The following is a 54,855-nucleotide window of genomic DNA, read 5'->3' as shown; positions in this document are numbered from 1 at the left end:
AGTCGGCGGTCCGCGGCTCCTCCGGCCGGGAACGGGTAGCGACGTGGCGCTTCCCGCTGAGCTGACGATCTGTCAAGCAACTGGCGGCCAACGGCTATTGGCGGCTCGATAGACGACCGGGGAGGATGTCTCCAGGATCTTCGGGCCGCGTTGCGACCAAAAGGCCAGCAGGCGACGGGGACGTGTCAAGATGTGTCGGTTCCGTGTCCGCTCGATGTCATGGATGGTGACTGATCATCAGTTCTATTGGTTGAAACGGTAGTTGACCTCCAGATCAGCGGGCCGCGCGGCGGCTGAAGCAGGCGTGCACGTCCGCCTCGGTGTAGTAGGTCCGCCCGCCCGAGCTGCGCCGCCGCCAGCGCTGCTCGCTGGCCAGCCGGTAGACGGTGCCGACCGGGGTGTTCCAGAGCAGCGCGATGTCCGCCGCGGTGAGCCAGCGCTGGACCGCCGGCCGGGCCGGGCCGGCCCGCCGCAGCACCCGGCCCAGCTGCGTCCACTGGTCGCCCTGCCAGCGGTGCTCCGGGTCGGCGTCGCACTCGATCGCGGTGAGCCTGCCGGACCCGCCGGCAGGGGCGGTCAGCGTCCCCGGGCAGCCCGGCCGGACGCAGGGGCCGACCGGCAGCCGGCGCCGCCGGTCCGGGCGGGCCACCCGGCTGGCCTCGGCCAGCACCCGCCCCACCTCCTCGCCGGCCTCGCCGGCGGCCGGGTGCGCGGCCAGCCAGTCCAGGTGCCGCAGCAGGAAGCCGACCAGTGGCCGGACCTCGCGCTTCGGCGCCTCCAACTCCCGTTCCGCGGCGACCAGTCCGCTCCAGGAGCCGAGGGTGGCCAGGATCGCCGCCCGGGTGTCGGCGGCGGCGGTGTTGAACCGGATGCCGGGCAGTGGACCGCCGGTCGTCCGCTCCCGCGCCGACCGCGGGGAGCTGCCGAGCAGTTGGGCGCACTCCTCATAGATCCCCGGGAGTGCGGTCAGCGCGCGGAGCAGCCCCTCCCGGCAGTCCGCGCAGAGTCTGGTTCCCGCGCCGGGTGCCGCCTCCTCGCAGCCCACCCCCGCGCAGCGGAGCGGATCCTCGTCCATGGCGCCATCCATCACTGTCCCCCTGCTCGCGATACCACCGCGAGAACACAGTTGACCTGGTCGTGACACGAACACGGCGATACTACAGCGGTACGGCGAACGTCCCCGGGGCGTGCGGAGGCCGGGCCCGTGCCCGCCGCTGCCGGCAAGGGTGCTCGGTATCCGGTCGATCTCCGTTCGGCGTGTCGCGGGGTCGGGGCCAGGATCGGGGTCGGGGTCGGGATCGTCAGCCGGCGGCCGGGTCGAGGGGTTCGCCGGGCAGCGCCCAGTACTCCTCGCGCAGCCGGTCCAGCAGCGGGTGCGCGGCCGGGAAGGCGTGGTCGTCCACGGCGGTGACCGGGCGCACCCCGATCGCCGTGTTGGTGGCGAAGGCGGCCTCGAACCCCTCCAGCCGGTCCAGCCGCACCGGCACCGTGTCGTGGTCCGGGTGCAGCTCGCGCAGCAGCCGCATGGTGACCCCGGCCAGCAGTCGGCCGCAGGGCAGCACCAGCCGCCCGCCGCAGACGAAGCCGATGTTCCAGGTGGCGCCCTCGCTGACCAGGCCGTCCTCGGTGGTGAAGAGCGCGTCGTCCCACCCCTCCCGCTGGACGGCCCGGCGCAGCCGCAGCGCGCCGTACAGGCCGACGTGCTTGGTGCCCGGGTCCTCGCGCTGGTAGCCGACCGAGCGCACCCGCAGCGGCGGCAGCGCGGTCGGCCCGGCCGCCCGGGTGCTGATCAGCAGGTGCGGATCGCCGGTGGCCGCCGGGTGGCCGAGGTCGAAGCCGGGGTCGTAGACCGTCACCCGCACGACCAGCGGCGCGCGCTGCCCGGCCAGCGCCGCGGCGAGCTGACGGCGCACCAGACCGGTGTCCAGCTCGGTGCCGAAGAGCTGCGCGCAGTCCCGGCGCAGCCGCTCCAGGTGGTGGGCCAGGCCGCGGACGGTGCGGCCGTCCTCGGTGCGCATGGTGGTGAAGTGGCCGTAGGGGGTGAGGGCGAGCGCGGCCAGCTGGTCGGCAGCCACCGGGCGGCCGTCGAGGAGCATCATGGGCGCCAGCATTCCACCCCGGGGGCCGGCCGGTGGCGGGTGATCGTTCCCACTCGTCACGCGTTCCGGATCACAGGTCAAGATTTGGCAAACAGGTCAAGCGAGGATGATGGCGGGCGCTACGCTTGACGAGGTTCGCGACGGGTTCGCGGATCGAGATCGTAGGCACCTCGTTCGGTGAGGCGTCTTCACGGACACAGGCCACTGACCCCACGACGTCGAGAGACGCCCAGGGTCAGGACAGATCTTCCCGACCTAAGGGTTGATCCCAAGTGGCTTCCGGCCAGCAGCGCCGGATCACGCCGTGAAGTGCCAAAGCTCTGACGAGTTGGGGTGTACCAGCCTGCCCAAGCGGGCCGGTCCGCTCCTTGCCGTGTCGTCATGCGTGACGGGTCGTCCGCGCGCACCGGCCGGGAGGAGGCGAGAGACATGGATTGCAGTAGTCCGGGCCATAGTTGCCCCTACCCCCGCCTGTCCTCGTACTCCACCGGCACGCGGTGACCACCTTTTCTACGCGCTCCTCCGAGGCGGTGTCAGCCATGCGCTGACGCCGGGTCATCGGGGTGCCCGCACGTAGCACTGATGATTTCCGCGTGCCCCCGAACTCCCCCTGACGCAGAGGGGGCTGAGGGAGGTTCACCATGACCGACACCATCACCACCACGAACGCCGCGCCCGCGGCCGCCGTCCTCGACGACGCGCACATCGGCGACATCCAGGGCGCGCTGGGCACCATCCGGCTCGACGACGACGCGCCCCGCACCGGCCTGTCGGCGAAGCTGAAGACGCTGCTGGCGATCGTCGGCCCCGGCCTGATCGTCATGGTCGGCGACAACGACGCCGGCGCCTTCTCCACCTACGGCCAGGCCGGCCAGAACTACGGCACCCACCTGCTGTGGACGCTGTTGCTGCTGGTGCCGGTGCTGTACGTGAACCAGGAGATGGTGCTGCGCCTCGGCGCGGTCACCGGGGTCGGGCACGCCCGGCTGATCCTGGAGCGGTTCGGCAAGTTCTGGGGCGCGTTCAGCGTCATCGACCTGTTCCTGCTGAACGCGCTGACCCTGGTCACCGAGTTCATCGGGGTCACCCTGGCGGCCGGGTACCTGGGGCTGCCCAAGGTGCTGGCGGTGGTGCTGGCGGCGGCGATCATCGTGTCCTCCGCGTTCACCGGCTCCTTCCAGCGGTTCGAGCGGGTCGCGGTGGCGCTCTGCGCGGGCTCGCTGCTGCTGGTGCCGGTCTACTTCATGGTGCACCCCAGGACCTCGCAGCTGGCGCACGACTTCGTCGTCCCCAACATGCCTGGCGGCACCGGGCAGTTGGCCACGGTGATGCTGCTGATCATCTCGATCGTGGGCACCACGGTGGCGCCCTGGCAGCTCTTCTTCCAGCAGAGCTACGTGATCGACAAGCGGATCACCCCCCGCTTCATGAAGTACGAGAAGGTCGACCTCTGGATCGGCATCGCGATCGTGGTGGCCGGCGCGGCGGCGATGATGGCCTTCACGGCGGCGGCCTTCGCGGGCACCGGCGGGGTCGGCCAGTTCTCCGACGCGGCGGGCGTGGCGCGCGGCCTCGCGGAGCACGGCGGCAAGCTGGTCGGCGTGCTGTACGCGATCGCGCTGCTGGACGCCTCGATCATCGGCGCCTTCGCGGTCTCCCTCTCGACGGCGTACGCGATCGGCGACGTCTTCGGCATCAAGCACTCGCTGCACCGCGGCGTGGGCGGCGCCAAGGGCTTCTACGCGGTCTACGCCGGCGTGGTCTGCACGGCGGCGGCGATCGTGCTGGCGGCCTCCGACCACACCCTGGGCCTGCTGACCCAGGGCGTGCAGGTGCTGGCCGGGGTGCTGCTGCCCTCCGCCTCGGTCTTCCTGCTGCTGCTCTGCAACGACCGCCAGGTGCTGGGCCCGTGGACCAACGGGCCGAAGACCAACGCCTTCACCTCGGCAGTGGTCGGCGTGCTGGTCACCCTCTCGGTGATCCTGACCGCCTCGGTGCTCTTCCCGGACATCTCCTCCGGCGCGATCCTGGACATCATGGCCGGCTGCGGCGTCATCGGCGTCCTCGCCGCCGGCCTCGCCTTCACCCGCCGCCGCACCGCCACCGTCGAGGACCCCATCGACCGCACCGGCCGCGACACCTGGCGGATGCCGCCGCTGGAGACCCTCGCCAAGCCGGTGATGTCCACCGGCCGCAAGATCGGCATGGGCGCGCTGCGGACGTACCTGCTGATCGCGATGGTGCTGGTCGTGATCAAGCTGGTGGAGACGGCGCTGGGGCACTGACCGGGCGTTCGACCGGATGGCGCCCACCCTGGACGGGTGGGTGCCATCAGCCGTTCGGGGGACAGGCGGGCGGATGGGACGGAACTCTCGCCGCCCGGGGCCAGCGTGCGAGAAGCTGTGGCTCTACACAGGGCGGGGCCTGAGGGTGGAGACCTGCCGAACCGGCCGTGCTCGTGCGGACATCGTCCTGGCTCCGGACGGGAGTTTCGCGGGACAGGGCGAGTGGGCAGATGCCGCGCCGGTACTGATGGTGGTCGAGGTCACTTCCTACGACTCGGACACCGACGCCCGGGACAGGCGCGAGAAGGTCAGTGCCTACGCCGAGACCTCGATCCCCGTCTACCTCCTGATCGACCGGGAGCGGTGTGAAGTTCTCGTGTACAGCGCGCCGAGCAACGGTGTTGACGGGGACCTGATCCGCCGGCCGTTCGGCAAGGACGTCGAGATTCCGGCACCCGTATCGGTGGTGCTGGATACCGAGCACACGAAGAACTGGGTGCGGTGACACCTCGTCGTGCCGGCCTGTCCAAGATCTGAATAATCAGCTCAGCGCTCCGCGGTCACCGGTTAGCGTGGAAACCCCGGTCACCCGCATGTGGCGCCACGCGCCGGCAAGGAGCCTGCCATGAGTCCGACCGTCGTGCCCGCGCTCGCTCGGATACCCGGATCTAAGAGCATCACCAACCGGGCGTTGCTGCTGGCCGCCGCGGCGGCGGGGGAGACCCTGCTGGGGGCGCCGCTGGTGAGTGATGACACGGTGGCGTTCCGGGACGGGCTGCGGGAGCTCGGGGTGGAGGTCGTCGAACGGGACGGCGGCTGGCTGGTGCGCGGCCTCGGGCGCGGGCCGCAGGGCCGGGGCAAAGTCTGGTGCGCGGACGCGGGGACGGCCGGGCGGTTCCTGCCCGTCTTCGCTGCGGCCGGGGCGGGCGAGTTCGGGTTCGACGGGTCCGAGCAGTTGCGGGTGCGGCCGCTGGGCCCGCTGGTGAAGGCGCTGGAGGCGCTGGGCGCCGAGGTGCTGGCGGGCGAGGGCGGGGGGCTGCCGCTGCGGGTGCGGTCGACCGGGCTGCGCGGGGGTGAGCTGGTGCTGGAGTCGGGGACCAGCAGCCAGTACCTGACCGGCATCCTGCTCTCCGCCCCGCTGATGGAGCGTCCGCTGACGGTGCGTGCGCCCGGGCTGGTCTCCAAGCCCTACATCGACATGACGCTGGCGATGATGCGGCACTTCGGCGCCGCCCCGGCGGTCGGGCCCGACGGGCGTATCCAGGTGCCGGCCGGCGGGTACCGGGCCCGCGACCTGCGGATCGAGCCGGATGCCTCGACCGCCTCCTACGTCTTCGCCGGCGCCGCCGTGACCGGCCGCAGCGTCACCGTGCGCGACCTGGGCAGCGGCAGCCTGCAGGGCGACCTGCGGTTCGCCGAGGTGCTGCGGCTGACCGGCGCCAAGGTGGAGATCGGCCCGGACGCCACCACCGTGACCGGCACCGGCCAGCTGCGCGGCGGCTTCGAGGTGGACATGGGCGACATCTCCGACACCTTCATGACCCTGGCCGCCATCGCCCCGTTGGCCGACGCGCCGATCACCATCACCGGCATCGGCCACGCCCGGCTCAAGGAGTCGGACCGGATCGCCGCGATGGCCGACAACCTGCGCGCCCTGGGCGCCGAGGTCGCCGACGGGCCCGACTGGATCACCATCACCCCCGGCCCGTTGCACCCCGCCGAGATCGCCTGCCACCGGGACCACCGGATCGCGATGTCCTTCTCGGTGCTCGGGCTGCGCTCGGCCGGGATCACGCTGGACGACCCGGATTGCGTCAGCAAGACCTTCCCGGAGTTCCACCAGGAGTTCGCGCGTCTGTTCGGCTGAGCAACCGCCAGTCGAAGGGCATGAGTTCCCGCTCCCACACGGCGGAGGCGGCCAGCTCCGCGGCCGCCTCCGGGGTGCGGAGCAGGCAGCGGTGGCGCAGCAGGTCGCGGCGCTCGGCGGGGGTGAGCAGGCGCTCCTCGGGGCTGAGGTTGTGCGGGTGGTCGGGGTGCAGCTCGGGGTCACCGTCGATCGGGCGGTCGCCCGCCACGTTGAGGCGGTCGCCGTCCCCGTCGCGGTAGTCCAGCCGGAAGTCGGTGCGCCACTGGGAGTTGGAGCCCCAGCCCTGGGACAGGTCGACGGTCGGGCGGTGCGGGCGGTGGAACGTCCAGAAGAGCGGCGAGCGGTCGGCGACGCCGCGCTGCGCGTGGTCGGCGCCGGCCCGGACGCGGACACCGGCGCGGGCGAAGAGGAGCCGGCCCAGCATCAGGCCGTGCCAGGCGAGTCCGGTGACCCGGATCGGCGCCTGCGGGTCGTCGGCCTGGTCGACCTCGGTGATCTCGTGCAGGAAGGGGTCGAAGACGGCGGCGTCGTCGAAGGGCGTCATGCCGAGGGCGGTGAAGAGCGGCAGGCGCCACGGCTGGTCTAGGAAGCGGTCGTTGACCCGGCTGAGGGCGTAGAGCTCGCGGAGCAGGTCCTGCCCGTCGGAGTCCGTCCACCAGGGGTGGTCGGTCTGCGCGGCCCTGGCCAGCCGGTCCGGGTAGTTGCCGGTCCGGGCCCGGGTGAGCCAGGGCAGGGCGATCTCCTGGTAGGGCTGCTCGCCCTCGTACTCGGTCAGCGATTCGTACAGCTCCCGTGCGTTCACCCCGTGCGCCATGGCAGCAGCGTAGGGGGCTACGACTGGCGGATGTGCTCGTCGACTTGGGCGCGGTTGTACCCGCGCCGCACCAGGTCGAAGGTGGGGATCGGACCGCGCTGCTCCTTGGGCGTCGCCAGGTAGCGGGCGACCTGGTCGGGGTCGTAGCCGCGCCGCGCAATCTCGAAGTAGTGCAGCCGCTCCTCTCCGGGCGGTGGCTGCTGCTGGCCGGCCTCGTTCCCGAGCAGTGAGAAGCCGCACTCTCCGCAGAACGTGTCGAGAGGGTCTAGGGCGGAGCTACAGGACTCACAGCGGGCCGGTTCATGGGTTCGGAGGCGCACCGTTTCGACGGCGGCCTGCGCACGGGCCTGCCCAAGGAGGTGCTCGGCTTCCGCACGCGCCCGTTGAAGGATGTGGTCGGCCTCTTCGTTCGCATTGGCCCTGGCCGCTGCGATCAGCGTGGCGCCGTGTTCGACAGCCGCCTTGCGAATCCTCGCAGCTTCGGCCTCAGCACGCGTCAGCACCGCCGCTGCCTCTGTCCGCGCGTCCCGCAGGACCGTAGCGACCGGGACCGCGGGAGCGGAGCCGGAGGAACGAAGCCGCTCCACCGCCGCAGCGGACACGACTTTGCTGTCGTCGTCGGCGAGGCGCCGTACCTCTTCCTGGACGACCCCGCGCACCGCCTCGTTCCCGACACGGTGCAGGTGGGCCAGCCCGTCGAGCGCGCCGAGCCGGTCCTTGGCGATCGGGCTCGCGATGGCGTTGCGCAGGTGCACCGGGAGCGTCCAGTTGATGTTCCTGGCGATGACGGTGCGGCCCTCGACGTTGTCCTGCTTCTTGGGCCGCTGCTGCGGCCGCTCCTCCACGACGCGGTCGTGCACGTAGCTGTAGAGCTCGTCGAGGGTGATGTCACCGTCGCCGTCGAGGTCGGCACTGCCGTCGCGCAGCCCCGCCACCAGGTAGCGCGTGAACACGGACTGCACCGCCTCGCCGTGTGCCTGGCCGCCCTCGAACGAGTACTGGGTGGAGTCCGATGCCGTCAGCACGGTGCGGCCCCGGCCCTGGAACCGCTCCAGGGTGTGGACGGCCGTGTCCGCCTTGGCGAGGTGGCCGGCCGGGAACGCCCCGCTGTAGCAGCAGTCCAGGATGAGCACCTTCTGCCGGGAGGAGCAGCCCTCCATCGCCCGGTCGATCTGTTCGGCGGACAGCCCGGTGAACAGCAGGCTGTCCCGGCGGGTGTTGGTCATCGCCAGGTACAGCCGGCCGTCGTCGTCCTTGAGGCCGTGGCCCGTGAAGTACAGCAGGGTCAGGTCGTCCCGGCGGCGCTCGCGGTAGAAGTCGCCGATCGCCTCGCCGACCTGCTGGAGGGGCTTGTTGACCAGCGTCGTGACGTCGAAGCCGGCGATTTCCGGGTCCCGCAGCACGGTGGCGAGCGCCTCGGCATCGTGGGCCGGGGCGGCGAGTTGGCGCAGCCCGGCGTCCTGGTAGTCGTAGGTGGCGATCAGAAGCGCCGATCTGCGGCCCACGGTCAGCTGCCGTCGTGGCGGCGGATGTACGCCTGGATCAGCTCGCGCTGCTCGGTGGCTGAGGCGTGCTCCAGCTCGATCGTGTCACCGTCGATGGTCACGGAGATGCGGTGCCGGGAGGAGGAGCTGCCGAGCCAGTCGCGCAGAACGTCGATGAGGGCGGTGAAGACGCCGCCGGACGCGCTCAGAGCCACGACGATCGCCCCCAGGGTGACGGGATCGGTGCCCTTGGCGCCGTCGGGAGCAGGGCCGGTGGGCGAGAAGTCGGCGGAGTCGACGTCCAACTCGGCTATCTCGGAGCGGAGTCGGCGGGCGAGGCGGTCCTGGGTCTCCGGATCCAGCTCAGGGTCGAGATCCAGGCGGAGTAGCACGCTCGTGGTGCTGTTCGCCGGCTCGCCGTCATGCATGTGTCCCCCCAGGGCAGAGTGCTGAAGCAGTGTCACCAGTGTGACGGCATCAGGCCCGGATTGTGGTGGCGGTGGCGAAGAAGGCGGTCCAGGCGGCTTGGTGGGCAGTGATCCGAGATCAGTGATCGGGCCGCGGCCTCGAACTCCTCGCCCCCGCCGAGGCCTGGGGCGCCGAGCATCGCTCCTGCGGCATCGGCAAGACGGTCTGGTGCACCCTGAAGGCCGCGACCGCCATCCGCTGACAAAACGTACGTGCGCGGGCGATCGCATCGGGGCAGGATGGCAGCCCGGGGAGAGCGAGGGCGTGTGGACGAGGTAGCACGGTTCCGGCAGGCGCTGATCGAGTGGGCGGCCGGCGGCGCGGAGGCGGAACAGGCCGCGGCGCGGGCGCGCGGAACGGCGGCCGCGGTGCGCACGGTGGTCCTCGTCGAGGGCGCCAGCGACCAGGTCGCCGTCGAGACCCTCGCCGCCCGCAGCGGGCGCGATCTCGCTGCCGAAGGCGTCGCCGTCGTTCCGCTCGGCGGGGCGATGAGCATCGGCCGGTTCCTGGACTGCTGCGGGCCGCCCGGGCTCGACCTCCCGCTGGCCGGGCTCTGCGACATCGGGGAGGAGCGGCACTTCCGGCGGCATCTGGAGCGGGTCGGCCTGGCGGCGCCCGGCTTCCAGGTCTGCCGGGCCGACCTGGAGGACGAGCTGATCCGTGCGCTCGGCACCGACACCGTCCAGCAAGTGATCGAGGAGCAGGGAGAGTTGCGCGGCTTCCGGGTCTTCCAGGGGCAGCCCGCGCAGCGCGAACGGCCCGTCGAGCACCAGTTGCGCCGCTTCCTGGGCACGCACAGCGGACGCAAGGCGCAGTACGCGCAGGCGCTGGTGGCGCGCCTCGATCCGGCCGGCGTTCCCCGTCCGCTCGACTTCCTGCTGGCACACCTCTGAGGGGGACTGACCCGTGCACCTGCTGTCCGTCAACATCGGTCGCCCGCAGCCGAATCCATGGAAGCAACTGCCCATGACGGGCATCGACAAGCAGCCCGTCGCCTACCCGGTCGCCGTCGCCGCGCCCGGACCGAAGGGCACCGGCGCGGTCGGCCTGGCCGGGGACCGGGTGGGCGACGTGAGGAACCACGGCGGCGACGACCAGGCCGTCTACGCCTGTGCCCGTGAGGATCTGGACGACTGGGAGGGGGAGTTCGGCAGGCCACTGCCCAACGGCTCCTTCGGCGAGAACCTGACCACCGCCGGCCTGGACGTCAACGGCGCGCTGATCGGCGAGCGTTGGCGGATCGGCTCGACGGTGGTGCTGGAGGTGTCCTGCCCGCGAATCCCCTGCTCGACCTTCCAGGGCCGGCTGGACCGCGCGGGCTGGATCAAGCGTTTCACCGAGGCCGCCCGCCCCGGCGCGTACCTGCGGGTGATCGTCCCCGGGGAGATCCGTGCGGGCGACGGCATCGAGATCCTGTCGCGGCCGGACCACCAGGTCACCGTGGAGCGCACGTTCCGCGCGCTCACTCTCGAACCCGGGCTGTTGCCAGGCCTGTTGGCGGCCGACGCGCTGCCGGCGGAGATCACGGACATGGCGCGCCGGCGGACAGGCTTCGGCGGTTAGCCGGAGACCTCGTCCGGCTTGCCGTGCAGCACGTCGCGGGCCTGGTCGGCGGCGCGGGCCATGGACTCGGAGACGAAGTCGAGGAAGCGGGAGACGTTCTCCATCCGGGTGCCGGCCGGGGTGCCGGGGCCGAGCACGCCGACGCCCTGGAGGGTGATCTCCACCAGCTGGGCGGTGGCCCGGGCGCTGGCCATCATCGACTGGTACCAGATGTCGTCGTCGGCGATGTAGCGCTCGCGGCGCCGCTCGTCGCGCTCGCGGCGGACCATGCCCTGGGCCTCCAGGAAGCTGATCGCCTTGGAGACCGAGGCCGGGCTGACCTGGAGGCGCCGGACCAGCTCGGCGGCGGTCAGGCTGCCCTCGTCGGTGGTGTAGATGCAGGCCAGCACCCGGGACATCATCTTCGGCATGCCGGACTGCATCAGGACGGTGGTGAACACCTCCTCGTAGGCGCGCACCGCCTCCGGGTCGCGGCCGTGCGGCTGGGCGGGCGCGCCGGGGGCCGGGGCGGCGGGGTGGCGGCGGCGCTGGGCGCGGTGGCCGGTGGCGCGCTGGGCCAGGTCGGCGCGGTAGGCGGCGGGGCCACCGTTGCGCAGCACCTCGCGGGTCACGGTGGAGGTCGGGCGCTCCAGGCGGCGGGCGATCTCGGCGTAGGCGAGGCCGTCGGCCAGCCCGAGGGCGATCTGCTGGCGCTCCTGCTGGGTGAGCCTGCCGCCGGGCATCGCGGCCTCCTTCGTGGTCCGGGTGCCGTCAGCATAGCGTTCGGCGACAGACCATTGCAACGATCTCGCTCGGCCGACGTTGCATTCCTCGCAGATCCATTGCAATGAAATTCCTGCTTTGACCTGTAATAACAAGGATCGAGCGCAACGCATGTATTGCCGAGATTGGAAATGCAACGTAGCTTTTCTCGTGTCGGAAACAGCGGGCAGGCGCTCCGCGCGACACGGACGAAACGCGGGGGAACCCACCATGAGCAGCAACGCCACCACCTCCTCCTGGACCGGCCTGGTCGCCGTCGAGGACACCGCGCTGGCGGTCACCGACACCGGCGGCAGCGGGCCGGCCGTGGTCTACCTGAACGGCTCCTACGCGGACCAGTCGCACTGGCGGCGGGTGGTCGCCGACCTGGGCGGCGGGTTCCGGCACATCACCTTCGACGAGCGGGCCCGCGGCAAGTCCCGGCCCTCGGGCGACTACTCCTTCGCTGCCTGCCTGCGCGACCTGGACGCCGTGCTCACGGCGCGCGGTGTCGAGCGGCCGGTCCTGGTCGGCTGGTCCTACGGCGCGCTGATCGCCGCGCACTGGGCGGCCCGCCACCCGGAGCGCACCGGCGCGGTGGTCCCGGTGGACGGCGCGATGCCGACCGACCCGATCGACGAGGCCACCCGGGCCCGGGTCCGCACGCTCTTCCGCCGGCTCAGCCCGATTTTCCCGATCGGCCGCCGGCTCGGCCTGGCCGCCCGGATGAGCGCGGCGCAGCACGCCGAGATCAACCTCGAACTGATCGACCTCTGCGAGCCGGCCGCGCTGGGGCCGGTGATCGACGGCATCGAGGCGCCCACCCGCTACGTCCTCGGCACCGGCGGCAGCCTCGGCGCCGACGAGAAGACCATCGAGAAGCTGCGCGCCGACCTCCTGCCGATGATCGCCGGGAAGCCGAACATCCGGGTGCACGCCAAGGTCGCCGGCAGCCACACGAAGATCCTGCGGAAGAACTCGCCGGCCGTCGCCGACGCCGTCCGGGCGCTGGCCGGGGAGCTGCGGCCCGACGGGTGAGCGGGGTTGTCGCACCCCTGCCGTACCGTTCGGCCCATGCGAGCCGATGCGACGTTCAGTGTCCTGTCCTTCACCCCCACCGACCTGGCGCCGGAGCCGGCGGTGAGCACGGGACTGCCGGTCGGGATCTCCCGGATGGAGAAGCGGTTCGAGGGCGGGCTGAGCGGGCGGTCGGCGACGCTCTTCACCGCGGCCTTCGACCATGCGGCCGGCACCGGCACCTACCTGGCGATGGAGTCCTTCGAGGGCGAGCTGGGCGGGCGGCGCGGGGCCTTCAACTTCGTGCACTCGGCGAGCACCACCGGCACGGACCGCAGCGCCGAGTTCTTCGCGATCGTGCCGGGCAGCGGGGCCGGGGAGCTGGCGGGGATCGCCGGCACCGGCGGGCTGACGGTGGAGGCGGACGGCACGCACCGGATCTGGCTGGACTACGAACTCGGCTGAGCCGGGCGAGAACGCGGGCGAAGGCTCGGTGGGAGTGCGGTGCGCTCCCGCCGAGCCTTTCTGCTCGGTGGAGTTGGGGGTGCGGTGGTCGGGTCCTGTGGCCCGGGTCACCTGGTGGGGGAGGGCCTGTGGGCGCGGTCACCGTGGGGATGAGAGCGGCCTGAGCGGCGGTGCCCGCGCGTGTCCGCGCGGCTGCACGGTGTCGACCTGTGCGGGGCTTCACATCGACAGGGCGTGCCGCGGGCGTCGCCGAGCGTCGAATTCGGCGGGGGAAATGTCCGATCTACGCGCATAGAATCCCCTCCCGACCACCCCCGTACCCGCGGAAACCAGCCGCTGACCTGCGCGGATCCGCGGAGGGTTGATCCGGCCGCGGCGGGTTCGTAGCTTCGTTGTTGTCGGAGCAACGAGCTCCACCCGGGATTCACCCCCCCGGCGGCGCAGCCCGCGTCCGCCAGGTGAGCCGGGAAACCGCGCAGTACGCCGGACATCGGCGTGCGAGGCGCTTCCTTCCCCGCGAGGGCAATCGCGATTCGGTGTCGGCCACCGCCATGGCCGGGCTTCGCCGTGCGCTGCTCTCTCCCGGGTATCTCGAAAGGCGTTCCATGAACTTCCGTACCAAGCCCGCGACCACCACCTCCGCCGACCAGACCACCGGTCGCCGCCGCGCCCGCACCGCCGTGCTCCTCGGCGCGGTCGCCGCGCTCCCGCTGGTCGGCGTGGTCGCCGCCAACTCGGCCTCCGCCGCCACCGCCTCCACCTGGGACAAGGTCGCCCAGTGCGAGAGCACCGGCAACTGGTCGATCAACACCGGCAACGGCTTCTACGGCGGTCTGCAGTTCACCCCGTCCACCTGGGCGGCTTACGGCGGCACCGCGTACGCGTCCAGCGCCGACCAGGCCACCAAGGACCAGCAGATCGCGATCGCCGAGAAGGTGCTCGCCGACCAGGGCCCCGGCGCCTGGCCCGTCTGCTCGGTGCAGGCCGGTCTGACCGCGGGCGGCGCGGCCGCTTCGGTGGACACCTCCTCCTCCAGCGCCGGCACCACCGCTGCCGCGCAGACCCAGCAGACCCAGACCCAGACCCAGACCCCGACCCAGGCCCCGGCGCAGACCCAGGACACCACCCCGTCCGCCCCGGTCCAGCAGTCCGCCCCGCAGCAGTCCGCCGGCTCCGGCCAGGGCGGCCACCACCACCGCCACGGCGGCGGCAACCAGGGCGGCTCCGGCTACACCGTGAAGGCCGGCGACACGCTGAGCAGCATCGCCGCCGCGCACGGCACCGACTGGGCCAGCCTGTACCAGAAGAACGCCCAGGCGATCGGCGCCAACGCCGACGTGATCTACCCGGGTCAGACCATCACCCTCTGACGCTCCGTCGCCTTCCTGCACGACGACGAAGTGTCGAAACGCCCGAGCGGGGCGCCGATGTCCGCGGCGCCCCGCTCGGGCGTTTCCGCCTGCGCGGACAGGGCGTCAGAGCGCCGGCGCCGCCGGCCGGGCCGCGCGGGCGGCCCAGCGGCCGTCCTCCCGGGTGATCCGCACCGGGTGGTCGAAGCAGGCGCTGATCAGCTCGGTGGTCACCACCTCGTCCACCGGCCCCCGGCCGACGCACTCGCCGTCGCGCAGCAGCAGCGCGTGCGAGGTGGAGCTGGGCAGCTCCTCCAGGTGGTGGGTGACCAGCACGCTGGCCAGCTCCGGGTGCAGCCGGCGCAGTTCGTCCAGGCTGCTGAGCAGTTGCTCGCGGGCGGTCAGGTCCAGCCCGGTGGCCGGCTCGTCGAGCAGCAGCAGCCGGGGCAGCGGCATCAGGGCGCGGGCGATCAGGGTCCGGCCGCGCTCGCCCTGGGAGAGCGTGGTCCAGGCGGCCCCGGCCCGCCTGGCCATGCCCAGGGTGCCGATCAGCGTCTCGGCGTGCTCCAACTGCTCCGGGGTGGGCTTGCGGTTCAGGTCCGGCTCGATGCTGCCGGTCACGCCGGTGAGCACCACCTCCCGCACCGTCAGCGGCGAGTGCAGCGGGTGCCGGGGGTTGACGTGGCCCAGGTGCGCCCGCAGGTCGCGGACGTCCACCCGGCCGAGCTGCGCGCCGAGCACCCGCACGGTGCCGCGGGTGGGGTGTGAGACGGCGCCGAGCAGCGCCAGCAGGGTGCTCTTGCCCGCGCCGTTGGCCCCGAGCACCGCCCAGTGCTCGCCGGGCCCGATGCTGAGCGAGATGTCCCGCAGCAGGTACCGCCCGTCCCGCACCACATCGACCGCCTCGGCCCGCAGGACCGGTTCGACTGCGTTCACGGGGTGCCTCCAGTGGGATTGATCACGACTGGGCAGGCTGGCACGCTAACACCCGCTCGGAACGGCTCCCGGCGCCGTTCCACAGGGTGGACTGCGCCCGTTCGGAGTACGCCGCTACTCTCGCTGGTGCCCCGCTCGATCCGACGGTCGACGGGCCGGCCCGGGGGACCCGCTCCCGGCGGGCCGGACCGGGGGCGGCGAGGCAGTGAGGAGCTGGACCAGGTGATCGGACGAGCGCTGAACGACCGCTATGAACTGGTCGGCACCCTCGGGGTCGGCGGCATGGCCACCGTCTACCACGGGGTGGACCGGGTGCTCGGCCGTCCCGTCGCGGTCAAGATCCTCAACGGCGGCCTGGCCGAGGACCCGCGGTTCGCCGAGCGGTTCGGCCGCGAGGCGCAGCACGCGGCGATGCTGGTGCACCCGCGGATCGCCATGGTCTTCGACTCCGGCATGGACCAGGGCTCGCCATACATCGTGATGGAGCTGATCCGCGGGCGTTCGCTGGGCTCGATGCTGGCCGAGGGCGGTCCGCTGCCGCTGGAGCGCGCGGTGGGCATCGCGGCCGCGGTCTGCGAGGCGCTGGAGGTGGCGCACGCGGCCGGGCTGGTGCACCGGGACATCAAGCCCGGCAATGTGATGATCACCGACGACGGCGGCGTGAAGGTGGTGGACTTCGGCATCGCCCGGGCCTCGGCCGGCGGCGGCCAGCAGCTCACCCAGACCGCCACCGTGCTCGGCACCGCCGCCTACCTCTCGCCGGAGCAGGCCACCGCGGGCGAGGTGGACGGCCGGGCCGACCTCTACGCGCTGGGCTGCGTGCTGGTGGAGATGCTGACCGGCGAGCCGCCGTTTACCGCCGACACGCCGGTGGCGATCGCGTTCAAGCAGGTCACCGAGGAGGCCGCGCCGGTCAGCCTGCACCGGCCCGAGGTGCCGACGGCGCTGGACGTCGCGGTGGCCCGGCTGCTCGCCAAGCGCCCGGACGACCGGCCGGCCTCGGCGGCCGCGGCCCGGGCCGAGCTGCTGGCGGCCGTGCCGGTGGCCGGCACCGTGGACCGCACCTCGGAGCTGCTGGCGATGGCCGCGCCGGACGGCGACCGGACCACCGTGCTGCCGCCGACCACCGCGCCCACCTCGCTGCTGGCCGCGCTGCCGCAGGAGCCCGCCGACCGGCCGGCCCAGGCCAGCCGCAAGCGGACCATGGCGCTGCTGTTCGGGGGCGCCGGGGTCTCGGTGGTGGCGCTGCTGGGCATCCTGGCCTTCGTCAACACCTCCTCGCCGGGCGGGAACGGGCACCGGAGCGGCACCCAGTCCGCCCCGGCGGCCCAGCCGGCCACCGGGCCGACCGCGCTGACCGCCACCGCCGTCCCGTCGCAGGCCGCCGGCGCCCCCGCCAGCCCGTCGCCGAGCGCGCCGAAGCAGACCCCCGGCAGCCCGGCGGCGGCGATCGCCGCGCTGCGCGCCGAGATCCAGGGCACCTCGATGCCGAAGGACCGTCAGGTCCCGCTGGTGAAGACCCTGGACACCGCCCTCGCCGCGCTCGGCCAGCAGCAGCCGGACGCCGCGGTGCAGGCCCTGAAGGGGGCCCAGCGCCAGGTCCGCGACCTGGCCAAGAAGCACACCGTCGACCCCCAGCTGTCCGGCTCCTGGCAGCGCCAGCTCGGCTCGGTCATCGGCTCGCTGAGCGCGGACGGCGGCGCGCCGGACAACAACGGGGACAACGGCAACTGAGCCCGCCCCCGTCCTGACATGTCGTCAGCAGACGGCAGAATGGCCGCACGGCACGGCTGGACGGGGAGGAACGACGCGATGGCCACGGTCGAGCAGGTCAGGGCGGCGGCGCTGCGGCTGCCGCGCACCGAGGAGCACCTGGTGCGCGACCGGGTGAAGTTCCGGGTCGGACGGATCGTCTACCTGGCGCTCTCCCGGGACGAGCAGACCCTGGGCTTCGCCTTCCCGCGCGAGGAGCGGGCGGCCCTGCTGGCCGCCGAGCCGGACCGCTACCTGCCGCCGGAGCCCGCCGACGAGCGGTACAACTGGCTCCGGCTGCGGCTCGCCGCGGTGGACGGCGCGGAGCTGGCCGAGATCATCGAGGACGCCTGGCGGATGGTGGTGCCGAAGAAGGTGGCTGCCGCCGTCGGCCTGCCGCCCGGCCCGGACCTGGCCGAACTGCGGGAGGCGGCCCGGGTCTTCGCCGGCTACGGCCCGGACCGGGGCTGGGCGCGCTGGGCCGCCGAGACGGCGCCGGCCGCCGACCTGGCCGACCCGGAGCACCGGGCCGCGCTGCACCGCTGGCTCAACGCCTGGGGCTGCCGCATCCGCTACCCGCGCCCGGGCGAGCCGGACCTGCTGGCGGACGGGCTGGCCGCCTGGTGGTCCCGGCACGGCGCCGGGCTGCCGGATCCGGCGGGCGACACCCTGGCCGGGCTGACCGACCGGCAGATCGAGGCGCTGGCCGCGGCCTACGGGGAACTGCACGCGCTGCCGGTCGGCCCGACCCGCACGCTCGGCCCGACCGCCGCCGCCAAGGCGCTGTACGCGCTGCGCCCGGCGGCCGTGATGCCCTGGGACGCGGCGATCGCCAAGCGGCTGCACGGCTCCCGGGACACCGCCGCCTTCGCCCGCCACCTGCGCTGCGGCCGGGCCTGGGCCCGGGCGGTGCTGGCGGAGTCCGGCCTGCCGGAGGCGGAGCTGCCGGCCGCGCTCGGGCGGCCGGGGGTGCCGCTGGCCAAGGTGCTGGACGACCACCTCTACGTGTCGATCACCGCGGCGGGCTGACGTCCCGGCGGCCGCCGGGGGTTACTGCCGGTGCCCGCAGCCCGGGCAGAAGGCGGCGCCGGCCGGCACCTCGCCACCGCAGGAGGTGCAGTGCGCCGCGTGCGCCAGCCGGTATCCACAGCCTGTGCAGAACGCGCCGCCGTGCGTCTCGGCAGCGCACTGCGGGCAGACCAGCTGCCGCTCGGCGGCCACGTCGTAGCCCGAGCCGGCCTGCTGGCCGGCCGCGTAGGCGCGCTCGGTGACCTGGTCGTTGAGGCCGCGCTGGCGGGCCGCCTCGGCCTCGGCGGCGGTGTCGGGGGCGCAGCCCAGGCAGAGGCCCTTGGCGGTGTTCCAGCACTTGTCGCAGACGTGGTGGGTGCACCGGGCGCAGCGGTGGAAGTGCTGCTGGGAGGTGGTGATGGCGCGCTGGAAGGCGGCGTCGTGGGCGTTGCCGTAGCCCGCGCCGGCCAGGCCGTCGGCGGCGTTGCTGATGGTGCTGGCGTTGCCGCCGAAGAGGTTGTAGGCGGCGCCGATGCCCTTGTTGATCCAGCCCGCCGCCCGCCCGGTGGTGAAGGCCTCGAACGGGGAGCGCCAGGTGTCCCAGCAGCGCTGGCAGTTGAACTCGAACTGGAATCCGGCGCCGGTTCCGTGCTGCTCGCTCAGGTCCCGGTAGTTGTTGTTGAACGAGATCTCGCTGCTCATCGGGTTGCCCCCCAGGTGGTGGTGTGGTCCGTCGCCCAGCGCCTACGACGCGCCGCGCCCCTGGGTGGTTCTACCGATAATCAGCCGGTATCGCCAGTCCCTGTGAGCGCTGACACCTCATCAGCTCCACCGGAGCTTCCCGGTTCGTCCAGGAACTCCACCACCGCCAGCACGACCAGCAGCACCACCGCCATCCAGATCAGCACCAGCCCGGTCGGATAGCTCCAGGTCAGCAGCACCACCACGGTGACCAGCACCGCGCCCCAGTCCAGCCAGGGCTTGAACCGGTGGACGAACCGGCCGACCGGGCCCAGCCGCAGGCCGATCCGCTGGGCGGTCTCCCGGACCGCCCCGATCCCGGCCCGCCAGAGCGCCCGCACCGAGCCGGCCCGCCGGCCCGGTCCGCTCAGCCAGGCGCCGAGCGCCACCAGCAGGCCCAGCACCACCACCAGCCGCACGCCCGCGTGCAGGTAGCGGACCAGCGCGTCGTAGACCGCGCCGGCCGCCGGCTGGCTGACGTCGGCCGGCAGCCGGTCCAGGTAGAGCGCCCGGAAGACGTCCAGTCCGATCCCGAGCAGCAGCGCCCCGGCCGCCATCGCGAGCGCCGTGGTCACCACCGCCCGCCGCCGCCGGGCGGCCGCCAGCACCCCGCCGACCGCCAGCAGCACCGTCACCACCGGCAGCCAGAACCCGGCGATCTGCAGCAGCCGCAGCAGGGTGCGGACCTTGCCGATGTCCGGCGACTCCACCAGCACGTACTGGGTGTGCACGGTCGGGATCCGCGCCGCCACGCCGAGGCCGGCGCCGACCAGTTGCTGCTTGACCTGGTCGATCACCGGCGCCAGGTCGAGGGTGACGGTGTTCCCGCTCACCTGCACGGCGCCGCCGCCCTGCCCGGTCAGCGCCCGGTCCAGGGTGGTGTGGGCGTTGCGGTTCACCTCGGTCCACAGGGTGGCGAAGCCGTCGCTGGCCACCACCTTGGCCACCTGGTCGTGGACGAAGCCGGAGATCGCGGTGGTCGCCGCGCCGCCCAGCGCGTTCAGCAGCTGGTTGATCAGCGGGCGGTCGGCGGGGGCCAACTGGTTGACCAGCGAGTCGACCGGGAGGTACTGGACCAGTTGGTCGGTCACCCGGTCGGTGATCGCCGCCTGCACGGCGGGGTCCCGGGCCAGCGGGGCGACGGTGGCCACGTACCGGTCGGTGTCGGTCAGCTGCGACCTGGTCCAGGCGGCGACCACCGAGACCGGGGTCAGCACGGCGGCCAGCGTGATCAGCAGGGCGGAGAGCAGGGCGAGCAGTGGGCGGCCCGGGCCGCGGCGGCGGCCGCCGTGCTCCAGCTCGGCGACCCGCCCGCGCAGGTGGGCGAGTTCGTCGTCGGGTTCGCCGGGGGCGGGACTGGTCGGATCGCTGGCCATTCCCCAAGGAGATACCAGGACAAAACGGACGGCCAGTCGACGCGTCCGACTGTGCCCGGGAACGCCGGAGCCCCTGACCCGCCGTCGTCCGACGGCGGGTCAGGGGCTCCGGGCCGCGCTGCGTTCCCTAGGGTGCTCAGGCGGTGGTGTTGTTCTTGACCGCGTCCTCGGCCTTGGTGACGTTGACCGACTCCACAGCGGGACGCTGCTCGGCGGCGGTCGACTTGGCCGTGCCGTCGGTGCCCGTCGAGTCGTCCTCGCGCATGGCCTTGGTCTCGGCCTTGAGGATGCGCATCGACTTGCCGAGGCCGCGTGCCATCTCGGGCAGCTTCTTCGAGCCGAACAGCAGGATGATGACAGCCAGCACCACCAGGAGGTGCCAGGGCTCCAGACCGTTGCGGAACATCCCTGACCACCGGTCCCTTCGGTTTTCTCGCCGTTGCAGAGTCGGACGGGCCGCCCGACTCTGCAAGTATGCCTAACCGGGGGCCGGAACGTATACACCGGATGGGAAACGGCGGTCAAAGAGGCGATGACGTGGGCATCCGGTCGACTTTCGGACAGCGTGGTCTCGACCACACCCGGGGCCGGGGGGTAGCTGCCCTGGTCAGCGCCTCGGCAGGTGGTGCAGCAGCACCGCCCAGGCGCCGCTCGCGGCCGCCAGCGCGACCGTTCCGGACACCAGTCGCAGCGGCAGGGCGCCGACCGCGCGCGGCGGTCCGGGCAGCAGCCGGCGGCGCCTGGCCAGGCCGAACACCCACATCCCGCAGGCGGACAGCGCGAGCACCGAGCCGAGGACGGCGAGCGGGAGTTCGTGGTGGGAGAGCGCCGTGCGCAGCACCAGCGCGGCGTTCACCGCCAGCACCAGGGCGGTGCGGCTCCAGGCGAGCAGGGTGCGCTCGGCCTGCAGTCCCGGATCGTGCGGCGGCGCGGCGGGCGCGCCGCTCACCAGCCGGACCCGACGATCAGCACCGAGAAGACCACGGCAGCCACCACCACGCAGACCGTGCAGACCAGCAGCACCGGGGTGTGCGGCAGCGCCCGCCCGGCCCGCATCGCCCGCTCCACCGCGGCCCAGCGCCGATAGGCCGCCGTGCCGAGCAGCGCCCCGCCGAGCGCCAGCACCACGGCGAGCGCGGCCCGCACCGGCTCGGGGGCCAGACCCGGGGTCAGCTGGTCGATCGCCACCGCGCCGGCCAGCAGGGCGAGCGCGGTGCGGATCCAGGCGAGGAAGGTGCGCTCGTTGGCGAGCGAGAACCGGTAGTCGGGGTCCTCGTCCTCGCGCCGCCAGGCCGGCTCCGGCATCGGACGGCTCCCTCCCGCTCACCGTGCACAGGGTCCAGCCGACCCTAGGGGCTGCTCGGCGCCGGAGCGGGCAGCGCCGCGCGGGACCCGGTCGGACCCGCTCGGGGTGCGGGGGAGCGGCGCAGAGCCGATGGTTGGTCACATGATGAACACTCAGAAGATCTTCGCGGGCTTCCAGCCCAACCGGAAGCTGATCGCCGCGGGCCTGGTCCTCGGCGGCGTGGGCTCGGTGGCGGGCCTGGTCGGCACGGTGCTGGTCGGCGCGGCGCTGGCCACGGCCGGGCGCAGCTGGCTCAAGCAGTTGGAGAGCGCCCCGGCCGAGCGGGCGGCGCGCACCCTGGCGCAGGCCAAGGCGGCCTCCCAGGCCGGTCTGGACGCCTGGCGCAGCGCGGCCCCGGCCAACTGACTACGGCTCGAAGTCCGCGCGCAGCTCCCGCTTGAGCAGCTTGCCGAGGGCGTTGCGCGGCAGCTCCCGCTCCCGCACCACCAGGTGTGCCGGGACCTTGAACGCGGCCAGCCGGGCGGCCACGTGGGCGCGCAGCTGCTCGGGGCCGGCGGTGGCGCCGGGCCGCAGCCGCACCACGGCGGCCACCTCCTCGCCGAGCGCCGGGTGCGGCACGCCGAGCACGGCGGCCTCGGCGACGGCCGGGTGCTCGGACAGCACGCCCTCCACCTCCACGCAGTAGACGTTCTCGCCGCCGCGGATCACCAGGTCCTTCAGCCGGTCGACCACGTAGACCTCGCCGTCCCGCACCCGGGCCAGGTCGCCGGTGCGGAACCAGTCGCCGCTGAACGCCGCCGCGGTCGCCTCGGGCTGCTGCCAGTAGCCGCGGAAGACGGCCTGGCCGCGCAGCCACAGCTCGCCGACCTCGCCCTCGGACAGCGGCTCGCCGTCCGGGCCGGCGATCCGCACGGCCAGGGCGGGGGAGGGCAGGCCGACGCTCTCCGGGTGCTCCAGGTAGCGGGCGCCGACGTTGGCGAGCACCCCGCCGCAGGTCTCGGTCAGCCCGTAGCCGTTGCGCGGCTCCACCCGGCCGGCGAACCGGCGGCCGATCCGCCGGGCGAGGTCGGGCGGGGCGGCCGAGCCGCCGGTGTTGAAGAGCGTCAGGCTGGCCAGTTCCAGCCCCTGCCGGTCGGCCTCGTCCAGCAGGGTGAGCGCGGTGGCCGGCACGCCGCTGAAGGCGGTGGCCCGGTGCTCGGCGATCAGCTCCAGCGCGCGCCGCGGCTCCCACTTGCGCATCAGCACGGCCTTGCCGCCGTTGGCCATCAGCGGGAAGAGCGTGGTGAAGGCGGCCACGTGGAAGAACGGGAAGGTCAGCAGGGCGGTCTGGGGCGGCAGCGCCGACGGGTCGCGGCCGGCGCAGAGCGCGGCGCCGGCCGAGAAGAACCGGGCGGAGACGGTGGCCGCGCACCAGGAGGCCTGGGTGGCCACCACGCCCTTGGGCCGGCCGGTGGTGCCGGAGGTGTACATGATGGTGGCGTCGTCGCCCGGGGCGATCGCCACCTCGGGCGCCCGCTGTCCGGGGTCCGGCTCGGGCAGCTCCTCGAACCGCTCCACCCGGGGTCCGGCCGGTCCGGTGGCGCCCACGGTCAGCAGCCAGGGCGGGTCGGCGCGGCCGGCCCGCCAGGGCGCCATCCGCTCGGCGCGCTCCGCGTCGGTGACCAGCAGCCGCGGCGCGCAGTCGTCCAGCGCCTCGGCCAGCTCGGCCGGCTGCCACCAGCCGTTCAGCGGCACCGCGACCAGCCCGGCCAGCTGGGTGGCCCAGAACGCCACCTGCCACTCGGGCAGGTTGCGCATCGCGATCGCCACCCGGTCGCCGGGGCGCAGCCCGTGGTGGCCGAGGAACCGGTGGGCCAGGGCGGCGGCGGCCGTGCGCAGGCCGCGGTAGCCGAGCACCCGGCCGTCCAGCTCCAGGAACGGCCGGTCGCCGTGCACCGCGGTGCCCGCCAGGAAGTCCCGCAGCACGGCCGGGCCCGCCGGGTAGCGCAGCCCCTCCGGCGTCTCGGCGGCGGCGAACGGGCTGCCGGGGGCGGTCAGCGCGGCGCGCACCCGGGTGACGGTGGCGAGCGAATCGGAGCCGGTGGCCATGCGCGTCCTCCTCGACGGTGGAACAGCGGTGCGGGGCGGGGGCCGTGCCCCCGCCCCAGGCGGCCTTACAGGCCGATCGACTTGGCGATGATGGTCTTCATGACCTCGCTGGTGCCGCCGTAGATCCGGAAGACCCGGTTGTCGGTGTAGAGGCGGGCGATCGGGTACTCCAGGATGTAGCCGTAACCGCCGTGCAGCTGGAGGCACTTGTCCACCACGACGGAGGCCGCCTCGGTGGTGAAGAGCTTCGCCTCGGCCGCGTCCGGCACGGTCAGCTCGCCGTTCTGGTAGAGCTCCAGGGCCTGGTCCACGAAGGCCTGCATCGCGGTGACCTGGGTCTTGCACTCGGCCAGCACGAACTTGGTGTTCTGGAACTCGGCCACCGCCTGGCCGAAGACCTTGCGCTCCTTCACGTACTGCACCGCGAAGTTCACCGCCGCGGCGGCCACCGCGTAGGCGCCGACGGCGATCGCCAGGCGCTCCTGCACCAGGTTGTGGGTGAGGTAGCTGAACGCCTTGCCCTCCTCGCCCAGCAGGTCGGCGACCGGCACCTTGACGTCCACGAAGGAGAGTTCGGCGGTGTCCGAGGTGCGCAGGCCGATCTTCTGCAGCTTGCGGCCGACCGTGTAGCCCTCCGAGGTGGTGTCCACGCAGAGGATGGACAGGCCCGCCCGGCGGTTGTTCGGGTCGTACGGGCTGGTCCGGGCCACCACCAGCACCAGGTCGGCGAGCACGCCGCCGGTGATGAAGGTCTTGGCGCCGTTCAGCACGTAGTGGGTGCCGTCCTCGGACAGCTTGGCGGTGGTGGTGATGCCGGCCAGGTCGGAGCCTGTGCCCGGCTCGGTCATGGCGATCGCGGTCATCAGCTCGCCGGAGACGAAGCCGGGCAGCCAGCGCTGCTTCTGCTCCTCGCTGGCGTACTCCATCAGGTAGGGCAGCACCAGGCCGGTGTGCACGCCCGAGGAGCCGAAGCTGACGCCGGCCCGGGCGGTCTCCTCCATGATCACGGCCTGGTACTTGAAGCCGGTCTCGCCCGCGCCGCCGTACTCCTCCGGCACCTCGATGCCGAAGACGCCGAGCTCGCCGAGCTTGTTGTAGAAGTCGCGCGGCGGGTGCCCGGCGGCCTCCCAGCTCTCGTAGACCGGCACGACCTCGCGGGCGATGAAGTCCCGGATGGTGGCCCGGAACGCCTCGTGGTCCTCGTTGTACACAGTGCGGCGCACGACGGCGCTCCCTTCGCACACAAGTCGGCCCGGCGGCCCGCAGGGGTCCTGGCCGCGCGGGCGGCGCCGGGTTGATCCCGCTCAAGTTAATCCCCAGTAGCTTTTGCTGTCCAGAGTCGTGGCCGCGCCGCCGGACTCCGGATCCGGACGTCGTCCGGCCCCGCGGCAGTGGACCTGCACGGCCTTTATGTGAATCATTGCTAGCCGGGCCGAGGTGGCCGGGCGGGCGGCGGAGGAGGCGGCGGATGGCCGGTGCGACAACGGTGGCGGCGGCCCGCCGGCCGCGCGGGCGCCGCGGCCAGATCCTGCGGGCCGCCGCCGAGCAGTTCCACCGGCGCGGCTACCACCAGGTGGCGATGGCCGAGGTGGCCGCCGCCGTCGGGATCACCGCGCCCGCGCTCTACCGGCACTTCCGCGGCAAGCCCGAGCTGCTGCGGGAGGCGGTGCGGGCCGGGCTGGCCGAGCTGGACCGGGCGGTCGGCGAGGCGGGGCGGGCGCCCGGGCCGGGCCCGCGGGCGCTGGCCGCCGCGCTGGCCGCCGTCGCGGTGGAGCAGCGGGCGCTCGGCACCCTCTGGCAGCGCGACGCCCGGCTGCTGCCGCCCGCCCAGCGGGCCGGGCTGCGCCGCCAGCTGCGCGCCGCGGTGCGCGCGGGCGCGGCCCAGGTCAGGTCCGTGCGCACCGAATTGACGGAGCATCAGGCCGAACTCCTGGTCCGGTCGGCGCTCTCGGCCGGCGGCAGCCTGTCGTACCACACCTTCGCCCCGCCCCGGCGCCGGTTCGAGCAGCTGGTCGGCGGGCTGCTGGCGGGCATCCTGGACGCTGACGTGACGTCAGATACGGTGAACACGGCCGAAGGTGGCGCCGAGACGGAGCCGGTGGGACGCCGGGATGAGCTGCTGGCGGCCGCGGTGCGGCTCTTCGACGAGCACGGCTTCGACAACGTCAGCACCGGCCGGATCGGCGCGGCCGTCGGCATCGCCGGGCCCAGCCTCTACAAGCACTTCCCGACCAAGGCGGACCTGCTGGCCGCCGCCCTGGTGCGCTGCCGGGAGCGGCTCTGGCACGAGGTGGCCGGCACCCTGGCCGGACCGGGCTCGCCGGCCGCCGCCCTGGACCGCGGGCTGGCCGCCTACCTGGACTTCGCCCGGCGCCACCACCACTACCTGGGCGCGATGGTCAGCGAGACCGAGCGGCTGGCCGAACCGGACCGCAAGCGCGCGGTGGACTTCCGCCGCGACTTCCTGCGGCTCTGGGTGGACCTGCTGCGCCGGGTGCGCCCGGAGTACGACAAGGCCGAGGCCCGGATCCGGGTGCACGCCATGTTCGCCGTGGTCAACGACGGCGTGCGGCTCCCGGCCTGGCGCGGCGCGGGCCGGGACGCCGCCGGGCCGGCGGGGCCGGCGGGACTGGCGGGGCTGGCGGCCACCGTGTTGGGGGTGGCCGGGGGCGGAGAACGCGCGGGGGTGGACCCGGAGACCGGGCCCACCCCAGGAGCGTGCGCGGATCAGCCCGCCGGTGCGTAGTGCACCGCGTGCAGGAAGTCCAGGTTGCCCTGCAGCGCGCCGACGTTGCCCGAGTTGCCCGCCACCAGGGCGGAGTTGTTCTGGTTGCTGCCGCCGGAACCGGTGGCCACCTGCTGCGAGCCGTTGGCGTTTCCGGCCACGCTGCCGACGATGTTGCCGGAGCCCCAGTTGCTCACCACGCTGCTGTTGGAGCCCTGGCCGGCGCTGGCACCGTTGTCCGCCGAGGCGGTGCCGATGCCGAGCAGGAGGAAGGCGCCGAGCGCGGTGACGGCGGTGAGGGCACGGGTACGGGACACGATGGTCTCCCTAGGAGTACTGGTACTGCTGCGAGTTGGCGCTGACGGGGTGGCCGCCCCGGGTGCGCCGCTGGTCTGACGTCGCACCGTCAGCTTCGCCCGCCACGGCCCGCGCTGACCAGGGGATCCCGCCCGATTCCCCCGATGGAGTCATATTCCCCGGAAATCCGTCATGTCAGGTTTGGACCCTCCGCGCCCGTCCCATGCGGCGCACGCCTTATCAGGTGGTCCGGCGTTTGTCAGACTGGCAGACTGGGGCCTCATGTCTGAAGGTCAGGAGAACCTGCGCACCACCGAGGTCGATCTGGGCGGCCTGGTGAGCGTCCTCGCCACCCATCTCTACTCCACGCCGCTGGTGGCGCTGCGCGAACTGGTCCAGAACGCGCACGACTCGCACACCCGGCGCCGCCTGGAGGACCCGGCGGGCGCCGCCGGCCACCGGCCCCGGATCACCGTCACCGGCGACCCGGCCCGCCGCAGCATCGCCATCGAGGACACCGGTGCCGGGCTGACCGAGCCCGAGATCCACGCCTACCTGGCCACCGTCGGCACCGGCTACACCCGGCTGCTGCGCGAGGTGACCGGCAACCAGGAGCTGATCGGCGCCTTCGGCCTCGGCTTCCTCTCCGCCTTCTCGGTGGCCGAGGAGGTCACCGTCACCACCACCTCGCACCGCGAGCCCGGCCTCGGCCACCGCTACCGCAGCCGCGGCGGCGAGCAGTACACCGTCGACCCGGTGCCGGCCCGCCCGCAGCCGGGCACGGTGGTCGAGCTGGTGCTCAAGCCCGAGCACGCCCAGCTCGCCGACGAGGCGGCGCTGCGCGAGGTGCTGAGCCGGTACTGCGTGCTGCTGCCGGTCCCGGTGCACGTCGGCGACGACGAGCAGGCCGTCAACTCGGTGCCCGTGCCCTGGCGCGAGCCGCTGCCCGAGGGCGACCCGCACCAGGCCCGGATGGAGTTCGCCGGCGCCTTCGGCCGCCGCTACGAACCGCTCACCGCCTTCCCGCTGCGGCCCGCCGACGAGGCCACCGACGCCGTCGGCCTGCTCTGGGTGCAGGGCGGCGGCAGCTACGGCAGCAGCGACAACCGCGACCTCGCCGTCTACCTGCGCGGCATGCTGCTCGCCGAGGACGCCCGCGACCTGCTGCCCAGCTGGGCCGGCTTCATCGGCGGCGTGGTCGAGTCCAACCGCCTCACCCCCACCGCCAGCCGGGAGGACCTGCAGCGCGACGAGCACTACCGGGCGCTGCAGCGGGCGCTGACCGAGGCCGTGATCGACGGCCTCTACGAGACCGCCCGGCTGCACCCCGCCGCCTGGCGCCGGATCCTGGCCCGGCACGGCGAGGCGCTGCTCGGTGCGGCGCTCTGCGACGACCGGCTGCTCACCCTGCTCGCCGACGACGTGCCGGTGCCCACCTCCCAGGGCGACCTGACGGCGGGTGCGCTGCGGGCGGCCGGCTCCGGCGCGGTGCACGTGGCGCTCGGCTCCGGCGGCGGCTTCGAGGAGATGCTGTACCGGGCGATGCAGGTGCCGATCGCCCGCGGCGACCGCTACGCGGTGCTGCCGTTCCTGCGCCGCTACGCCCTGCTGCGGGACTGCCGGATCGTCGAGCTCGGCAGCGAGAGCGGCAACCGGGAGCTGTTCCGCGACCCCGAGCAGCCGCTGCCGGCCGAGGAGGCCCGCTGGCTGGCGGCCGCGCTGGCCGACGAGGGCGAGCAACTGGTGCCGGCCCGGTTCGACCCGCCCGGCCTGCCGCTGGTGCTGGTGCCGGACCGGGAGGCCGAGCTGAAGGCCCGGATCGAGGACGACCAGGCGGACGCCCGGATCCCGTCCGCCGCGCTCCGGCTGGCCCGGGCCTTCACCGCGCGCACCGACGGCACCGTCAGGGCCCGGCTCTACCTGAACACCGCCGCCCCCGCCGTGCACGACCTGCTGCGCGCCTACCGGGAGGGCCACACCGGCGCCGCCACCGCCGCCGGGCTGCTCCGCTCGCTCAAGGTGATCATGGCGGCGGCCGGTCCGGACGGCCGGGCCGGCACCGACCTGTCCGCCGCGCTGGCCGGCATCGGCACCGCCGTGGCCGCGCTCACCGCCCCGGCCGCCGCGTTGTCGGTGGACCTCGGCAGACTGCTCCAGGAACCACAGGGCGGGTCGGGCGAGGACGGGGAGCGATGAGCGCGAACATCTGGGACTGGGTCTACGACACCCACACCCACCTGGTGGACAGCGGCCAGCACCGGCTGGCCACCGCCCTGGTGGAGATCGCCGGGCACGCGGTGGACGGCCGCAACGACCAGCTGGACGCGATGTTCCCGGAGGCGCTGGCCTCCGCGCGGGCGCTCGGCCTGCCCTGGGTCGAGGTCTTCCTGCGGCACTGGCGGCTGCAGAACCTGCTGAACAAGCGCCACCAGGGCGAGCAGGCGATGTCCGAGGCGGTCTCGCTGCTGGAGTTCGCGCACCGGGAGGAGACCGCGGGCTGCCCGCAGTCGGTCTGCGCGGTGCAGGACTTCACCATCTGCCACGCCAACATCGACGGCCCCGGCTACGTGCCGGAGCGGCTGGCGGTGCTGGAGGAGGCGCTGGAGCGGGTCGAGCCGGCCCGGTCCTGCTTCGACTGCCTCTCCCGGGAGTACGCCGACACCCTGGAGGACGACGGCCGGGCCGATGCCGCGCTCGCCCACCTGGACCGGGCCCAGGCCCGGATCACGGCGGCGGGCGAGTCGGTCTCGCTCTCCTTCGGGCACGCCCGCGCCTCGGCGCTCCACCGGCTCGGCCGCCACCAGGAGGCGCTGGACGCGGTGGCCGCCGCCGAGCAGGCCTACACCAAGGCCGGCCACAGCCTGGACGAGGACGACCGGCGCAAGCTGGGCGTGATCCGGGCCCGGCTGCTGGCCACCCTGGGCCGCTACGAGGAGGCGCTGGAACAGCTGCCGCCGGCCGGGCAGGCCGACGAGTTCGCCGACATCCGGCACCGCTGGGCCGACACCGCCGAGCTGCTGGTCGCGGCCGGCCGGCTGCCCGACGACGCCGAGCTGGGCGGCCGGCTGGCCGCCTGGGTCTCCTACCTGGACGCCGCCGGCTCGCACCGGCCCTGTCTGGACCTGGCCCTGACGGCCGGTCGGCTGGCCGTGCGGCGCGGCGCCCGCGAGGTCGCGCTGGCCCTGGTGGCCACCGGCGAGCGCAAGCTGGCGCTGCTGCGCCGCACCGACCAGGTCGGCGAGCAGCTGGCCGAGCTGCGGACCGCCGCGCTGGCCCTGCCGCGGGCCGAGCTGCCGGTGCCGCCCGGGGAGCTGCTGGACCACCTCGGCGCCCGGGAGGGCGAGGTCGACCCGGAGCACGACCTGGAGCTGCTGACCGCCGCCGGGGAGCGGGCCGGCGAGCTGGACCGGGCGGCGGCCACCGACCTGCTGCTGGCCCGGGCCGGGCTGCTGGCCTCGCTGGGCCACGAGCAGCGCTCGGCCGCGCTGCTCTGGGAGCGGCTGGAGCAGGACCCGGGCCACCAGGACCTGATCGGCATGCTCGGCGCGGTGCTGATCGACGGCCGGGACGGCGAGGGGCTGCGCCGGCTCGCCGACCGCATCGCCCCCGCCGACGCGCACTGGCTGCGGGCCCGCTGGGCGATGGCCGAGGGCCGCTGGCAGGAGGGTCTGGAGCAGGCCGAGGCGCTGCTGCTGCTCTCCCCGGAGGGCATCAACCCGCGCCGGCTGGGCGCCGCCGCGGCCACCGAGCTGGGCGACCACGCCACCGCCCAGCGGCTCTACCAGGAGCTGCTGGAGCACGCGCTGCCCGCCGAGGGCACCCCGCCGGAGCTGCAGTACCGCACCGTGCGCTCCGCCGACCTCTGGCAGCTGATCACCGCGGCCACCGCCAACCGCGACTGGGCGGTGGTCCGGGAGACCGGCGCCCGGCTGGGCATGGAGTTCGACCGGCCGGAGGGGCCGATCGACGAGGAGTGGCAGTACGTCACCGTCCGGGCCCGGCGCAGCAACGGCGCGCAGGCCGACCTGCCGGCCGTGCGCACCGGTCCGGCGACCGCCCGGATCCTGCCGGTGCTCGGCGAGGACGTGGCGCTCAACCACGGCGACGTGGTGGTCTTCGCCCCCGCCGTGCTGGAGCCGGCTCCGGGCGAGGAGGCCACCGAGGAGGAGCGGGAGCGCTGGCGGCCGACCTTCGAGCTGCTGACCCTGCTCGACCCGGCCGGATTCACCACCTGGTACGTGGACGGCGCCTGGCCGGGCGGCCCGCAGTGGGAGGAGCTGCGGACCGGGCTGCGCGAGCGCGGCTTCGGCATCTGGGCGTACAGCGGCCGGCAGTACCTGGTCACCGATCCGGCCACCGGCGAGGAGGAGCTGCCCGGCATCTACGCCGCCGTCGGCGTGCCGCCCACCGCCTCCGCGGCCGAGGCGGACGCGCTGCTCACCGAGCTCACCGCCGGCTGGCCGCACCCGCTCAGCTGGCTGGACCTGGCCTCGGCGGCCGGCGCCGACCCGGCCCCGCACCGGGACGTGGTGGAGCGTTACGGCCTCTGAGTGGTCACGGACGACGGCTGGTAACCCGCCTCGGGTGGCATCGCCTGGGGTGGGCTGCTGGTCGTATCGTCTGCATGGTCTCCCGCATGGTCCGACCGGGTGCGCTGGGTAGCCGGGGCGGGCCGACTTGTCCATATGCGTCACGACCTGACGTACGGCAAGGTGGAGGCGAAGATCACCAGCAGTGAGGAGCAGCGGCAGTGCCGAAGCGGGGCCGACGGGGCGGGAACGAGCCGGAGAGCGGCGGTGGCCGGCCGGTGCGGCCCGCCGACGCCCCGCCGACCGAGGGGCTGCTGGCCAACCCCGCACCGCCGGCCGACCAGGTGCAGCTGATCCCGCTGGCGCCGCTGCCGCTGGAGACCGAGGGGCTGCTGACGCCCGCTCAGCACGAGCCGGCCGTGCCCTCCCCCGAGGAGGAGCCGGCCCCGTCGCTGGCCGACACCGAGGAGTTCGCCGCCTTCGAGGCCTTCGGCGGCGGCTCCGAGGACACCCTCTCGCCCGAGGTCTGGCGGGCCGTCGGCTACAACCCGCCGACCGGCGCCGCCCCGCCGTTCGGCGCGGGCCGCCCCGGTGCCGCCCCGTGGCCGGACCGGATGCGCACCCTGCTGCGCACCCCGATGTCCGAGCGCCCGGCGTACGAGCGGGTGCCGCACGAGGCCAAGCCGGAGGCCAGCTCCCGCAACGTGCCCCGGGTGCTGGACCTGTCGCTGCGGATCGGCGAGCTGCTGCTGGCCAGCGGCGAGAGCGCGGAGGACGTGGAGGCGGCGATGCTCGGCGTCACCCACGCCTACGAGCTGGACCGCTGCGAGCCGCAGGTCACCTTCACCCTGATCTCGATCTCCTACCAGCCCTCGCTGGTGGAGGCGCCGGTCACCTCGGCCCGGGTGGTCCGCCGCCGCACCTCCGACTACACCCGGCTCGCCGCCGTCTACCGGCTGGTCGCCGACATCACCTCGGAGCACCTCTCGGTCAACGACGCCTACCGCCGGCTCGCGGTGATCCGCCGCAACCGGCACCCCTACCCGCGCTGGCTGCTCTCGCTGACCGCCGGCCTGCTGGCCGGTGCGGCCACCTTCCTGGTCGGCGGGCAGGTGGACGCCAAGGCCTGGCTGGTCTTCCTGAACGCGGTGGTCGCGGCGGTGATCGGCGACCGGCTGGCCTCGGCGGTGGCGGCCCGCGGGCTGCCGGAGTTCTACCAGTTCGTGCTGGCCGCGATGCCGGCCGCACTCTCCGGCATCCTGCTCTCGCTCAACCACCTGGGCCTGCGCGGCTCGGTGGTGATCACCGGCGGCCTGTTCGCGCTGCTGCCCGGGCGGGCCCTGGTGGCGGCCGTGCAGGACGGCCTGACCGGCTTCTACATCACCGCGGCGGCCCGGCTGCTGGAGGTGGTGTACCTGGTGGCGGGCATCGTGATCGGGGTGATGCTGATCCTCTACGCCGGGATCAACGTCGACGCCCAGCTCAGACCCGACGAGTCGCTGATCGGGGTCAACAACCCGCCGGTGCAGCTGGTCGCCGCGATGATGCTGACCCTGACCTTCGCGATGCTGCTGCAGAGCAGCCGGCGCACCCTCGCCCTGGTCACCCTGAACAGCGGCATCGGCTGGTCGGTCTACGGGGTGCTGGCGTACACCGCCGGGGTGTCGGCGATCGTGGCCACCGGGATAGCGGCGGGTGTGGTCGGCCTCTTCGGCCAGCTGATGGCCCGCTACCGGTACGCCTCCGCGCTGCCCTACGTGACCGCCGCGCTCGGCCCGCTGATGCCGGGGTCGGCGCTCTACCTGGGGATGCTCTCGTTCGCCCACGGCCACCCCTCGGCCGGGCTGGTCTCGGTCAGCCGGGCGGCGGCGATCGCGATGGCGCTGGCCATCGGGGTGAACCTCGGGGGCGAGGTGGCGCGGCTCTTCCTCAAGGTCCCTGGTCCGGGCGCGGGCGGGGGCAGCCTGGTGCCCTACCTGACGCTCGGCGGGCCGCGGCGGGCGGCGAAGCGCACCCGCGGCTTCTGACCGTCCGTTGAGTGGGGCAGGACGACGATGACCGCACGGGCGAGGAAGTACCGCTGATGCAGTTGGCCGGGCTGGTGGAGGGATACCGCGCGCACATCGTGGTCGCGCACAAGCAGCCGCTCTTCCTGCTGCTGGTCGGGTTCATCAGCTCCTTCCTCTTCATCCGGTTCAGCGTCCGGATGATCCGGGCCCGGGTGCGCTGGTGGCCGGGCAACGTCACGCCGGGCGGGCTGCACATCCACCACATGGTCTTCGGGGTGGGCTGCCTGCTGGTCTCCGGCATCGGGGTGTTCGCCACCAACGGCGGGCACCCCTGGATCGACTGGTTCGGGCTGCTGTTCGGGATCGGCTGCGGGCTGGTGCTGGACGAGTTCGCGCTGATCCTGCACCTGGAGGACGTCTACTGGAGCGAGCAGGGGCGCAAGTCGGTGGACGCGGTGATCCTCGGCATCCTCTTCACCGCGCTGCTGCTGACCGGCTACGTGCCGCTGGCGGTGCCGGGCCAGAGCGGCTCGGAGGGCACCGGGCGCTGGGGCCTGGTCGCGGTGATCTCGGTGAACGCGCTGATGTCGGTGGTGGCGCTGTTCAAGGGCAAGCTGTGGACCGGGCTGCTCGGGATCATGGTGCCGGGCCTGTCCTGGGTGGGCGCGATCCGGCTGGCCCGGCCGTCCAGCCCGTGGGCCCGCTGGCGTTACCGCGACCGGCCGCGCCGGCGGGCCCGGGCGCTGCGCCGGGAGCGGCTGCTGCACGCCCGGGTGGACCGGGCCAGGACCTGGCTCTTCGACCTCATCGCGGGCGCACCGGACAAGGTGCCGGCGCACCACGCGGTGACCCACCGGATGGCCGAGGCGATGGCCGCCCGGGCCACCGCACACCTGGACCCGGCCCGGGCCGGCCGGAGCGACCGGAATGCCGAGCGGGCCGCCGAGCGGGCGGCGGACCAGCGCCGCCGCACCGTGCACGCCGGCCGGGTCCGGCCCTACCGGGCCCGGCGCCGCCGGAGCTCCTGACCCGGTCCGCGCACCCCGGGATCACCCGTACGGGGCTGGTTCGTCCACGATCTCACCCACATGGAGGGCATGGGGCTGGCCCTGACCCGGTGTCGGCTCTGAGAATATTACGTCGGGTGACTGAATAGTCACGTGATGGGATATTTCATTGACCGTTGAACAGATGATCCTCCGTCCGATCCTGCGGCCGCTCGGCCTGCTGCTGGCCCTCGGGGTGCTCCTCGGGCCCGCCGTGGAGCCCGCCGCCGCGAGCTCCCCGGCCCGCCCCGCGGCGGCCCCGGCCGAGGACCCGCCCGCCCCCGACGGCCAGGCCTACCCGAGCACCGGCGAGATCGACCGCTCCCGGGCCGAGGCCGACCGCCGGGCCGCCGCCACCACCGCCATCGAGACCCAGCTGGCCGAGGCGGGCACCGAGCTGGACCAGGCCGCACAGCGCACCGAGCAGGCCGTGGAGGCCTACAACGGCGCCCAGGCCCGGCTCACCCGGGCCCGGTCCGCCGCCGAAGCCGCCGCCACCCGGGCCGCCGAGGCCGCCGGGGCCCGCGCCGACGCCGCCGAACAGGCCGAGGCGCTGGCCGCCGCCAGCTACCGCAGCGGCACCTCGCCGGAGCTCGCCGCCTTCAACGACCTGCTCGGCGCCCGCGGCCCGCGCGCCGCCGGCGAGCAGGCCGCCGCCCTGGGCGCGGCCGGCCGCACCACCCGGCAGATCCTGGACGCCGCCACCCGCACCGCCGCCGACGCGGCCGACGCCGAGCGCGCCGCCCGGGACCGCGCCGACGACGCCGAGCGGGCGGCCGGCGCGGTCGCCGAGGCCAAGCGCCAGGCGCAGAGCCGGCAGACCGCCCGCGGGCTGCTGGTCGCCGACCTCGGCAGGCGCCGCGAGCGGCTGCTCGCCGAACTCGCCGCCGCCCGCAGCACCACCGTCGACCTGGAGCGCCGCCGGCAGGCCGCCCTTGAGCAGATCGCCGCCCAGCAGGCCGAGGCCGCCGCCAAGGCCGCGGCCGAAGCGGCCGCCGCCGCTGCCGAGACCGCGGAGGCCGCCTCGTCCGCAGCCAGGCAGCAGCAGCCCGCCGCCGCACCGGCCGCCGCCACCGGCGCGCAGGCCGCCCTGGACTTCGCCCGCGCCCACCTCGGCCTGCCCTACGTCTGGGGCGGCGAGGGCCCGGACGGCTACGACTGCTCCGGCCTGACCATGCAGGCCTGGCGCCGGGGCGGCAAGCACCTCACCCACTTCGCCGCCGACCAGTACGCCGAGTCCACCCCGGTCGGCTACCACCAGCTGCTCCCCGGCGACCTGGTCTTCTGGACCCACACCGGCAAGGCCGCCGACATCTACCACGTGGCCGTCTACCTGGGCGGCGACCGGATCATCGAGGCCCCGCGGACCGGCGACGTGGTCAAGGAGGCCAGCCTCTGGATCCTCGGCACCCCGGACTTCTACGCCCGCCCCTGACGGACCGCCGGACCGCCCCGGGAAATTCGGATGCCGGGGCGTGGCGTCCGACCTACGGTGGGCCGATGAGCAGCCACGCCGCCGACGGCATCCGGATCAGGCCCATCACCGAAGCGGAAGTGGGCCGCTGGGGCCGGGCCGTGAGCCGCGGCTTCCACCGGGCCGGCGTGCCGGACGCCGAGGAGCTGCGCCGGATGCGGCACTTCCCCGGCCGGGCGCTGGCGGCCTTCGACGGGGAGGCGATCGTCGGCACCCTGCGCAGCATGCCCTACGAGCTGACCCTGCCCGGCGGCGCGCTGCTGCCGGTCTCCGCCGTCACCGGTGTGACGGTCGCCCAGACCCACCGCCGCCGCGGGCTGCTCACCCGGATGATGGCCGAGGAGCTGGCCGGCGCCCGCGACCGGGGCGAGGCGGTGGCCGTGCTGATAGCCGCCGAGTACGGCATCTACGGCCGGTACGGCTTCGGCCCCTCGACCCGGTACGAGGGCTGGACCGTCGACCTGCTGCGGGCCGGCGGGCTGCGCGCCGACCTGCCGGCCGGCGAGGGCCGCGAGGAGTTGGTCTCGATGGCCGAGCTGCGCGAGCTCGGCCCCGAGCTGCACGAGCGCTGGCGCCGCACCCGGCCCGGCGCGATCGTGCGCGACGAGGTGTTCTGGAAGACGGCCACCGGCGAGCTGGAGGTGCCCGGCCTCACCTGGCAGGAGCCGTTCGCGGTGGTCCACCGGGATGCCGGAGGCACCGTCACCGGTCTGCTGGTCTACCGGATCGAGGAGAAGTGGGAGCGGGCCACGGCCGACGGCGTGCTGACGGTCGCCGACTTCCTGGCACTGGACCTGGCCGCCGAGACGGCGCTCTGGCGCTACGCCTGCTCGGTGGACTGGGTGCGCACCGTGGTCGCGGCCAACGTCGGCCCGGACAGCCCGCTGCCGCTGCTGCTCACCGACCCCCGGGCGGCGAGCCGGCACGAGGGCGAGTTCGACTACACCTGGCTGCGGGTCCTCGACGTGCCGGCCGCCTTCGCCGCCCGTGCCTACCCCTCCGCCGTCGCCGCCGAGCTGGTGCTGGAGGTGGCCGACGCCCAGGGCTTCGCGGCCGGCCGCTGGCTGCTGCGCACCTGCGCCGACGGCACCGGCAGCGCCGCGCCCAGTACGGCCGAGCCCGACCTGCGGCTGGACGCCTCCGCCCTCGGCAGCCTCTACCTCGGCGCCGAGAAGGCCGCCCGGCTGCACGCCGCGGGCCGGATCGTGGAGCTGCGCCCCGGTGCGGCCTTCACCCTGGACCTGATGCTCGCCACTCCGCTGAAGGCCTGGAACGCGGACACCTTCTGAGCCGCCGTCAGCGGCCGGGCGCGGCCTTGCCGATGGTCGGCAGGATGAAGTCCTGGATCAGGCCCTTGGCGTCCCGCACGATCGGGCGGAACACCTTGTACCGGGAGAGGTTGATGACCCGGGCCGCCATCGGGGTGGAGCGGCGGACGAACTCCCGGGTCCGCGCGGTGCCCGGGGTGCGGTCGAAGACCCAGTAGAGGACGACCACCATCAGGTGCAGCCAGAGCACGTCGGGCAGCAGCTCGACCAGCTCGCGGTCGAGCTTGGGCGCGAGCTCGGAGCCGGTCAGCACGTCGCGGAAGAGCTCCACGGCGGTGGTGCGGGCCGGGTGGGACTCGTTGGAGAACGGGCTGAGCGAGCTGGTGGGGTCGGCCGCGGTGCGGAAGAACTGCGCGGCGAACTCGTGGTACGGCTCGGCGGTGTCGATCCAGGAGGTGATCGCGATCTCCAGGCGCTGCGCGAAGTCGCCGGTGCCGGCCATCCGGCGGCGGGCGTCGGCCGCGTGGTCGTGCGTCATCCGGTCGTAGAAGCCCTGGATCAGGAACTCCTTGCCCGCGAAGTAGTAGTACGCGTTGCCGACCGAGATGCCCGCCTCGGTGGCGATGGCCCGCATGGTCGTCTTCTCGTAGCCGCGCTCCTGGAAGAGCCGCATCGCGGTCTCCAGGATCAGCGCCCGGGTCTGCTCGCTCTTGTCGGTCTTGGGCAGGGCCCGCCCGCCGGGGAGCTCGGGGGCGCCGGTGTCCTTGTCCTTCGGCTTGTCCACGTTGGCCGACCCTACCTGGCTCTGGTGGGCTGCCGCGGTTCGTGCCAGGATCGCTCGATGATCACCATTCGCCGCGGGACCGCCGCCGATGCCGGGGCCGTCGCCGAACTGCACACCGAGAGCTGGCGCACCGCCTACGCCGGGATCGTGCCGGCCCAGGCGCTGGGGGACGGGCTGGGCGAACAGCGGCGGGAGATCTGGGAGCTGCGGCTGCTCGCCGGGTACGGTGCCGGGGAGCAGCCGGAGCTGCTGATCGCGGAGCCGGCGGACGGCGGGGCGCCGGTCGGCTTCGGCTACCTGGTGCCGCAGCCGGACGGCCGGGTGCTGCTGGAGAACCTGCACGTCCGGCCCGGGCGGACCGGCGGGGGCACCGGCGGCGCGCTGCTCGCCGCCGCCCGGGAGTGGACGGCGGAGCAGCACCCCGGCGCGCCGCTCTACCTGGAGGTGCTGCGGGACAACCACCGCGCCGTCGCCTTCTACGAGCGGGCCGGCGGGCAGCGCACCGCCGAGCGCAGCTCGCACTTCCCGGGCGCCGGCGAGCTCCCCGAGTACGAGTACACCTGGCCCAACCCGTAGGGGCTAGACGGTCACCGGCTCCAGCCGGTGCCGGGCGGTGTGGGCGAGCAGCAGGGCCAGCACCGCCGCCCCGGCCGGCAGGGCGAAGCCGGCGGCCGGGCCGGTGTGCTGGATCAGCAGTCCGCCGAGCGCCGAGCCGGCCGAGCTGCCGGTGACGATCGCCGAGACCGCCGCCGCCAGGCCCGCGTTGAGCGCGCCGGGCGGGAGCAGCCGGGTCAGCAGGGTCATGCCGCTGACCATGGTGGGTGCCGTCCCGGTGCCCGCCAGCAGCATCGCCACCGCGAACCCGCCCAGGCCCGCGTCCAGTCCGGCCGCGGTGAGCGGGAGCAGCAGCAGGGCGGCCATCGCGGCCAGGCCGAGCAGCAGCCGCCGCACCGCGCCGCCGCCGCGCACCGCGCGCAGGCCGAGCAGCAGGCCGGCCGCGCAGGAGCCGGCCGCCTGGAGGCCGAGCAGCAGGCCCGCCGCCGAGCGGTGGCCGTGCCCGCCGGCCCAGGCCAGGGTGCTGATCTCCATCGAGCCGAAGAGCAGTCCGGTGCCGAAGAAGACCGCCAGCAGGGTCGGCACGCCCCGCCCGCCGGGCCGGTCGGCGCGGCCGGCCGGGTGCACCGGCGGCTCGGTGGCGCGCTGCAGGGCGAAGCCGATCCCGCCGACCGTGGTCAGGGCGCTGATGGTGAGCAGCCCGGCCTCCGGCCAGGCGGCGCAGAGCAGCATGCCGAGCACCGGTCCCGCGGTGAAGCAGAGTTCGTCCAGCGCCTGCTCCAGCGCGTTGGCGCTGTGCAGGGCGGCCGGGTCCGCCCGGTGCAGTACGGCCCAGCGGGCCCGGGCCATGCCGCCGAGGTTGGGCGAGGTGGCGGCGGCGAAGGCGGCGGCCGCCAGGGCCCAGGCGGGCGCCTGGGCGTGGATCAGCAGGACCAGCGCCAGTTGGGGGAGGGTGGAGCCGAGCGCGGAGGGCAGCGCGACCCGGTACTGCCCGTACCGGTCGACCAGCCGGCCGAGCAGCGGCAGGGCGACGGCGACGCCGAGCAGCCCGGCGGCCGAGACGGTGCCCGCCAGTGCGTAGGAGTGGCGGCGGGCCACCACGGCGGTCAGCACGCTGACGCCCTGCATCGCGTAGCCGAGCCGGCCGAGCAGGCCGAAGAGGGTGAAGGCGAGGGCGCCGCGCGGGGCGAAGGCACGTCGGTAGGCGGAGAACACGGAACTCCAGGGAGGTGGGGTGGGATTGACCCCAGCCTGGCGGCCGCCGCCGGGCCAGGTCCAACACCTGTTCCGCGCGATTGACACATTCCTGTTGTGAATCCCGCCCGCCGCCTTGTACGCTCCCGCGCATGCCCGCCGACCTGCACCCGCGCCTGCTGCGCGGCTTCGTCGCCACCGCCGAGACCCTGCACTTCGGGCAGGCGGCGGCCCGGCTGCACGTGGCCCAGCAGGCGCTCAGCCGGGACATCCGGGCGCTGGAGAAGCTGCTCGGCCGGGAGCTGTTCGCCCGCACCACCCGCAGCGTGGCCCTCACCGCCGCCGGTGAGCTGCTGCTGCCGCAGGCGCGCCGGCTGCTGGCGCTGCAGCAGGAGATCCTGGCGCCGCCCACCGGGCCGGTGCTGGTCGACCTCAACAGCGCCGTCAGCGGCGCGGACCTGACCGTGGACCGGATGCTGGCGGCGGCCCGCGCGGCCGACCCGCAGGTCGCCCTGCTGGCCCGCTACCACGGCGGACTGGCCGCCGGGGCACGGGAGTTGCTGGCCGAGCGGCTGGACGTCTCGTTCGGCTGGTTCGGCGGACTTCCGGCCGAGCAGCGGGCCCGGCTGGCCTGGCACCCGGTCCGGCTGGAGCGGGTGGCGCTGCTGCTGCCCGAGGCCCATCCGCTGGCCGGGCACCAGGTGATCCGGCTCGCCGCGCTGGCCGGCCACCCGGTGGACGTCTGCGCGGGCAACCCGGCCACCACGGAGTGGACGGCCTTCGGCGAACGCCTGCTCGCCGCCCACGGGCTGACCGCCGCCGAGCCGCTGGCACCGCCGGTCGGGGCGGCCGAGACCGCGCACTACCTGACCCGGCACGGGCGGCCGATGCTCACCACCACGGGCGGCCCGCAGCTGCCCGGCGCGGTGACCCGCCCGCTGGCGGATCCCGCGCCGCTCACCCTGGTCAGCCTGGTCCGGCGCCCCGGCCCGATCGCCCCCGGGATCCGGCTGCTGCTCGACCAGGCCGCCGAACTCGGCTCCGCCGAGGGCTGGTTGGAGCGCCCGCCGGGCTGCTGGCTGGCGCCGGAGGACGAGGCGCTGCTCAGCGCCCGTACCGACTGACCGTCACTTCTGCTTGTCGGCGGTCAGCTTGCCGCCCGCGCCCCAGCTGTCGGTGGGCACCTCCTGGATCCAGACCTGCACGGCCTCGGCGGGCACCTGGAGGGCGTCCACGAAGGCGTCGGTGATCCGGGCCACCAGCTCGCGCTTCTGCTCGACGCTGCGGGGGCCCTGCTGGACGGTGACGATGGGCATGACCGGCTCCTCGGTTCTGTGGCCCGCCCCGGCCGTTCCGGGGCTTCCTGCCGACGGGAACAGTCCATCGCAGCGGGCCCCTCGCGACCCAGACCCGATCGGCGCTCGCAGCGATCACGATCACTGATCGCCGCTGGCCAGGGCGGGTTCCGGGGTGCCGAGGGCGGTGAGCAGCAGTTCCAGGGCGGGGGAGAGCGGGCCGCGCCGCACCGCCAGCGCGGTGGGCAGGGCGAGGGCGGGGTCGGCGAACGGGACGAAGGCGACCCGGGGGATCCGCATGATCCGGGCGTTGCCCCCGTAGACCACCGTCCACATCGGGGTGCCGGAGCCGATCGCGGCCAGGGTGTCCTGGAGGGTCTGCGAGACCGGGCCGGGGATCGGCTCGAAGCCCGCCGCGTGGCAGGAGTCCAGCACCAGGTCCACCAGCGCGGGGTTGTTGCGGCGCTCGGTGAGCCGCAGCGGCAGCGCGGCCAGCTCGGCGAGGTCCAGCGCCGGGCGCTCGGCCAGCGGGTGGCGGGCCGGCACGGCGGCGACCAGCGCGTCCTGCCAGAGCGGGAGATGGGTCAGTTCGGGGGAGTGCTCGGGGAGCGCGCCGCGGACGAAGGCGGCGTCCAGCCGTCCGTCGGCCAGTCGGGCCAGCCGCTCGCGCACCGGCGCCGAGACCAACTCGACGCGCAGACCGGGGGCTTGGCTCTCGAAGGTGTCCAGGATGCGGTCCAGCCGCTCGCCCAGGCCGGTGATGGTGCCCAGGCTCAGCACGCCGGTCCGTCCGGTGGCGAGCCCGGCGGCGACCGCCCGGGCCGCGTCCTCCGCGGTGAGCACCGAGCGGGCGGCGGGCAGGAAGGCCTGTCCGGCGGGGGTGAGCCGGACGGTGCGGGGGTTGCGGTCGAAGAGCTCGACCTTCAGTTCGCGCTCCAGGCGGCGGATCTGCTGGCTGACTGCCGGCTGGCCGATCAGCAGCCGCTCCGCGGCCCGGCCGAAGTGCAGCTCCTCGGCCACCGTCACGAAGTAGCGCAGCTGGCGCAGCTCCACCGCAGGTTCCCCCGTTCCCTGGTCCCCGGCCATCCTGCCGCACGGGCGGGATCCGGGGACCACGGGGAAGGGAACGGCGCGTGTCGGGGGAGGTGGCGGCGGCTCAGGCGCGGACGGCGGAGATGTCGAAGCTGAGCTTGACCTTCTCGCCGATCAGCACGCCGCCGGTCTCCAGCGCGGCGTTGTAGGAGAGGCCGAACTGGGTGCGGTCGACCACGGTGCGGCCCTCGAAGCCGAGGCGCTGGATGCCGTACGGGTCGGTGGCGGCGCCGGTGAAGTCCAGGTCCAGCACGACCTGGCGGGTGGTGCCCTTGATGGTGAGGTCGCCGGTCATCCGGTAGGTCTCGCCGTCCAGCTGCTCGGCGGCGGTGCTGCGGAAGGTGATCTCCGGGTGGGCCTCGACCTCGAAGAAGTCGCCGGTGCGCAGGTGGCCGTCGCGCTGCTCGTTGCCGGTGTCGATGCTGGCGACCTGGATGGCCAGCTCGGCGGTGGAGGCGGCGGGGTTGGCGCCGTCCAGGTGCAGCTTTCCGGTGTACTCGGCGAACTCGCCGCGCACGTTGGTGACCATCGCGTGGCGGACGGCGAAGCCGATCCGGCTGTGCGTGGTGTCGATGGTGTAGTCGCCGGTGAGGTGGGCCAGGTCCGGCGAGGCCGGGGTGGCCACGGCGGTGGCGGTAGCGGTGGCGGTGGTCTCGGCCGACTTGCGGTTGAAGATGCCCATGGCGGTGGCTCCTGGTGGTCGTGCGAACGCTGGTTTAGCGTTCAACTTCTCCGGGACTCCACTGTAGGACGGTTTGGTTCAAAGTTCAACCACGTTGCGCCGACGGCATCCTCCGGGTGTCGTCGCCGCTGGTTAGGCTCGACTGTTCCGGGAGTCGAGGGAGGTGGGCCGCGCAGATGTTCGCCGTGCACGCCCGCTGGCGCCCCGAGGACGGCAGCCTCGCCCTCTGGGCCGAGGACGCGCGGGCCCTCGGCCGGCCGCAGCCGGGCTCCGGCGCCCCGCGCAGCCACCCCTTCGCCTGCTCGGCCGGGCAGCTGGCCGGACTGCTCGGCGGGATCGGGCCCGGCCTGGAGTGGCTGGCCGGGCGGGCCGCCGAGCGCTGGACCACGCTGGCGCTGCCCTCGCACGGCGCCGTCCCCGTGCCCTCGCCCGAGCTGCCCGGGGTGCGGTCGGGCGCGGCCACCGGGCTGCGCGAGTGGCGGGTGCCGACGCTGCGGTTCGAGGCCGCCGAGGCGGCCCAGCTGCTCGGCGAGCTGCACGACCCGCGGTGGGCGCTGACCAGCGCCGAGCTGCCGGGCGAGGGCCGGGTGGACGTCGCCTACGGCACCTCGCTGCGCTGGCTCACCGCCGTGCACGACCTCGCCTGGAGGCTGGCCGGCCGGGGGCGGGTGCTGCCCGGACTGCTCCGCACGGACGGCGGCCCCCGCGCGCAGTGGCAGCCGGTGCTCACGGCGGCGGACCACCGGGAGGCGCTGGCGCTGACGGCGGCCTGCCCGGGGGCGGTGCGGGGCGGGTGCGGGGCCGGCGAGCTGTTCGGGTCGGCGCTGGCGACCCTGACGGACTGCGAGGTGCGGGCGGCGCTGGCGGACCGGCCGGCCGGCCGGGCGGCGGGCGAGCTGCCGGCCGACCGCTGGTTCGCGGCGCTGCTCGGCGACGACGGGCGCTTCGCCGGCGGGCCGGCCGAGGTCGGGGAGCTGGCGCGGCGGCTGGACGCCTGGCGGTCCTCGGCGCCGGGCGGATCGGCGGTGCGGCTCTGCTTCCGGGTGGTGGAGCCGCTGGGCACCGACCCACTGGACCCGGACGGGGCGGTGCCGGACGAGGAGTGGCGGATCGACTTCCTGGTGCAGGCGCAGGCGGAGCCCTCGTTGCAGGTGCCGGCCGGCGACCTGTGGGCGGGCGGCGCGGCGCTGGCGGCCCTCGAGCGGCTGGTCGTCGACCCGCGGAGCGAGTACCTGGCCGAGCTGGCGCGCGCCACCCGCTGCCGGCCCGAGCTGGCGACGGGCAGCGCCCGGCCCGGCGGGCTGCGGCTGGACCGCGGGGGCGCGCTGCGGTTCCTCCGGGAGGCGGCGCCCGCGCTGGCGGCGGCGGGGTTCGGGGTGCTGCTGCCCAGCTGGTGGCAGCGCCGCCCCCGACTGGACCTCGCCCTCGGCCTGCGCCCCGCCGCCCCCAGCGCGGTGGAGCGCACGGTCCGGCTGGACCACGACGCCCTGATCGCCTTCCACTGGCAGCTCGCCCTCGACGGCGAACCGCTGACGGAGCGTGAGCTCGCGGACCTGGCGGCGGCCAAGCGCGGGCTGGTGCGGATCCGCGGCCAGTGGCTGGAGGCCGACCCGGCGCAGATCGCGGCTGCCCTGGCCTTCCTGGCGCGGGAGGGCGAGGGCGAGCAGCCGGCCGCCGCGGTGCTGCGCCCGGCCCTGGACCCGGGCGCCCTGGTGGCGGGGCTGCCGGTGGGCGCGATCCGGGCGACGGAGGTGCTGGGGGAACTGCTCGGTGGCGGGGGAGACCCGGCGGAGGGCACCGCCCCGCCGCTGGCGCTGCCCGCCGGGTTCGGCACCTCGCTCCGCCCCTACCAGGAGGGCGGCGTCCGCTGGCTGCGGGCGCTCAGCCGGCTGGGCCTCGGCGCCGTGCTCGCCGATGACATGGGACTCGGCAAGACCGTCCAGACCCTGGCCCTGCTCGCCCTGGAGCACCAGGCCGGCGCGCGCGACCCGGTGCTGCTGGTCTGCCCGATGTCCCTGCTCGCCAACTGGCGCCGGGAGGCCGAGCGCTTCGCCCCCATGCTGCGGGTGCACGTGCAGCACGGCCCCGCCCGCCCCACCGGCCCGCGGCTCGCCGCCGCCGTGGCCGGCGCCGACCTGGTGCTCACCAGCTACGGGGTGCTGCAGCGCGACGCCCCCGAGCTGCGCCGGGTCGCCTGGCGGCGGGTGGTCGCCGACGAGGCGCAGACCGTCAAGAACGGCGCCACCGCCCAGGCCCGGGCGCTGCGCTCACTGCGCGCCCGGCACCGGATCGCGCTCACCGGCACCCCCGTGGAGAACCGGCTCAGCGAGCTGCACGCCGTGCTGGACTTCGCCAACCCCGGCCTGCTCGGCTCCGCCGCCGCCTTCCGCGAGCGCTACGCCGTCCCGGTCGAACAGCACCGCAGCGCCGAGCGGGCCGCCGAACTGCGCCGCCGCACGGCGCCGTTCGTGCTGCGCCGGCGCAAGGGCGACCCGGGCGTGCTGGCCGAGCTGCCGGCCAAGCAGGAGAGCACCGTCTGGTGCCCGCTCACCGCCGAGCAGGCCGGCCTCTACCAGGCGGTGGTCGCCGACCTGCTGCACCGCCTGCGCGGGCTGCGGGGCGTCGAGCGCAAGGGCGCGCTGCTGGGCGCGATCGGCCGGCTGAAGCAGGTCTGCAACCACCCGGCCCAGCTGCTGCACGACCGCTCGCCGGTACCCGGCCGCTCCGGCAAGGTCACCCGGCTGGAGGAGCTGCTGGCGAACACCCTGGTGGCGGGCGAGCGCACCCTGGTCTTCACCCAGTACGCCGAGTTCGGCGCCCTGCTCCAGCCGCACCTGGCCGACCGGCTCGGCACCGAGGTGCTCTACCTGCACGGCCGGCTCGGCGCCCGCCGGCGGGCCGAGCTGGTGGACCGGTTCCAGCAGGACGGCGGCCCGGGCGTCTTCCTGCTCTCGCTGAAGGCCGGCGGCACCGGGCTCAACCTGACCGCCGCCACCCAGGTGGTCCACCTGGACCGCTGGTGGAACCCGGCCACCGAGGACCAGGCCACCGACCGCGCCCACCGGATCGGCCAGCACCGCACCGTGCAGGTCCGCCGGCTGGTCTGCGCGGGCACCGTGGAGGAGCGGATCGGCGGCCTGATCGACGCCAAGCGCTCGCTCGCCGACACGGTGCTGACCGCCGGCGGGCGCGCCCTGACCGAGCTGACCGCGGAGGAGCTGCGCGAACTGCTGACCCTGACTCAGGAGGCGCTGACGGAATGACGGACCCGACCAGCACGGAGCACCCGGACGTCGCCCTGGCCGACTTCTGGGGCGGCGACCTGCCCACCCGCACCGAGGAGGCCCCGGACGCCCCGTACCCCTACCTCCAGCTCGCCACCCCCGACCTGGAGGTCGGCGGCCGCAACCTGGCCGCCGCCCTCGCCCCCGTCTACCGGGCGCTCACCCGGTGAGCGGCCCGCCCGCGCTTGACCCTCGACCCGCTCGAGCCCCCAGAGTCCTCGGCATGGAGAACGCGACGACCGCCGCGGCCCCGATGCGCAGCATCGGGCAGCTGGCCAGGGAGAGCGGACTGAGCGTCAGCACGCTGCGGTTCTACGACGGCGCCGGGGTCCTCGGCCCCGCCCGGGTGGACCCGGTCACCGGCTACCGGTGGTACGCGCCGGAGCAGCTGGCCGACGCCCGGCTGCTCAGCCGGCTGCGCCGGCTCGGCCTGCCGCTGGCCGGGCTGCGCCAGGTGCTGTCCGCACCGCCCGGCGACCCGGCCGTGCACTGCCTGCTGGACGCCCACCTGCGCCTGCTGGAGGACGGCCTGGCCGACGCCCGTCGCGAACTCTCCGTCGTCAGAGCACTGATCGACCAGAGGGAGCACCCGATGACCACCACCGCCCCGGCCCGGATCACCGTCGACCGCGCCGAACTGTCCGCCGCACTCGCCGCCGTCCGCTTCGCCGTCGCGGCCGACCCCGACCCCGAGCGGCCGGTGCTCGGCGGCATCCTCTTCGACTTGGACGGCGGGGTGCTGCGGCTGGTCGCCACCGACCGGTACCGGCTGGCCGTCGGCGAGGCGGCCGCCGGGGCAGCGGCCGGCACCGAGTTCAGCGTGCTGCTGCCCGCCGGCCTGGCCGACCTGGTCGGCGCGCTGGCCGCCGACGGCAGCGGCGAGCTGGAGCTGACCGCCGACGGCGCGGAGCTGACCGCCCGGGCCGGCGGCCGGACCGTCGCGGGCGAACGGCTCGACCTGGACTTCCCCGACTACCGCCGGCTCGCCCACCCCGAGCACGCGCACCGGATCGAGATCGGCGCCGCCGAGCTGCGCCGGGCCGTGCTGGACGGCCCGGTCCGCCCGTACACCCCGGAGGACCCGGACGGCGGCGAGGCGGCCGAGGTGGTGCTCACCGTGCTGGCCGTCGGCCGCGCGGGCGGGCTGAGCGTGGTCGAGGGCGGGCCGGAGGCGCTGGCCGAGCAGGAGGAGCTGCGGATCGCGGTCAACCGCGGCTACCTGCTGGAGGCGCTGGCGGCCGGGCCGACCGGGCAGCTGGCGCTGGAGCTGGACACCGGCCTCAGCCCGCTGGCGATCCGCTCCGCCACCGGCGGGGCGGGGAGCTTCTCGGTCCTGATGCCGGTCCGGGTCTCCCGCTAGCCGACGGCGGTGCGCAGGCCCAGCGCGACCAGCACCGCCGCGCTCACCCGGTGCAGCAGCGCCTTGGCCCGCCCGGCCGCGAAGGCCTCGGCCGCCCGGGCGACCACCGCCGTCCAGGCCAGCAGCCAGGCGCCGACCAGCGCCACCTGGGCGGTGGCCAGCACCAGCACCTGCGGGGCCAGGGCCCGGTGCGGGTCGACGAACTGCGGCAGCAGGGTGAGGAAGATCGACGCCGCCTTCGGGTTGAGCACATTGCCGAGCAGCGCCTGCGCGTAGGTCGAGCGGACCGCCCAGGGCAGTCGGCGCGGCGCGGCGGCGGGCCGGCCGCCCGCCCGGTACCAGGACCAGAGGCCCAGGCCGACCAGGTACGCCGCGCCGCCCAGGCGCAGCGCCGCGAACGCCGTGCCGGACCGCATCACCAGGGCGGACAGGCCGAGCGCGGCGAGCGCGGCGTGCACGTAGAGGCCGGTCGCGGTGCCCAGCACCACCGGCAGCGCCTGGCGGCGGCCGTGCCGCGCCACCCGCTGCACCAGCAGGGTGAAGCTGGCGCCGGGCGTGGCGATCAGCGGGAGGACGGCGAGCAGGTAGCCGAGAACGGCCCGGGCCGGCATCAGCGGGCCGTCGGCAGGACGGCCCGGAAGTGTGTGGTCAGCCGGTGCGGCCCGGCCGGCTCGTCGCGGGCCAGGACGTGGAAGGCGAGGCCGGGCGGCTGCTCGCGGTCCGCCGGGTGCTCGCCCTCCCAGGGCAGCCGCAGCGTCCAGGTGACGGCCGGGCCGACGATCACCGGCAGGCCGGCGAAGCTGCTGGCCGCGGCGGTGTGCGCGTGGCCGGTGAGCAGCGCGACCACCTGCGGGTGTTCGGCCAGCAGCTCGGCCAGCTCCGGCTCGCCCTGGAGGGTGTAGGAGTCCGGCAGCGGGTGGTGCAGCCGCACCGGCGGGTGGTGGAAGGCCAGCAGGGCGGGGGTGCCGGCCGGCAGCCCGGCCAGGGTGGCGGCCAGCCAGGCGAGGGTCTCCCGGTCCAGCCGGCCCTCGTCCCGGCCCGGGACGCTGGAGTCGCACATCAGCACGGCGGTGCCGTTCACCAGGTGCAGGCGGTTCACCGGGCCGTCGGCGGCGGGTTCGCCGAGCAGGTGGGTGCGGTAGGCGGCGCGGGCGTCGTGGTTGCCCGGACAGCTGAGCACCGGGAACGGGGCGGCCAGGATGCGGGCCGCCTCCCGGTACTCCTCCGGTGCCGCGTGGTCGGCGATGTCGCCGGTGACCAGCAGCGCGTCCACCGGTGTCGGGAGCGCGCGCAGGTGGTCCATCACCCTGGTCGCCCGCTCGGTGGCGCGCTCGGTGCCGTCCAGGTGGAGATCGCTGATCTGTGCGAGCAGGACCATGTGGCCGCCCCCCGTTCTCGGTTCTAACGGTAAAAGGAAGTTTTTCCATTGGGCAGGACGGTAGGGTACGGCCATGGCAGAGATCAAGAGCCCGGTGGCGGCGGGTCGGCCCGGCACCCGCCTCGCGTTGCTGCTGGCGGGCACGGTGCGGCACGACGGCAGCGGCGGCGTGGCGGACGACCTGGCGGACCCGGCCGGGCTCGCCGCCTGGATCGCGGCGGAGGCGGAGCCGCTGGCGGCCGCGGGGTTCGCGGCGGACCCGGAGCCGGCCGACTGGGAGGCCGTGCTCGCAGTGCGCGCCGCCCTGCGCGCGCTGCTGGCGCGCGCCGTCAGCCCCGCGCCGCCGAGCCGGGCGGACGCGCACCGGCTGATCCCGGCGCCGGAGGCCGTCGAGCGGCTGAACGCGGCCGCGGCCGCGCAGCCGGTGGTGCCGCGGCTGGGCTGGCCGGAGGCGGGGGCACCGCAGGCGCGGCTGATCCCGGCGGACGAGGGCCGGGCGGAGTTGGCGGCCGTGCTCGCGCGGGCCGCCATCGACTTCCTGGCCGGCCCCGACCTGCCGCGGCTGCGCGCCTGCACGGCGCCGCGCTGCGTGCGCTACTTCCTCAAGGAGCACGGGCGGCAGGAGTTCTGCAAGGCCTCCTGCGGCAACCGGGCCCGCGCCGCCCGGCACTACCAGCGCCACCACGGGGGGTGAAACGCCCCCGGCCGGCGTCCCCCTGAGGGGGCGCCGGCCGGGTGAGGGGGTGTGCGGGTCAGGCGGCGAGGGCCTGGTCCTGCTCCTGCTCCGCCGCGTCGGCGGGCTCGGCGGCGGTGGCCGCCTTCTTGCGCATCACCACGGTGGCGAGCAGGGCCGCGGCCAGTACTCCGGCGGCGCTGATGGTGAAGGTGGTGGACATCGCGCCGGTGAAGGCCTCACGGGCGGTGCGGACCAGGGCGGGGTCGCCGTGGGCGGCGGCCAGCGCACCGGCGATCGACTCACGGGCCTGCCCCGGGGTGCCGGCCGGCATCCGGTCGGCGAAGCCGCTGGAGAGCAGCGAGCCGAGGATCGCGATGCCCAGCGCGGTGCCGGCCTGGCCGATGGTGTCGTTCAGGGCGGAGCCGACGCCCGCCTGCTCGGCGGGGATGGTGGCCATCAGGGCGCCGACCGCGGCCGGCATGGCGATCCCGGCGCCGAGGCCGAGCAGGCCGAGGGCGGTGGCCGGGACGGCGAACCCGGTGCCGGCGGAGACGGTGGTCAGCAGCACGAAGGCCGAGGCCATCACCAGCATCCCGCCGAGCACCAGCATCCGGTTGCCGAACCTGGCGGCGAGCTTCATGCCCAGGCCGTTCCCGAGCAGCGCGGCGATCGCCAGCGGGACGAAGGCCAGGCCGGCCTTGAGGGGCGAGTAGCCGAGCACGAACTGCAGGTACTGGGTGAGCACGAGCAGCAGGCCGCCGTTGCCGATCTGGACCAGGGTCAGCGAGAGCGAGCCGCCGGTGAAGTCGCGGTTCTTGAAGAGGAAGAGCGGGACCATCGGCTCCGGGGTGCTGCGCTCCCAGACCACGAAGCCGGCCAGGCCGAGCACCGCGGCGGCCAGGGCGAGCAGCGAGCCGTCGCCGAAGGCGCCGTGCCGGGGCAGCTCGATGATCCACCAGATCAGGGCGGTCATGCCGACGGCGGAGAGCACCGCGCCCAGCGGGTCGGGCTTGCGCCAGGGGCCCTTGGACTCCGGCATCAGGGTGAGGGCGGCCAGCACGGCGAGGACGACCACCGGGACGTTCAGGAAGAAGATCGAGTGCCAGGAGAAGTGGTCGATCAGCACGCCGCCCAGCACCGGGCTGCCGACCAGGCCGAGCATCGAGACGGAGCCCCAGGCCGCCATCGCCTTGCCGCGCTCGTCCTCGTCGAAGACGGTGATCAGGATCGACAGCGTGGAGGGCATGATCAGCGCGCCGCCGATGCCCATGGTGACCCGGGAGGCGATCACCTCGCCGGGATTGGTGCAGAAGGTGGCGGCCAGTGAGGCGGCGCCGAAGAGCAGCAGCCCGATGACCATCACCTTCCGGCGGCCGAACCGGTCGCCCAGGCTGCCCGAGGTGAGCAGCAGTCCGGCGAAGACCAGGACGTAGGAGTCGAGGATCCACTGGGTGTCCTGGGCGCTGGCGCCGAGGTCGCGGGCCATCGCGGGGACGGCCACGGTCAGCGCCATGCTGTCCACCACCAGCACCAGCGAGCTCAGGCAGAGCACGATCAGGATCCACCAGCGGCGTGGGTTGCGGTCTTCCATCGGACTGTCCCTTCGGGTTGCGCACACTGTTCCGGCGTTGCGAACACTGTATGCACTGCGGAACAGTGTGCGCAACCCCCGACTCCTGTACGCTCGATGCGAACGATGTACGCAGTAGGGCGTGCGAGAGCGCGGAGGAGAGTCATGGCTGCCAAGTCGAACCCGGTCCCGTCCGTGTGGGCCCGCCAGCAGGCCGAGCCGGAGCAGCCCGCGCTCAGCCGCCGGTCGATCGTCCGCGAGGCCATCGCGATGCTGGACGCCGACGGCATCGAGGCGCTGAGCATGCGCAAGCTCGGCACCCGGCTGAACGCGGGGGCCACCTCGCTCTACCGGCACGTCGCCACCAAGGACGAGCTGATGGAGCTCGCGGTGGACGAGGTCTTCGGCGAGATCGCGGTGCCGGCCGAGCCGGCCGTGGACTGGCGGGCCGGCGTGGTCGAGGCGGCCGAGGCCTTCCGGGCCACCGCGCTGCGGCACCCCTGGCTGGCCTCGGTGCTCGGCCAGGCGGGTCTGGCCTACCTCGGGCCCAATCTGATGGCCTTCACCAAGTGGCTGGCCGAGCTCTTCGCGACGGCGGGCTTCGCCGACCCGAGCCGGCCGGCGGAGCCCCTGCTCGCCTACGTGGTGGGCATGAGCACCACCGAGGCGGCCTGGCTCACCACGGTCGCCCGCTCGGGCGAGACCGAGGCGGAGTTCGTCGCCCGGCTGCTCCCGGCCGCCCAGGAGGCCTCGGGCGAACTGCTGCTGCCCGCCGACGTCGCCGCCGCCGATCTGGCCGGGCTCCGCGAGGAGAAGTTCCGGTACGGCCTGGACGTGGTGCTGGACGGACTGTCGATGCGGCTCTGAGCGCTGCGCGGGGGACGCCGGCGGGGCCGGCGTCCCCCGCCCAACGGCCCCGGGTCACCCGCTGAGGGCCGCCACCCAGCGCGCCAGCAGCTCGAAATCGGCCTCGGTCAGTCCCACCGCCGGGTCCACCCGGTGCGGCAGCGCCGGGGCGGGGTGGTGGTCGGCGATCCACCCGAGATCGGCCCGGGTGATCTCGTCGTCCACCCAGATGAACGGGCGCCCGGCGGCCCGGGCGACGATCGGCCGGGTTTTCCAGTGCCGCCCGGCGCGGGCGTCCAGGTCGTCCACGGCCGAGGGCTCCGGCCAGGGCAGCACCGGCAGCGGCGGCAGCCCGAGCAGCGGCGCGATGGCGAGGTTGGCCTCCTCGCCCCAGGTGGTCGCCCAGACCAGCTCGCAGCCGAGCCCGGCCAGCCGCGGCCCGACGGCCGGGTCCAGCCGCCCGAGCAGCGGGTTCCCGCCGGCCGGAGCGGTCGGCGACCGGGTGGCCGGCCCGCCGAACGGCAGCAGCGGTCCGTCCACGTCCAGGAAGAGCAGTGGCGTCTCCATGCCGGGAACCGTAGCGGCGCGTCGGTGCTTGCTTCTGCAAGCGCCCGAGTTAGCATGAGGGCATGGCTTCACTGAACGTCAGCTCGCTGGGTGAGTACATCCGCGAGCAGCGGCGGGCGGCGCAGTACTCGTTGCGCCAGTTGGCCGAGGTCGCGGGTGTGTCCAACCCGTACCTCAGCCAGATTGAGCGGGGACTGCGCAAACCGAGCGCGGAGATCCTGCAGCAGATCGCGAAGGCGCTGCGGATCTCGGCCGAGACGCTGTACGTCCAGGCCGGGATCCTGGAGGAGCGCCCGGCGGAAGGCGCGGACCTGCGGGCCGCGATCTTCGCGGACACGGCGATCAGCGAGCAGCAGAAGCACGCGCTGCTGGCCGTGTACGAGGCCTTCGTGACCGAGAACCGGTCGGCCGCGGGCTGAACCGGAGCGAGACGGAGAGGAAGGGCCGATGGCCACCACCGAGGAGATCCGCAACGAGATCCGCAAGACCCTGAGCGACCCGACGCCGCTCTACGCCCTGGCGGGCGTGGGCGACCTCGCCTACCGCAAGCTGCGCGAGGTCCCGGGCCGGGTCGAGGCGATGACCGCGGACCGCAGGGCCACCCAGGACGCGGCCGTGGCCCGGCTGCACGAGGCGCAGGGCAAGCTCGCCGAGGCCCAGGCCAAGGTGGCCGGGTCGATCAGCACGCTGCCCGCCGACCTGAAGGTGCTGCAGGAGAAGGCGCAGGTCTTCGCGCTGCAAGGGGCGGGCCGGGCGGCCGGGCTGGCGGTCCGGGCCAAGGAGGTCTACGACGAGCTGGCCGAGCGCGGCAAGGTCGTGGTGAACCGCCCGACCGGCCCCTGGGGCGAGTCGGTGTCCGAGTCGGTGACGGTGGAGCGGACCGAGCCGGTCACCCTGGACACCGAGGAGCCGGCGGCTCGGGAGGTCGCCGAGGCCGAGGTGGTCGAGACCGGGCAGCCGGCCGCCGAGCAGCGCCCGGCCGCCAAGCGCGCCCCGCGCTCCCGCAAGAACCCGGGCACCGAGCAGTAGCCGCGGTCGTTGGGCCGGGTGGGGTGCGGCGGCGGTTGCCGTCCCGCCCCACCCGGCAGGGTTGAGGAAGACCGTCGTGGGAAGTCAACCGGTGCGACGGCGGCGCGGTGCGAGTGAGGAGACCCTAGGTGCTGGCTTACCAGTTGCTGAACCCGTTCTGGTGGCTGTCGGTCGTGATCGTCCTGTTCAAGGCCTTCGCCCTGCTGGACGCCGCGACCCGGCCCGACCAGGGCTACCGCGCCGCGGGCAAGAAGACCAAGGGGTTCTGGCTGATCATCCTGGGCCTGGCTCTGGGCCTCGACCTGATCTTCGGCGCCAGCTTCACCACCAGCATGCTGACGCTGGCCGGGCTGGTGGCCGCGATCGTCTACATGGTGGACGTGCGGCCGGCCATCCGGGAGCTGACCGGCTGGAGCGGCCCGACCGACCGGCTGACCCGGGCGGTCCGCTCGCTCAGCCGCCGGGGCGGCGGCAACCGCTGGTGACGGCAGGTCAGCCGGCCGGGTGAGGAAGCGCGGGCGGGGGGGGGGGGGGGGGGGGGGGGGCCCCCGGGGGGGGGGGGGGGGGGGGGGGGGGGGGCGCGGCGCCCCCCCCCCCCCGCCGGGTGCTCGGTGCCGGGTCAGCCCATCAGCGGGTGCGGCTGGTTGCGCTCGAGCAGCAGCACGGCCACGTCATCGGTGAGCGCGCCGCCGTTCAGCTCCTCGACCTCGGCCAGCGCGCCGTCCACCAGGCGGCCGCGGGTGAGGCCGTGCGACTGGTGGTCGCCGATCAGGGCGATCAGGCCGTCCTGCCCGAGCCGCCGGGAGCCGGCGCCGACCCGGCCCTCGATCAGGCCGTCGGTGTAGAGCAGCAGGCTCCAGCCGGGTGGCAGCTCCAGGTGGAAGGGCGGCCAGGCGGCCTCGGTGTCGTCGCAGGGCAGCAGCCCCAGGGCCGGACCGGCCTGCTCGGTGGGCAGCACGGTCGGTGGCTCGGAGTCCGAGAGCAGCAGCGGAGCCGGGTGGCCGGCCAGGTAGACCTGGGCGTACTCGGTGGCCGGGCCCTCCGAGGGAAGCAGCTGCTGCCCCACGCCGGGCGCGGGCCTGGTGCTGAGCGCCTTCGCCCCGGTGACCGCCTGGTGCCCCGGCCGGTGGCCGGACGGCCCGCTCGGCGAGATCACCAGCATGCAGAGGGTCGCGAAGATCTCCTCGTTGCGCCGCTCGTGCTCCAGCACGTGCTGCAGCGTGGTGAGCAGGGCCTGCCCGGTCAGGCCGGCGAAGACCAGGGTGCGCCACGCTATCCGCAGCGCGACCCCGAGCGCGGCCTCGTCCGGGCCGTGGCCGCAGACGTCGCCGATCACCACGTGCACCGTGCCGTCGTCGGTGCGGACCGCGTCGTAGAAGTCGCCGCCGAGCAGTGCCCGGCGCCGGCCCGGGCGGTAGCGGCGGGTGAAGGAGAGCTCGGCGCCGTCCAGCAGCGGCGTCGGCAGCAGGTGGCGCTGCAGGCGGGCGTTCTCCTGCCCGCGCAGCTCGGCCTCGACCAGCCGGCGCTGGGACTCGTCGGCCCGCTTGCGCTCCACCGCGTAGCGCAGCGCGCGGGCCAGCAGCGGGCCGTCGGTGGCGTCCCGGACCAGGAAGTCCTGGGCGCCGGTGGCCACCGCGTCGGCGCCGAGCTGGGTGTCGGCGGCGTCGGTCAGCACCACCACGGCCGCGCCGGGCGCCAGCCGCAGCACCTCGCGCAGCCCGTCCAGCGGGTCGCGCTCCTCGGCCGGGGAGGCGGCACCCTCGGAGCCGGCGGGCTGGGCGCCGAGGTCGAGCAGCACGCAGCTGAAGTCGGAGGGCAGCTGCCGCCCGCGCTTGC

The 54,855-nt window shown here is 74.6% G+C and carries 53 protein-coding genes and 1 riboswitch (1 of these 54 running past the window's edge); of the genes, 28 read left to right on the top strand and 25 right to left on the bottom strand.

The window, feature by feature from the left end:
* Positions 1-274: 274 nt before the first annotated feature.
* Both ACFYNO_RS29865 and ACFYNO_RS29860 read right to left on the bottom strand, forming a co-directional pair.
* A complete protein-coding gene (locus ACFYNO_RS29865; protein ID WP_388019395.1) occupies positions 275-1,075 on the bottom strand; it encodes a hypothetical protein in 801 nt (266 codons plus the stop codon).
* Positions 1,076-1,301: 226 nt separating this feature from the next.
* Positions 1,302-2,099: an aminotransferase class IV gene (locus ACFYNO_RS29860; RefSeq protein WP_388019392.1), complete on the bottom strand. Its 798-nt coding sequence runs from the start codon at positions 2,097-2,099 to the stop codon at positions 1,302-1,304.
* A gap of 162 nt (positions 2,100-2,261) precedes the next feature.
* A riboswitch (M-box (ykoK) riboswitch) is annotated at positions 2,262-2,439 on the top strand.
* 301 nt (positions 2,440-2,740) lie between these two features.
* Between ACFYNO_RS29860 and ACFYNO_RS29855 the strand changes: the two genes are divergently transcribed.
* The 3 genes from ACFYNO_RS29855 to aroA all read left to right on the top strand — a co-directional run bounded on the left by ACFYNO_RS29855 (position 2,741) and on the right by aroA (position 6,251).
* The gene (locus tag ACFYNO_RS29855) at positions 2,741-4,384 is read left to right on the top strand and encodes an NRAMP family divalent metal transporter (RefSeq protein ID WP_388019389.1); all 1,644 of its coding nucleotides are present in this window, start codon (positions 2,741-2,743) and stop codon (positions 4,382-4,384) included.
* A gap of 145 nt (positions 4,385-4,529) precedes the next feature.
* On the top strand, positions 4,530-4,889 hold the full coding sequence (locus ACFYNO_RS29850) for a Uma2 family endonuclease (RefSeq protein WP_388019386.1): 360 nt from the start codon (positions 4,530-4,532) through the stop codon (positions 4,887-4,889).
* Between the two features lie 120 nt (positions 4,890-5,009).
* On the top strand, positions 5,010-6,251 hold the full coding sequence (gene aroA, locus ACFYNO_RS29845) for a 3-phosphoshikimate 1-carboxyvinyltransferase (RefSeq protein WP_388019383.1): 1,242 nt from the start codon (positions 5,010-5,012) through the stop codon (positions 6,249-6,251).
* Here the strand turns inward: aroA and ACFYNO_RS29840 are convergent.
* From ACFYNO_RS29840 to ACFYNO_RS29830, 3 genes are read right to left on the bottom strand one after another with little or no spacing between them, the layout of a single operon-like run.
* Complete coding sequence (locus ACFYNO_RS29840) at positions 6,199-7,065, bottom strand: hypothetical protein (protein WP_388019380.1); 867 nt, start codon at positions 7,063-7,065, stop codon at positions 6,199-6,201. The two genes, aroA and ACFYNO_RS29840, sit on opposite strands and share 53 nt — an antisense overlap.
* Before the next feature lie 17 nt (positions 7,066-7,082).
* On the bottom strand, positions 7,083-8,570 hold the full coding sequence (locus ACFYNO_RS29835) for a caspase family protein (RefSeq protein WP_388019377.1): 1,488 nt from the start codon (positions 8,568-8,570) through the stop codon (positions 7,083-7,085).
* Positions 8,571-8,572: 2 nt separating this feature from the next.
* Positions 8,573-8,941 (bottom strand): hypothetical protein, encoded by a 369-nt coding sequence (locus ACFYNO_RS29830; protein ID WP_388019374.1) that lies wholly within the window; start codon positions 8,939-8,941, stop codon positions 8,573-8,575.
* Between the two features lie 342 nt (positions 8,942-9,283).
* Here ACFYNO_RS29830 and ACFYNO_RS29825 point away from each other — a divergent pair, with 342 nt between their 5' ends.
* On the top strand, positions 9,284-9,910 hold the full coding sequence (locus ACFYNO_RS29825; RefSeq protein ID WP_388019371.1) for a TOPRIM nucleotidyl transferase/hydrolase domain-containing protein: 627 nt from the start codon (positions 9,284-9,286) through the stop codon (positions 9,908-9,910).
* Between the two features lie 13 nt (positions 9,911-9,923).
* Positions 9,924-10,580 carry an MOSC domain-containing protein gene (locus ACFYNO_RS29820; RefSeq protein ID WP_388019368.1) on the top strand — a complete coding sequence of 219 codons (657 nt, stop codon included), beginning with the start codon at positions 9,924-9,926 and terminating at the stop codon, positions 10,578-10,580.
* On the opposite strand, the gene ACFYNO_RS29815 is transcribed toward ACFYNO_RS29820, so the two are convergent.
* Positions 10,577-11,302 carry a helix-turn-helix domain-containing protein gene (locus ACFYNO_RS29815; protein ID WP_388019365.1) on the bottom strand — a complete coding sequence of 242 codons (726 nt, stop codon included), beginning with the start codon at positions 11,300-11,302 and terminating at the stop codon, positions 10,577-10,579. The genes ACFYNO_RS29820 and ACFYNO_RS29815 overlap by 4 nt on opposite strands.
* Before the next feature lie 250 nt (positions 11,303-11,552).
* Between ACFYNO_RS29815 and ACFYNO_RS29810 the strand changes: the two genes are divergently transcribed.
* From ACFYNO_RS29810 to ACFYNO_RS29800, 3 genes are all read left to right on the top strand, one after another.
* Positions 11,553-12,359, top strand: a complete 807-nt coding sequence (locus tag ACFYNO_RS29810) for an alpha/beta hydrolase (RefSeq protein WP_388019362.1) — start codon at positions 11,553-11,555, stop codon at positions 12,357-12,359.
* A gap of 36 nt (positions 12,360-12,395) precedes the next feature.
* A complete protein-coding gene (locus ACFYNO_RS29805) occupies positions 12,396-12,803 on the top strand; it encodes a DUF3224 domain-containing protein (protein WP_388019359.1) in 408 nt (135 codons plus the stop codon).
* 605 nt (positions 12,804-13,408) lie between these two features.
* Positions 13,409-14,173, top strand: coding sequence for a transglycosylase family protein (locus ACFYNO_RS29800; RefSeq protein WP_388019356.1), 765 nt, complete (start codon positions 13,409-13,411; stop codon positions 14,171-14,173).
* 105 nt (positions 14,174-14,278) lie between these two features.
* On the opposite strand, the gene ACFYNO_RS29795 is transcribed toward ACFYNO_RS29800, so the two are convergent.
* Positions 14,279-15,088, bottom strand: coding sequence for an ABC transporter ATP-binding protein (locus ACFYNO_RS29795; protein ID WP_388019353.1), 810 nt, complete (start codon positions 15,086-15,088; stop codon positions 14,279-14,281).
* A 222-nt stretch (positions 15,089-15,310) separates the two neighbouring features.
* On the opposite strand from ACFYNO_RS29795, the gene ACFYNO_RS29790 reads away from it, so the two are divergent.
* Positions 15,311-16,822: a protein kinase gene (locus tag ACFYNO_RS29790; protein ID WP_388019350.1), complete on the top strand. Its 1,512-nt coding sequence runs from the start codon at positions 15,311-15,313 to the stop codon at positions 16,820-16,822.
* 78 nt (positions 16,823-16,900) lie between these two features.
* Positions 16,901-17,869, top strand: a complete 969-nt coding sequence (locus tag ACFYNO_RS29785; RefSeq protein WP_388019347.1) for an MmcQ/YjbR family DNA-binding protein — start codon at positions 16,901-16,903, stop codon at positions 17,867-17,869.
* A gap of 21 nt (positions 17,870-17,890) precedes the next feature.
* Here ACFYNO_RS29785 and ACFYNO_RS29780 read toward each other — a convergent pair whose 3' ends face one another.
* The 5 genes from ACFYNO_RS29780 to ACFYNO_RS29760 all read right to left on the bottom strand — a co-directional run bounded on the left by ACFYNO_RS29780 (position 17,891) and on the right by ACFYNO_RS29760 (position 21,270).
* Positions 17,891-18,550 carry a zinc ribbon domain-containing protein gene (locus ACFYNO_RS29780; protein ID WP_388019344.1) on the bottom strand — a complete coding sequence of 220 codons (660 nt, stop codon included), beginning with the start codon at positions 18,548-18,550 and terminating at the stop codon, positions 17,891-17,893.
* A gap of 80 nt (positions 18,551-18,630) precedes the next feature.
* A complete protein-coding gene (locus ACFYNO_RS29775) occupies positions 18,631-19,965 on the bottom strand; it encodes a hypothetical protein (protein ID WP_388019341.1) in 1,335 nt (444 codons plus the stop codon).
* A gap of 136 nt (positions 19,966-20,101) precedes the next feature.
* Positions 20,102-20,371 (bottom strand): Sec-independent protein translocase subunit TatA, encoded by a 270-nt coding sequence (gene tatA / locus ACFYNO_RS29770; protein WP_388019338.1) that lies wholly within the window; start codon positions 20,369-20,371, stop codon positions 20,102-20,104.
* Between the two features lie 201 nt (positions 20,372-20,572).
* Positions 20,573-20,914 (bottom strand): DUF202 domain-containing protein, encoded by a 342-nt coding sequence (locus tag ACFYNO_RS29765; RefSeq protein ID WP_388019335.1) that lies wholly within the window; start codon positions 20,912-20,914, stop codon positions 20,573-20,575.
* A complete protein-coding gene (locus ACFYNO_RS29760; protein ID WP_388019332.1) occupies positions 20,911-21,270 on the bottom strand; it encodes a YidH family protein in 360 nt (119 codons plus the stop codon). Before ACFYNO_RS29760 ends, ACFYNO_RS29765 begins: the two co-directional genes overlap by 4 nt.
* A 142-nt stretch (positions 21,271-21,412) precedes the next feature.
* On the opposite strand from ACFYNO_RS29760, the gene ACFYNO_RS29755 reads away from it, so the two are divergent.
* On the top strand, positions 21,413-21,676 hold the full coding sequence (locus ACFYNO_RS29755; protein ID WP_388019329.1) for a hypothetical protein: 264 nt from the start codon (positions 21,413-21,415) through the stop codon (positions 21,674-21,676).
* Here ACFYNO_RS29755 and ACFYNO_RS29750 read toward each other — a convergent pair whose 3' ends face one another.
* Together ACFYNO_RS29750 and ACFYNO_RS29745 are read right to left on the bottom strand one after the other, a co-directional pair.
* Complete coding sequence (locus ACFYNO_RS29750; RefSeq protein ID WP_388019326.1) at positions 21,677-23,359, bottom strand: class I adenylate-forming enzyme family protein; 1,683 nt, start codon at positions 23,357-23,359, stop codon at positions 21,677-21,679. It abuts the gene before it with no gap.
* Positions 23,360-23,424: 65 nt separating this feature from the next.
* Positions 23,425-24,582, bottom strand: coding sequence for an acyl-CoA dehydrogenase family protein (locus tag ACFYNO_RS29745; RefSeq protein WP_388019323.1), 1,158 nt, complete (start codon positions 24,580-24,582; stop codon positions 23,425-23,427).
* Between the two features lie 245 nt (positions 24,583-24,827).
* Here ACFYNO_RS29745 and ACFYNO_RS29740 point away from each other — a divergent pair, with 245 nt between their 5' ends.
* A complete protein-coding gene (locus ACFYNO_RS29740) occupies positions 24,828-26,105 on the top strand; it encodes a TetR/AcrR family transcriptional regulator (RefSeq protein WP_388019320.1) in 1,278 nt (425 codons plus the stop codon).
* Here ACFYNO_RS29740 and ACFYNO_RS29735 read toward each other — a convergent pair.
* The gene (locus ACFYNO_RS29735) at positions 26,087-26,401 is read right to left on the bottom strand and encodes a hypothetical protein (protein WP_388019317.1); all 315 of its coding nucleotides are present in this window, start codon (positions 26,399-26,401) and stop codon (positions 26,087-26,089) included. The genes ACFYNO_RS29740 and ACFYNO_RS29735 overlap by 19 nt on opposite strands.
* Before the next feature lie 262 nt (positions 26,402-26,663).
* Between ACFYNO_RS29735 and ACFYNO_RS29730 the strand changes: the two genes are divergently transcribed.
* The 6 genes from ACFYNO_RS29730 to ACFYNO_RS29705 all read left to right on the top strand — a co-directional run bounded on the left by ACFYNO_RS29730 (position 26,664) and on the right by ACFYNO_RS29705 (position 36,728).
* The gene (locus ACFYNO_RS29730; RefSeq protein ID WP_388019314.1) at positions 26,664-28,577 is read left to right on the top strand and encodes an ATP-binding protein; all 1,914 of its coding nucleotides are present in this window, start codon (positions 26,664-26,666) and stop codon (positions 28,575-28,577) included.
* Complete coding sequence (locus tag ACFYNO_RS29725) at positions 28,574-30,931, top strand: hypothetical protein (RefSeq protein ID WP_388019311.1); 2,358 nt, start codon at positions 28,574-28,576, stop codon at positions 30,929-30,931. Before ACFYNO_RS29730 ends, ACFYNO_RS29725 begins: the two co-directional genes overlap by 4 nt.
* Before the next feature lie 200 nt (positions 30,932-31,131).
* Entirely contained in the window at positions 31,132-32,937 is a 1,806-nt protein-coding gene (locus ACFYNO_RS29720) for a threonine/serine exporter family protein (protein WP_388019308.1), read from the top strand.
* Positions 32,938-32,948: 11 nt separating this feature from the next.
* Positions 32,949-33,947, top strand: a complete 999-nt coding sequence (locus ACFYNO_RS29715; RefSeq protein WP_388019305.1) for a hypothetical protein — start codon at positions 32,949-32,951, stop codon at positions 33,945-33,947.
* A gap of 163 nt (positions 33,948-34,110) precedes the next feature.
* Positions 34,111-35,400, top strand: a complete 1,290-nt coding sequence (locus ACFYNO_RS29710; protein WP_388019302.1) for a C40 family peptidase — start codon at positions 34,111-34,113, stop codon at positions 35,398-35,400.
* Between the two features lie 65 nt (positions 35,401-35,465).
* Entirely contained in the window at positions 35,466-36,728 is a 1,263-nt protein-coding gene (locus ACFYNO_RS29705) for a GNAT family N-acetyltransferase (RefSeq protein WP_388019299.1), read from the top strand.
* Positions 36,729-36,735: 7 nt separating this feature from the next.
* Here the strand turns inward: ACFYNO_RS29705 and ACFYNO_RS29700 are convergent, their stop codons facing one another.
* A complete protein-coding gene (locus tag ACFYNO_RS29700; RefSeq protein WP_388019296.1) occupies positions 36,736-37,491 on the bottom strand; it encodes a TetR family transcriptional regulator in 756 nt (251 codons plus the stop codon).
* Positions 37,492-37,548: 57 nt separating this feature from the next.
* Between ACFYNO_RS29700 and ACFYNO_RS29695 the strand changes: the two genes are divergently transcribed.
* A complete protein-coding gene (locus ACFYNO_RS29695) occupies positions 37,549-38,067 on the top strand; it encodes a GNAT family N-acetyltransferase (protein WP_388019293.1) in 519 nt (172 codons plus the stop codon).
* Positions 38,068-38,070: 3 nt separating this feature from the next.
* On the opposite strand, the gene ACFYNO_RS29690 is transcribed toward ACFYNO_RS29695, so the two are convergent.
* Positions 38,071-39,261, bottom strand: a complete 1,191-nt coding sequence (locus tag ACFYNO_RS29690) for an MFS transporter (RefSeq protein ID WP_388019290.1) — start codon at positions 39,259-39,261, stop codon at positions 38,071-38,073.
* 131 nt (positions 39,262-39,392) lie between these two features.
* Here ACFYNO_RS29690 and ACFYNO_RS29685 point away from each other — a divergent pair, with 131 nt between their 5' ends.
* A complete protein-coding gene (locus ACFYNO_RS29685) occupies positions 39,393-40,364 on the top strand; it encodes a LysR family transcriptional regulator (protein ID WP_388019287.1) in 972 nt (323 codons plus the stop codon).
* A gap of 3 nt (positions 40,365-40,367) precedes the next feature.
* Here the strand turns inward: ACFYNO_RS29685 and dmpI are convergent, their stop codons facing one another.
* The 3 genes from dmpI to ACFYNO_RS29670 form a co-directional block, all read right to left on the bottom strand.
* Entirely contained in the window at positions 40,368-40,619 is a 252-nt protein-coding gene (gene dmpI / locus ACFYNO_RS29680) for a 4-oxalocrotonate tautomerase DmpI (RefSeq protein ID WP_388019451.1), read from the bottom strand.
* Positions 40,620-40,676: 57 nt separating this feature from the next.
* Positions 40,677-41,588 carry a LysR family transcriptional regulator gene (locus ACFYNO_RS29675; protein WP_388019284.1) on the bottom strand — a complete coding sequence of 304 codons (912 nt, stop codon included), beginning with the start codon at positions 41,586-41,588 and terminating at the stop codon, positions 40,677-40,679.
* 103 nt (positions 41,589-41,691) lie between these two features.
* A complete protein-coding gene (locus ACFYNO_RS29670) occupies positions 41,692-42,309 on the bottom strand; it encodes a YceI family protein (protein ID WP_388019281.1) in 618 nt (205 codons plus the stop codon).
* Between the two features lie 176 nt (positions 42,310-42,485).
* Between ACFYNO_RS29670 and ACFYNO_RS29665 the strand changes: the two genes are divergently transcribed.
* Genes ACFYNO_RS29665 through ACFYNO_RS29655 form a run of 3 tightly spaced genes read left to right on the top strand, consistent with a single transcriptional unit; the run spans position 42,486 to position 46,953 of the window.
* Positions 42,486-45,572 carry a DEAD/DEAH box helicase gene (locus ACFYNO_RS29665; protein ID WP_388019278.1) on the top strand — a complete coding sequence of 1,029 codons (3,087 nt, stop codon included), beginning with the start codon at positions 42,486-42,488 and terminating at the stop codon, positions 45,570-45,572.
* Positions 45,569-45,763, top strand: a complete 195-nt coding sequence (locus ACFYNO_RS29660; protein WP_388019275.1) for a hypothetical protein — start codon at positions 45,569-45,571, stop codon at positions 45,761-45,763. The genes ACFYNO_RS29665 and ACFYNO_RS29660 overlap by 4 nt, the downstream gene beginning before the upstream one ends.
* Before the next feature lie 53 nt (positions 45,764-45,816).
* Positions 45,817-46,953: a MerR family transcriptional regulator gene (locus ACFYNO_RS29655; RefSeq protein ID WP_388019272.1), complete on the top strand. Its 1,137-nt coding sequence runs from the start codon at positions 45,817-45,819 to the stop codon at positions 46,951-46,953.
* Here ACFYNO_RS29655 and ACFYNO_RS29650 read toward each other — a convergent pair.
* Complete coding sequence (locus ACFYNO_RS29650; protein WP_388019269.1) at positions 46,950-47,564, bottom strand: LysE family translocator; 615 nt, start codon at positions 47,562-47,564, stop codon at positions 46,950-46,952. The two genes, ACFYNO_RS29655 and ACFYNO_RS29650, sit on opposite strands and share 4 nt — an antisense overlap.
* Complete coding sequence (locus ACFYNO_RS29645) at positions 47,564-48,331, bottom strand: metallophosphoesterase (protein WP_388019266.1); 768 nt, start codon at positions 48,329-48,331, stop codon at positions 47,564-47,566. Before ACFYNO_RS29645 ends, ACFYNO_RS29650 begins: the two co-directional genes overlap by 1 nt.
* A 73-nt stretch (positions 48,332-48,404) precedes the next feature.
* On the opposite strand from ACFYNO_RS29645, the gene ACFYNO_RS29640 reads away from it, so the two are divergent.
* Complete coding sequence (locus ACFYNO_RS29640; protein ID WP_388019263.1) at positions 48,405-49,025, top strand: CGNR zinc finger domain-containing protein; 621 nt, start codon at positions 48,405-48,407, stop codon at positions 49,023-49,025.
* A 58-nt stretch (positions 49,026-49,083) separates the two neighbouring features.
* Here the strand turns inward: ACFYNO_RS29640 and ACFYNO_RS29635 are convergent, their stop codons facing one another.
* Positions 49,084-50,598 carry an MFS transporter gene (locus ACFYNO_RS29635; RefSeq protein WP_388019260.1) on the bottom strand — a complete coding sequence of 505 codons (1,515 nt, stop codon included), beginning with the start codon at positions 50,596-50,598 and terminating at the stop codon, positions 49,084-49,086.
* 144 nt (positions 50,599-50,742) lie between these two features.
* On the opposite strand from ACFYNO_RS29635, the gene ACFYNO_RS29630 reads away from it, so the two are divergent.
* Positions 50,743-51,444, top strand: coding sequence for a TetR/AcrR family transcriptional regulator (locus ACFYNO_RS29630; protein WP_388019257.1), 702 nt, complete (start codon positions 50,743-50,745; stop codon positions 51,442-51,444).
* Between the two features lie 54 nt (positions 51,445-51,498).
* Here the strand turns inward: ACFYNO_RS29630 and ACFYNO_RS29625 are convergent, their stop codons facing one another.
* The gene (locus tag ACFYNO_RS29625) at positions 51,499-51,990 is read right to left on the bottom strand and encodes an HAD domain-containing protein (protein WP_388019254.1); all 492 of its coding nucleotides are present in this window, start codon (positions 51,988-51,990) and stop codon (positions 51,499-51,501) included.
* A gap of 62 nt (positions 51,991-52,052) precedes the next feature.
* Here ACFYNO_RS29625 and ACFYNO_RS29620 point away from each other — a divergent pair, with 62 nt between their 5' ends.
* From ACFYNO_RS29620 to ACFYNO_RS29610, 3 genes are all read left to right on the top strand, one after another.
* Positions 52,053-52,409, top strand: a complete 357-nt coding sequence (locus ACFYNO_RS29620; protein WP_388019251.1) for a helix-turn-helix domain-containing protein — start codon at positions 52,053-52,055, stop codon at positions 52,407-52,409.
* Between the two features lie 28 nt (positions 52,410-52,437).
* Positions 52,438-53,019, top strand: coding sequence for a hypothetical protein (locus tag ACFYNO_RS29615; protein WP_388019248.1), 582 nt, complete (start codon positions 52,438-52,440; stop codon positions 53,017-53,019).
* 128 nt (positions 53,020-53,147) lie between these two features.
* Entirely contained in the window at positions 53,148-53,504 is a 357-nt protein-coding gene (locus ACFYNO_RS29610; protein ID WP_388019245.1) for a DUF2516 family protein, read from the top strand.
* A 134-nt stretch (positions 53,505-53,638) separates the two neighbouring features.
* Here ACFYNO_RS29610 and ACFYNO_RS29605 read toward each other — a convergent pair whose 3' ends face one another.
* Positions 53,639-54,855 carry the 3' portion of a PP2C family protein-serine/threonine phosphatase gene (locus ACFYNO_RS29605; RefSeq protein WP_388019242.1) on the bottom strand. The gene runs 517 nt beyond the window's last position, so only the last 1,217 of its 1,734 coding nucleotides appear in the window; its start codon lies off the right edge, out of view — the gene reads right to left on this strand; it ends in the stop codon at positions 53,639-53,641.

It is taken from the genome of Kitasatospora sp. NPDC006697 (assembly GCF_042869935.1).
In the GTDB taxonomy this organism is placed as follows: Bacteria; Actinomycetota; Actinomycetes; order Streptomycetales; family Streptomycetaceae; genus Kitasatospora.
Note: the sequence above shows the minus strand (reverse complement) of the source record. Positions and strands in the feature narration are given on the sequence as shown.

Excerpts from the sequence above, each read along its gene's own strand:
- ACFYNO_RS29865 (WP_388019395.1), bottom strand. The coding sequence starts at position 1,075 with ATGGACGAGGATCCGCTCCGCTGCGCGGGGGTGGGCTGCGAGGAGGCG.
- ACFYNO_RS29860 (WP_388019392.1), bottom strand. The coding sequence starts at position 2,099 with ATGATGCTCCTCGACGGCCGCCCGGTGGCTGCCGACCAGCTGGCCGCG.
- ACFYNO_RS29855 (WP_388019389.1), top strand. The coding sequence starts at position 2,741 with ATGACCGACACCATCACCACCACGAACGCCGCGCCCGCGGCCGCCGTC.
- aroA (WP_388019383.1), top strand. The coding sequence starts at position 5,010 with ATGAGTCCGACCGTCGTGCCCGCGCTCGCTCGGATACCCGGATCTAAG.
- ACFYNO_RS29840 (WP_388019380.1), bottom strand. The coding sequence starts at position 7,065 with ATGGCGCACGGGGTGAACGCACGGGAGCTGTACGAATCGCTGACCGAG.
- ACFYNO_RS29815 (WP_388019365.1), bottom strand. The coding sequence starts at position 11,302 with ATGCCCGGCGGCAGGCTCACCCAGCAGGAGCGCCAGCAGATCGCCCTC.
- ACFYNO_RS29810 (WP_388019362.1), top strand. The coding sequence starts at position 11,553 with ATGAGCAGCAACGCCACCACCTCCTCCTGGACCGGCCTGGTCGCCGTC.
- ACFYNO_RS29805 (WP_388019359.1), top strand. The coding sequence starts at position 12,396 with ATGCGAGCCGATGCGACGTTCAGTGTCCTGTCCTTCACCCCCACCGAC.
- ACFYNO_RS29800 (WP_388019356.1), top strand. The coding sequence starts at position 13,409 with ATGAACTTCCGTACCAAGCCCGCGACCACCACCTCCGCCGACCAGACC.
- ACFYNO_RS29785 (WP_388019347.1), top strand. The coding sequence starts at position 16,901 with ATGGCCACGGTCGAGCAGGTCAGGGCGGCGGCGCTGCGGCTGCCGCGC.
- ACFYNO_RS29780 (WP_388019344.1), bottom strand. The coding sequence starts at position 18,550 with ATGAGCAGCGAGATCTCGTTCAACAACAACTACCGGGACCTGAGCGAG.
- ACFYNO_RS29775 (WP_388019341.1), bottom strand. The coding sequence starts at position 19,965 with ATGGCCAGCGATCCGACCAGTCCCGCCCCCGGCGAACCCGACGACGAA.
- tatA (WP_388019338.1), bottom strand. The coding sequence starts at position 20,371 with ATGTTCCGCAACGGTCTGGAGCCCTGGCACCTCCTGGTGGTGCTGGCT.
- ACFYNO_RS29760 (WP_388019332.1), bottom strand. The coding sequence starts at position 21,270 with ATGCCGGAGCCGGCCTGGCGGCGCGAGGACGAGGACCCCGACTACCGG.
- ACFYNO_RS29755 (WP_388019329.1), top strand. The coding sequence starts at position 21,413 with ATGATGAACACTCAGAAGATCTTCGCGGGCTTCCAGCCCAACCGGAAG.
- ACFYNO_RS29750 (WP_388019326.1), bottom strand. The coding sequence starts at position 23,359 with ATGGCCACCGGCTCCGATTCGCTCGCCACCGTCACCCGGGTGCGCGCC.
- ACFYNO_RS29740 (WP_388019320.1), top strand. The coding sequence starts at position 24,828 with ATGGCCGGTGCGACAACGGTGGCGGCGGCCCGCCGGCCGCGCGGGCGC.
- ACFYNO_RS29730 (WP_388019314.1), top strand. The coding sequence starts at position 26,664 with ATGTCTGAAGGTCAGGAGAACCTGCGCACCACCGAGGTCGATCTGGGC.
- ACFYNO_RS29725 (WP_388019311.1), top strand. The coding sequence starts at position 28,574 with ATGAGCGCGAACATCTGGGACTGGGTCTACGACACCCACACCCACCTG.
- ACFYNO_RS29710 (WP_388019302.1), top strand. The coding sequence starts at position 34,111 with ATGATCCTCCGTCCGATCCTGCGGCCGCTCGGCCTGCTGCTGGCCCTC.
- ACFYNO_RS29705 (WP_388019299.1), top strand. The coding sequence starts at position 35,466 with ATGAGCAGCCACGCCGCCGACGGCATCCGGATCAGGCCCATCACCGAA.
- ACFYNO_RS29695 (WP_388019293.1), top strand. The coding sequence starts at position 37,549 with ATGATCACCATTCGCCGCGGGACCGCCGCCGATGCCGGGGCCGTCGCC.
- ACFYNO_RS29685 (WP_388019287.1), top strand. The coding sequence starts at position 39,393 with ATGCCCGCCGACCTGCACCCGCGCCTGCTGCGCGGCTTCGTCGCCACC.
- ACFYNO_RS29670 (WP_388019281.1), bottom strand. The coding sequence starts at position 42,309 with ATGGGCATCTTCAACCGCAAGTCGGCCGAGACCACCGCCACCGCTACC.
- ACFYNO_RS29665 (WP_388019278.1), top strand. The coding sequence starts at position 42,486 with ATGTTCGCCGTGCACGCCCGCTGGCGCCCCGAGGACGGCAGCCTCGCC.
- ACFYNO_RS29660 (WP_388019275.1), top strand. The coding sequence starts at position 45,569 with ATGACGGACCCGACCAGCACGGAGCACCCGGACGTCGCCCTGGCCGAC.
- ACFYNO_RS29655 (WP_388019272.1), top strand. The coding sequence starts at position 45,817 with ATGGAGAACGCGACGACCGCCGCGGCCCCGATGCGCAGCATCGGGCAG.
- ACFYNO_RS29650 (WP_388019269.1), bottom strand. The coding sequence starts at position 47,564 with ATGCCGGCCCGGGCCGTTCTCGGCTACCTGCTCGCCGTCCTCCCGCTG.
- ACFYNO_RS29645 (WP_388019266.1), bottom strand. The coding sequence starts at position 48,331 with ATGGTCCTGCTCGCACAGATCAGCGATCTCCACCTGGACGGCACCGAG.
- ACFYNO_RS29640 (WP_388019263.1), top strand. The coding sequence starts at position 48,405 with ATGGCAGAGATCAAGAGCCCGGTGGCGGCGGGTCGGCCCGGCACCCGC.
- ACFYNO_RS29635 (WP_388019260.1), bottom strand. The coding sequence starts at position 50,598 with ATGGAAGACCGCAACCCACGCCGCTGGTGGATCCTGATCGTGCTCTGC.
- ACFYNO_RS29630 (WP_388019257.1), top strand. The coding sequence starts at position 50,743 with ATGGCTGCCAAGTCGAACCCGGTCCCGTCCGTGTGGGCCCGCCAGCAG.
- ACFYNO_RS29625 (WP_388019254.1), bottom strand. The coding sequence starts at position 51,990 with ATGGAGACGCCACTGCTCTTCCTGGACGTGGACGGACCGCTGCTGCCG.
- ACFYNO_RS29620 (WP_388019251.1), top strand. The coding sequence starts at position 52,053 with ATGGCTTCACTGAACGTCAGCTCGCTGGGTGAGTACATCCGCGAGCAG.
- ACFYNO_RS29615 (WP_388019248.1), top strand. The coding sequence starts at position 52,438 with ATGGCCACCACCGAGGAGATCCGCAACGAGATCCGCAAGACCCTGAGC.